This window comes from Geodermatophilus sabuli, from assembly GCF_900215145.1.
Classification (GTDB): Bacteria; Actinomycetota; Actinomycetes; order Mycobacteriales; family Geodermatophilaceae; genus Geodermatophilus; species Geodermatophilus sabuli.
Window position 1 is genome coordinate 227329 of the sequence record NZ_OBDO01000010.1, and the last position, 57671, is coordinate 284999.

At 73.7% G+C, this 57671-nt stretch carries 52 protein-coding genes (2 of these 52 only partly in view); 12 read left to right on the forward strand and 40 right to left on the reverse strand.

What is annotated here, in order from left to right:
* Positions 1-510 carry the 5' end (the start) of a preprotein translocase subunit SecA gene (secA, locus tag CRP39_RS21130; protein WP_097208345.1) on the reverse strand. 2556 nt of this gene lie to the left of the window's left edge, so the window shows 510 of its 3066 coding nt (coding positions 1-510); its start codon is at positions 508-510; the stop codon falls past the left edge of the window.
* Between the two features lie 59 nt (positions 511-569).
* Here secA and CRP39_RS21135 point away from each other — a divergent pair, with 59 nt between their 5' ends.
* Complete coding sequence (locus tag CRP39_RS21135; protein ID WP_097208346.1) at positions 570-962, forward strand: pyridoxamine 5'-phosphate oxidase family protein; 393 nt, start codon at positions 570-572, stop codon at positions 960-962.
* Positions 963-972: 10 nt separating this feature from the next.
* The gene (locus CRP39_RS21140; RefSeq protein ID WP_172442548.1) at positions 973-1548 is read left to right on the forward strand and encodes a GNAT family N-acetyltransferase; all 576 of its coding nucleotides are present in this window, start codon (positions 973-975) and stop codon (positions 1546-1548) included.
* 74 nt (positions 1549-1622) lie between these two features.
* On the opposite strand, the gene hpf is transcribed toward CRP39_RS21140, so the two are convergent.
* The 19 genes from hpf to CRP39_RS21235 all read right to left on the reverse strand — a co-directional run bounded on the left by hpf (position 1623) and on the right by CRP39_RS21235 (position 24625).
* Positions 1623-2294, reverse strand: a complete 672-nt coding sequence (gene hpf, locus CRP39_RS21145; protein ID WP_097208348.1) for a ribosome hibernation-promoting factor, HPF/YfiA family — start codon at positions 2292-2294, stop codon at positions 1623-1625.
* Between the two features lie 38 nt (positions 2295-2332).
* Positions 2333-3112 carry a ComF family protein gene (locus CRP39_RS21150; RefSeq protein WP_245854014.1) on the reverse strand — a complete coding sequence of 260 codons (780 nt, stop codon included), beginning with the start codon at positions 3110-3112 and terminating at the stop codon, positions 2333-2335.
* Between the two features lie 94 nt (positions 3113-3206).
* The gene (locus tag CRP39_RS21155) at positions 3207-4952 is read right to left on the reverse strand and encodes an LpqB family beta-propeller domain-containing protein (RefSeq protein ID WP_097208349.1); all 1746 of its coding nucleotides are present in this window, start codon (positions 4950-4952) and stop codon (positions 3207-3209) included.
* Entirely contained in the window at positions 4949-6700 is a 1752-nt protein-coding gene (mtrB, locus tag CRP39_RS21160; RefSeq protein ID WP_097208350.1) for an MtrAB system histidine kinase MtrB, read from the reverse strand. The genes CRP39_RS21155 and mtrB overlap by 4 nt, the downstream gene beginning before the upstream one ends.
* Positions 6701-6761: 61 nt before the next feature.
* Positions 6762-7478: an MtrAB system response regulator MtrA gene (gene mtrA / locus CRP39_RS21165; protein ID WP_097208351.1), complete on the reverse strand. Its 717-nt coding sequence runs from the start codon at positions 7476-7478 to the stop codon at positions 6762-6764.
* Positions 7479-7720: 242 nt separating this feature from the next.
* Positions 7721-9205, reverse strand: a complete 1485-nt coding sequence (ahcY, locus tag CRP39_RS21170) for an adenosylhomocysteinase (RefSeq protein WP_097208352.1) — start codon at positions 9203-9205, stop codon at positions 7721-7723.
* Positions 9206-9434: 229 nt separating this feature from the next.
* On the reverse strand, positions 9435-10340 hold the full coding sequence (locus CRP39_RS21175) for a GmrSD restriction endonuclease domain-containing protein (RefSeq protein WP_245854015.1): 906 nt from the start codon (positions 10338-10340) through the stop codon (positions 9435-9437).
* 75 nt (positions 10341-10415) lie between these two features.
* A complete protein-coding gene (locus CRP39_RS21180; RefSeq protein WP_097208353.1) occupies positions 10416-11225 on the reverse strand; it encodes a class I SAM-dependent methyltransferase in 810 nt (269 codons plus the stop codon).
* Between the two features lie 88 nt (positions 11226-11313).
* Positions 11314-13128, reverse strand: coding sequence for a glycosyltransferase (locus CRP39_RS21185; RefSeq protein ID WP_216359846.1), 1815 nt, complete (start codon positions 13126-13128; stop codon positions 11314-11316).
* Positions 13129-13336: 208 nt separating this feature from the next.
* Positions 13337-15586: a hypothetical protein gene (locus CRP39_RS21190; protein WP_216359847.1), complete on the reverse strand. Its 2250-nt coding sequence runs from the start codon at positions 15584-15586 to the stop codon at positions 13337-13339.
* Positions 15583-16002 (reverse strand): GtrA family protein, encoded by a 420-nt coding sequence (locus tag CRP39_RS21195; protein ID WP_216359848.1) that lies wholly within the window; start codon positions 16000-16002, stop codon positions 15583-15585. Before CRP39_RS21195 ends, CRP39_RS21190 begins: the two co-directional genes overlap by 4 nt.
* Positions 15993-17177 (reverse strand): glycosyltransferase family 2 protein, encoded by a 1185-nt coding sequence (locus tag CRP39_RS21200; RefSeq protein ID WP_097208355.1) that lies wholly within the window; start codon positions 17175-17177, stop codon positions 15993-15995. Before CRP39_RS21200 ends, CRP39_RS21195 begins: the two co-directional genes overlap by 10 nt.
* A 72-nt stretch (positions 17178-17249) precedes the next feature.
* The gene (gene manA / locus CRP39_RS21205; RefSeq protein ID WP_097208356.1) at positions 17250-18425 is read right to left on the reverse strand and encodes a mannose-6-phosphate isomerase, class I; all 1176 of its coding nucleotides are present in this window, start codon (positions 18423-18425) and stop codon (positions 17250-17252) included.
* Between the two features lie 199 nt (positions 18426-18624).
* On the reverse strand, positions 18625-20367 hold the full coding sequence (locus CRP39_RS21210; RefSeq protein ID WP_097208357.1) for a glycerol-3-phosphate dehydrogenase/oxidase: 1743 nt from the start codon (positions 20365-20367) through the stop codon (positions 18625-18627).
* Positions 20368-20389: 22 nt separating this feature from the next.
* Positions 20390-21343: a DUF808 domain-containing protein gene (locus CRP39_RS21215; protein ID WP_097208358.1), complete on the reverse strand. Its 954-nt coding sequence runs from the start codon at positions 21341-21343 to the stop codon at positions 20390-20392.
* Between the two features lie 101 nt (positions 21344-21444).
* On the reverse strand, positions 21445-22590 hold the full coding sequence (locus tag CRP39_RS21220; RefSeq protein ID WP_097208359.1) for an SIS domain-containing protein: 1146 nt from the start codon (positions 22588-22590) through the stop codon (positions 21445-21447).
* Positions 22587-22784, reverse strand: a complete 198-nt coding sequence (locus CRP39_RS21225) for a Trm112 family protein (protein WP_097208360.1) — start codon at positions 22782-22784, stop codon at positions 22587-22589. Before CRP39_RS21225 ends, CRP39_RS21220 begins: the two co-directional genes overlap by 4 nt.
* Complete coding sequence (locus CRP39_RS21230) at positions 22781-24145, reverse strand: phosphomannomutase/phosphoglucomutase (RefSeq protein ID WP_097208361.1); 1365 nt, start codon at positions 24143-24145, stop codon at positions 22781-22783. The genes CRP39_RS21225 and CRP39_RS21230 overlap by 4 nt, the downstream gene beginning before the upstream one ends.
* A 78-nt stretch (positions 24146-24223) precedes the next feature.
* On the reverse strand, positions 24224-24625 hold the full coding sequence (locus CRP39_RS21235) for a DUF3499 domain-containing protein (RefSeq protein WP_221201485.1): 402 nt from the start codon (positions 24623-24625) through the stop codon (positions 24224-24226).
* Between the two features lie 146 nt (positions 24626-24771).
* Here CRP39_RS21235 and CRP39_RS21240 point away from each other — a divergent pair, with 146 nt between their 5' ends.
* Entirely contained in the window at positions 24772-25227 is a 456-nt protein-coding gene (locus tag CRP39_RS21240; RefSeq protein ID WP_097208363.1) for a metallopeptidase family protein, read from the forward strand.
* 63 nt (positions 25228-25290) lie between these two features.
* On the opposite strand, the gene CRP39_RS21245 is transcribed toward CRP39_RS21240, so the two are convergent.
* Complete coding sequence (locus CRP39_RS21245; RefSeq protein ID WP_097208364.1) at positions 25291-26172, reverse strand: phosphotransferase; 882 nt, start codon at positions 26170-26172, stop codon at positions 25291-25293.
* An 80-nt stretch (positions 26173-26252) separates the two neighbouring features.
* On the opposite strand from CRP39_RS21245, the gene CRP39_RS21250 reads away from it, so the two are divergent.
* A complete protein-coding gene (locus CRP39_RS21250) occupies positions 26253-27299 on the forward strand; it encodes a hypothetical protein (RefSeq protein WP_143426718.1) in 1047 nt (348 codons plus the stop codon).
* Here CRP39_RS21250 and CRP39_RS21255 read toward each other — a convergent pair.
* Entirely contained in the window at positions 27274-28122 is an 849-nt protein-coding gene (locus tag CRP39_RS21255) for a hypothetical protein (RefSeq protein ID WP_097208366.1), read from the reverse strand. The genes CRP39_RS21250 and CRP39_RS21255 overlap by 26 nt on opposite strands.
* A gap of 139 nt (positions 28123-28261) precedes the next feature.
* Positions 28262-28600: a WhiB family transcriptional regulator gene (locus tag CRP39_RS21260; RefSeq protein WP_097208367.1), complete on the reverse strand. Its 339-nt coding sequence runs from the start codon at positions 28598-28600 to the stop codon at positions 28262-28264.
* A 229-nt stretch (positions 28601-28829) separates the two neighbouring features.
* Between CRP39_RS21260 and cofD the strand changes: the two genes are divergently transcribed.
* The 3 genes from cofD to rfbA all read left to right on the forward strand — a co-directional run bounded on the left by cofD (position 28830) and on the right by rfbA (position 31821).
* Positions 28830-29789 carry a 2-phospho-L-lactate transferase gene (gene cofD, locus CRP39_RS21265; RefSeq protein WP_221201486.1) on the forward strand — a complete coding sequence of 320 codons (960 nt, stop codon included), beginning with the start codon at positions 28830-28832 and terminating at the stop codon, positions 29787-29789.
* Positions 29790-29862: 73 nt separating this feature from the next.
* A complete protein-coding gene (locus tag CRP39_RS21270; protein ID WP_097208369.1) occupies positions 29863-30912 on the forward strand; it encodes a coenzyme F420-0:L-glutamate ligase in 1050 nt (349 codons plus the stop codon).
* A 39-nt stretch (positions 30913-30951) separates the two neighbouring features.
* The gene (gene rfbA, locus CRP39_RS21275; protein WP_097208370.1) at positions 30952-31821 is read left to right on the forward strand and encodes a glucose-1-phosphate thymidylyltransferase RfbA; all 870 of its coding nucleotides are present in this window, start codon (positions 30952-30954) and stop codon (positions 31819-31821) included.
* A 74-nt stretch (positions 31822-31895) separates the two neighbouring features.
* On the opposite strand, the gene CRP39_RS27280 is transcribed toward rfbA, so the two are convergent.
* The 5 genes from CRP39_RS27280 to CRP39_RS21300 form a co-directional block, all read right to left on the reverse strand.
* Positions 31896-32201 (reverse strand): hypothetical protein, encoded by a 306-nt coding sequence (locus tag CRP39_RS27280; protein WP_143426719.1) that lies wholly within the window; start codon positions 32199-32201, stop codon positions 31896-31898.
* A gap of 57 nt (positions 32202-32258) precedes the next feature.
* Complete coding sequence (locus CRP39_RS21285) at positions 32259-33776, reverse strand: hypothetical protein (RefSeq protein WP_143426720.1); 1518 nt, start codon at positions 33774-33776, stop codon at positions 32259-32261.
* A 278-nt stretch (positions 33777-34054) separates the two neighbouring features.
* A complete protein-coding gene (locus CRP39_RS21290) occupies positions 34055-35329 on the reverse strand; it encodes an Rv1352/Rv1906c domain-containing protein (protein WP_143426721.1) in 1275 nt (424 codons plus the stop codon).
* 128 nt (positions 35330-35457) lie between these two features.
* The gene (locus CRP39_RS21295) at positions 35458-36186 is read right to left on the reverse strand and encodes a DNA-3-methyladenine glycosylase family protein (RefSeq protein ID WP_245854016.1); all 729 of its coding nucleotides are present in this window, start codon (positions 36184-36186) and stop codon (positions 35458-35460) included.
* A gap of 253 nt (positions 36187-36439) precedes the next feature.
* On the reverse strand, positions 36440-37210 hold the full coding sequence (locus CRP39_RS21300) for an SDR family NAD(P)-dependent oxidoreductase (protein WP_097208374.1): 771 nt from the start codon (positions 37208-37210) through the stop codon (positions 36440-36442).
* 108 nt (positions 37211-37318) lie between these two features.
* Between CRP39_RS21300 and CRP39_RS21305 the strand changes: the two genes are divergently transcribed.
* Positions 37319-37729 (forward strand): bactofilin family protein, encoded by a 411-nt coding sequence (locus tag CRP39_RS21305; RefSeq protein WP_097208375.1) that lies wholly within the window; start codon positions 37319-37321, stop codon positions 37727-37729.
* 38 nt (positions 37730-37767) lie between these two features.
* Here CRP39_RS21305 and CRP39_RS21310 read toward each other — a convergent pair whose 3' ends face one another.
* Together CRP39_RS21310 and CRP39_RS27015 are read right to left on the reverse strand one after the other, a co-directional pair.
* On the reverse strand, positions 37768-39198 hold the full coding sequence (locus tag CRP39_RS21310) for an SGNH/GDSL hydrolase family protein (RefSeq protein ID WP_172442549.1): 1431 nt from the start codon (positions 39196-39198) through the stop codon (positions 37768-37770).
* Between the two features lie 307 nt (positions 39199-39505).
* Entirely contained in the window at positions 39506-40738 is a 1233-nt protein-coding gene (locus CRP39_RS27015) for a hypothetical protein (RefSeq protein WP_172442550.1), read from the reverse strand.
* Between the two features lie 434 nt (positions 40739-41172).
* Between CRP39_RS27015 and CRP39_RS26210 the strand changes: the two genes are divergently transcribed.
* Together CRP39_RS26210 and CRP39_RS26215 are read left to right on the forward strand one after the other, a co-directional pair.
* Positions 41173-42474 carry a lipopolysaccharide biosynthesis protein gene (locus CRP39_RS26210; protein WP_101811074.1) on the forward strand — a complete coding sequence of 434 codons (1302 nt, stop codon included), beginning with the start codon at positions 41173-41175 and terminating at the stop codon, positions 42472-42474.
* A 5-nt stretch (positions 42475-42479) separates the two neighbouring features.
* The gene (locus tag CRP39_RS26215) at positions 42480-43475 is read left to right on the forward strand and encodes a glycosyltransferase family 2 protein (RefSeq protein ID WP_216359849.1); all 996 of its coding nucleotides are present in this window, start codon (positions 42480-42482) and stop codon (positions 43473-43475) included.
* Here CRP39_RS26215 and CRP39_RS21325 read toward each other — a convergent pair.
* From CRP39_RS21325 to CRP39_RS21340, 4 genes are all read right to left on the reverse strand, one after another.
* Positions 43404-43826: a DUF2304 domain-containing protein gene (locus tag CRP39_RS21325; protein WP_172442551.1), complete on the reverse strand. Its 423-nt coding sequence runs from the start codon at positions 43824-43826 to the stop codon at positions 43404-43406. The genes CRP39_RS26215 and CRP39_RS21325 overlap by 72 nt on opposite strands.
* Positions 43823-44572, reverse strand: coding sequence for a glycosyltransferase family 2 protein (locus CRP39_RS21330; protein ID WP_097208377.1), 750 nt, complete (start codon positions 44570-44572; stop codon positions 43823-43825). Before CRP39_RS21330 ends, CRP39_RS21325 begins: the two co-directional genes overlap by 4 nt.
* A 376-nt stretch (positions 44573-44948) precedes the next feature.
* A complete protein-coding gene (locus tag CRP39_RS21335) occupies positions 44949-46049 on the reverse strand; it encodes a mannose-1-phosphate guanylyltransferase (protein ID WP_097208378.1) in 1101 nt (366 codons plus the stop codon).
* On the reverse strand, positions 46049-46969 hold the full coding sequence (locus CRP39_RS21340) for a glycosyltransferase family 2 protein (protein WP_097208379.1): 921 nt from the start codon (positions 46967-46969) through the stop codon (positions 46049-46051). Before CRP39_RS21340 ends, CRP39_RS21335 begins: the two co-directional genes overlap by 1 nt.
* A 166-nt stretch (positions 46970-47135) precedes the next feature.
* Between CRP39_RS21340 and glf the strand changes: the two genes are divergently transcribed.
* On the forward strand, positions 47136-48323 hold the full coding sequence (glf, locus tag CRP39_RS21345; RefSeq protein WP_097208380.1) for a UDP-galactopyranose mutase: 1188 nt from the start codon (positions 47136-47138) through the stop codon (positions 48321-48323).
* 24 nt (positions 48324-48347) lie between these two features.
* Positions 48348-50300: a glycosyltransferase gene (locus CRP39_RS21350; RefSeq protein WP_097208381.1), complete on the forward strand. Its 1953-nt coding sequence runs from the start codon at positions 48348-48350 to the stop codon at positions 50298-50300.
* On the opposite strand, the gene glfT1 is transcribed toward CRP39_RS21350, so the two are convergent.
* The 6 genes from glfT1 to rfbD form a co-directional block, all read right to left on the reverse strand.
* Positions 50287-51201 (reverse strand): galactofuranosyltransferase GlfT1, encoded by a 915-nt coding sequence (gene glfT1 / locus CRP39_RS21355; RefSeq protein ID WP_097208382.1) that lies wholly within the window; start codon positions 51199-51201, stop codon positions 50287-50289. The two genes, CRP39_RS21350 and glfT1, sit on opposite strands and share 14 nt — an antisense overlap.
* Positions 51198-51959: a galactan export ABC transporter ATP-binding subunit Wzt/RfbE gene (wzt, locus tag CRP39_RS21360; RefSeq protein ID WP_097208426.1), complete on the reverse strand. Its 762-nt coding sequence runs from the start codon at positions 51957-51959 to the stop codon at positions 51198-51200. Before wzt ends, glfT1 begins: the two co-directional genes overlap by 4 nt.
* Before the next feature lie 2 nt (positions 51960-51961).
* Complete coding sequence (gene wzm / locus CRP39_RS21365) at positions 51962-52801, reverse strand: galactan export ABC transporter permease subunit Wzm/RfbD (RefSeq protein WP_097208383.1); 840 nt, start codon at positions 52799-52801, stop codon at positions 51962-51964.
* 168 nt (positions 52802-52969) lie between these two features.
* The gene (locus CRP39_RS21370) at positions 52970-54886 is read right to left on the reverse strand and encodes a SpoIID/LytB domain-containing protein (RefSeq protein WP_097208384.1); all 1917 of its coding nucleotides are present in this window, start codon (positions 54884-54886) and stop codon (positions 52970-52972) included.
* Positions 54876-56852, reverse strand: a complete 1977-nt coding sequence (locus tag CRP39_RS26480) for a peptidoglycan recognition protein family protein (RefSeq protein WP_143426722.1) — start codon at positions 56850-56852, stop codon at positions 54876-54878. Before CRP39_RS26480 ends, CRP39_RS21370 begins: the two co-directional genes overlap by 11 nt.
* A 238-nt stretch (positions 56853-57090) precedes the next feature.
* Positions 57091-57671 carry the 3' portion of a dTDP-4-dehydrorhamnose reductase gene (gene rfbD, locus CRP39_RS21380; RefSeq protein WP_097208427.1) on the reverse strand. The gene runs 298 nt beyond the window's last position, so the window shows 581 of its 879 coding nt (coding positions 299-879); its start codon lies beyond the right edge, outside the window; it ends in the stop codon at positions 57091-57093.

The window sequence follows — 57671 nt, forward strand, 5'->3', positions numbered from 1 at the left end:
GTCGCAGGCGTACTGCTCGCGGCGGTGCGCCGGGCGCTCCCCGGAGAGGATCGTGCCCACGGACAGACCGAGGAAGCGGTGCACGCGGCCCATCTGCTCGGCGTCGCGCTGAGCCAGGTAGTCGTTGACCGTGACGATGTGCAGGCCCTGGCCGGTCAGCCCGTTGAGGTAGGCCGGCAGGACGCCGGTCAGCGTCTTGCCCTCGCCGGTGCGCATCTCGGCGATGTTGCCCAGGTGCAGCGCGGCACCGCCCATGACCTGGACGCGGAAGTGCCGCTGGCCGAGCGTACGGGTGGCGGCCTCCCGGACGACGGCGAAGGCCTCCGGCAGGAGGTGGTCGAGGGTCTCCCCCTCGGTCAAGCGCTCCTTGAACTCGTCGGTCTTGGCCCGCAGCTCCGCGTCGGTGAGGTCGGCGACGTCGTCCGCCAGCGACTCGACCGCGTCAGCGATCTTGTTCAGTCGTCGGAGGATCTTGCCCTCACCGGCACGGAGGATCTTCGAGAACACCACGCATCCCAGAGTAGGCGGCGTCCGCGGCGGGACCCGCGGTTGACGGTGACAATCCCCGGGTGGCGCGCGACGTGGACAACCTGGGCCCCGGCCTGCTCACCTTCCTCACCGAACGGCACCTGGCCACACTCACCACGCTGCGTGCCGACGGCAGTCCGCACGTCGTCCCGGTCGGGGTGACCTACGACGCCGCCACCCGCACCGCCCGGGTCATCACCTCGGGGACCTCCGCCAAGGCCCGCCACGTACGGGACGGGCAGGCCCGGGTCGCCGTCTGCCAGGTCGACGGACGCCGGTGGGTGACCCTCGAGGGCATGGCTGTGGTGCGCGAGGACCCCACGTCGGTGGCCGACGCCGAGGCCCGCTACGCCCGCCGCTACCGCACACCGCGGGAGAACCCCGCCCGCGTCGTCATCGAGATCTCGGTCGACCGCGTGCTGGGCAACGCGTGACCATGTGGTGGTGAGCGACCTCCCTCCCAGCGGCCTCGACCTCACCGGCATCGACCTGACCCGCGAGCTGGTGCGCACCGAACGGCTGGTGTTGCGTCCCCACCGGCCCGACGACGAGGACGCCGTCTTCGCCGCCTGCCAGGATCCGGAGATCCAGCGGTGGATCACCGCCATCCAGCTGCCCTACACGCGGGAGCAGGCGCGGGTCTGGGTGTCGGAGGTCGCGCCGGGCGAGCGCACGGCGGAGCGCGGCATGCCGATGGTGGTCGAGGCCGGTGGTCGGTTGGTCGGCTCGGCGGGGGTGCACCTCCGGGACGGGCGTCTGGGACCCGAGATCGGTTACTGGACGGCGCCGTGGGCCCGGGGCCACGGCTACGCCACCGAGGCCGCGCATGCCCTGGCCGAATGGGCGCTGGGCCTGGGCGCACCCCGGGTGCACCTGGTCGCGGACGTGGACAACACCGCGTCGCAGGCCGTCGCCGTGCGGGCCGGCTTCCGGCGGGAGGGGCTGGTGCGTTCGTGCCTGGACCGGCGGGACGGCACCCGCGGGGACGCGGTGCTGTTCGGCCGCGTGGCCGGAGACTGACCGCGCGGCGGAGGCCGGCCGCCGACGGCCCGGGCGGCGGGCGGGGCACCACCGGCGCCCCGCCCGCCGGACGATCAGAGGGGCGCCGCCGCGGGCTGGGCGGGCGACCGGACGGCTTCGCCGTCCAGGGGTGCGTCGACGAGCCGGATCAGGCCGTAGTCGTAGGCATGGCGGCGGTAGACGACCGTCGGCTTGCCGGTGTCGGCGCACTGGAAGAGGAAGAAGTCGTGCCCGACCAGTTCCATCTCGTGGAGGGCCTGGTCGACGGTCATCGGGATCGCCGGGTGGTGCTTCTCCCGGACGACGCGGCCGGGCAGGTGCTCGTCGAGGTCGGTGACGTGCGGCCCCTCGGCGAGCTGGCGCTCGCGGTCGAGCGCGCCCAGGACGTCGGTGTCGGCGCCGCCGACGCGGACCGTGGCGGGGGTGCGCCGGCCGTGGTGCACCCGGCGGCGGTCGGCCGCCTTGCGCAGCCGGTGTTCCAGCTTGCCGGCGGCCAGGTCGAGCCCGGAGTAGAAGTCCGGGGCGCTGGCCTCGGCCCGGATGACGGGGCCCTTGCCCCGGAGGGTGATCTCCACGCGCTGGCACTGCGAGGACTGGCGCGGGTTCTTCTCGTGGAAGAGCTCCACGTCGACGCGGAGGATCTTCAGCTTGCCATCGAAACGTTCGAGCGAGCCGACCTTGTCCTCGACGTGCTGTCGGTAGTGATCGGGGACTTCGACGTTGCGGCCACGGACCACGATCTCCATGAGACCTCCCGGTAGGACGGGCTGTGATCGGCTCCACGCTAGTCGCCGTTCGCGGGTCCCGACAGTCGGCCCCGGGAACCACGGGCACCCGGCCGCGCGACCGCGACCCGGCCCCGCCGGGAGCCCGGGCGTGGGGTGGCGGCGACCACCGCGGCGAGCACCGGCGGGCCGGAGGCAGGGGTCAGGTCGGCCAGCTGCGCCGCGGCCTCCGTGAGCGTCGCCCCGCTGGTCACGACGTCGTCGACCAGGACCAGGACGACGTCCGGAGGCCGCGGCGGCAGGTCGCGGCGCATCGCGAACGTGCCCGCCAGGTTCGTCCGCCGCTGCGTCGCCGACAGGCCGGCGGAGTCGCGAGCCCTACCGGAGCGCTGCAGCAACCGGGCCTCGGACGCCGGCAGGCCGGCGCTGCGCAGCTCGGTGACCGCCCGGCCGGTCAACTCCCGGACGTGGTCCCGGCCGCGGGCGCGCAGTGCGGCCCGCGCGCTGGGCACCGGGACGAGCCAGACCGGCCCCGGCACGGCGGGCAGGCCGGCCAGGACGCCCGCGACCGCGAGCGCCAGCGCGGCACCCAGCGGCCGGGCGAGCTCCGCGCGGCCCCGCTCCTTGAACGCGTTGACCACGGGGCGCACCGGACCGGCGTAGGCGCCCGCGGCCACCGTCGGCGGGAAGCCCGCCGGAAAGCGCCGCGGCTGGGCCAGGCGCGGCGCGGCGAGCAGCGCCGCGCACCGCCGGCAGAGCACCGCTCCGGGCAGCTCGCACCCGGCGCACAGCCGCGGCAGCAGCAGGTCGGCCAGCGCCGCGAGCAGGCCGCCGTCCACCGCTCCAGCGTTCCGGTCGCGCTCCGAGGCCGCCAGGACTCCCAGCCGCTTGTGGATGGCCCCGTCGAGGGGTGAGGGGGACGGGGTCCTCCTCCTATGCCGGGTAGAAGGGCTCGTTCCCCGGCAGCGGCTGCTCGCCGCGGATCAGCGTGACCCAGGTGCCCCCGGCCACCTGCCACTGCCAGATCGTGCCGCCGGCGCTCACCAGCGGGGGCAGGCCCGGGGCCGCCGCCACCCGCATGGGCTGGCTGGGCAGCCCGGACGTCGGCACGGCGGCCAGTCCCCAGCCGTCCACCCCGACCGTGTAGGGGACGATGCGGTCCTCGCCGGCGTCCCCGGCCAGCACCAGCAGGCTGCCCGCCGTCCGCCACGCCACGTCGGCCACCGACGACAGCGTCGGCGCCACCGCGCGCAGGTCGCGCAGCGCCACCGGACCCTCGTCGGAGCGCACGACGGTGCCGACGTAGACGCTCTCCCGCTGCCCGTCGTCGACGACCACGGCCGCGCGGACGCCGTCCGGCGACAGCTGCAGCACGGTGGCCCGTCCCAGCCCGGGCAGCGTGGGCGCGTTGACCGGCTGCGGGGTGCCGCCGGTCGGCACCCGCACCACCGCCCCGCCGTCCCGGACCAGCCAGAACTCCCCGCGGGTCGCGGCCACCGTCGGCTCGCTGAGGCTGCCGCCCGACAGCACCGGCGTGAGGTCCCCGCCGTACCCGCCGGCCAGCAGGGTCGCCTGCCCGTCGCGCTCGGTGGTGCCGACCATCGCCGAGGGCTCGCCGGTGCGCCGGTCGGTGGCGACCGCGGCGCTGGTGAGGGCGTAGGCGCCGGTGCCGGCCGGGCCGGGCGCCGGGGCGTTCTCCACCGTCCGGAGCGCGCCGGCGTCGACGTAGTGGCCCACCGCGCCGACCGGGACGGTGTCGGGGTCGAACGCCGACCACGTGTCGGTCGACTGCACCGGGGTCCCGTCCTCGATGCGCAGCGGCTCGCCGTCCACCAGGATCTCCACCGAGCTGACCGGCAGCTGCTCGAGGGTCCACACCAGCTGGGCGGAGAGCTCGGCGAGCCGGGACGGCGGCGCGTCGCCCACCCCCGTCAGGTCGACGGTGACCGCCTGGGCCGAGACGGTGACGGTGCTGCGCAGCGAGACGCCGGCCAGCTCGTTGCGGACGCCGGCCGCCAGCGCCGCGGACGCCCCGTCGAGCATCCGCTCGACCAGCACCGTCGGCTGCGCCTCCCCGGTGATCAGGTACCGCGGGTCGGGCACCACCCGCTGCCCGGTCGGGTCCAGGAAGTAGAGGTCCCGCCGCTCGTAGAGCCGCTCGAAGTCCGGCTCGAGGACGAGCAGGCCGTCCGGTGGGTTGGTGATCCGCCACTCCCCCTCGACCTCGGCGAGCGTGAACTCCAGGCTGTAGACCTCCTGCGCGCCCACCGCGAACACCCCGCGCTGGTCGATCGTGCCGACCAGGCTCGCGGTGACGACGACCGAGCCCGCGTCGGTGGTGACCGTCGCGTAGTCCTGGCCCAGCACGGTGATGCCCGCCTCGTCCGACCACGCGCTGGCCACCTCCGGCGCGAGGTGCTCCCGGGCCACCGGGTGGCCGCGGACGGTGCTGGCCCCGGCGTCGAGGAAGCCGCGCACGATCTCCTCCGGGGTCGCGCCCGGCTCGGGTGACAGCGGCTCGATCCCGACGGCGCCGTCCTGACGCGTCGGGGCCTGGGTGATCTGCACCGTGGGCGAGCTCGACGGCACCGTCGAGCACGCGGTCAACGGGGCCAGCAGGACGGCGGCCAGGACCGCGAGCCGCCGCCCCGTGCCCCGGAACGGCGCGGAGCGCGTCACCGTGCCACCCCCGGACGGCGGGCGATCGCCGGACGCAGCGGCAGCGGCGAGCTGGTCAGGTCCGACCCGGCCGACAGCGGCAGCGTCAGCCGGAACTGGGCGCCGGCGCCGGGCTGGCCCCACACCTGCAGCCAGCCGCCGTGCAGCCGGGCGTCCTCCAGGCTGATCGACAACCCCAGCCCGCTGCCGCCGACGGTGCGCACCCGCGACGGGTCGGCCCGCCAGAACCGGTCGAACACGTGCTGGGTCTCCGCCGAGGACAACCCCACCCCGTGGTCGCGGACCGTGACCGCCGCCGCCGTCCGGTTGGCCGCCCAGGTGATCTCCACCGGCTTGCCGGCACCGTGCTCGATGGCGTTGCCCACCAGGTTGCGCAGGATCCGCTCCACCCGGCGGGCGTCGACCTCGGCGATGACCTCCTGCCCGGGACCGGTGACGGTCAGCTCGCAGCCGTGCCGCTGGGCCAGGGCCGACATCCCGGACGCCACCCGCTGCACGAGGGCGCCCAGGTCCGTCGGCTCCCAGTCCAGGACGGCGACGCCCGCGTCGTAGCGGCTGATCTCGAGCAGGTCGGTGAGCAGGGCCTCGAAGCGGTCCAGTTCGGTGTGCAGCAGTTCCGCGGAGCGGGCCACGTGGGCGGGGAAGTCGCCGCGGGACTCGTAGAGGATCTCCGCGGCCATCTGCACCGTGGTCAGCGGCGTCCGCAGCTCGTGGGAGACGTCGGAGGTGAACCGCTGCTGCAGCTGGGACAGCCCCTCCAGCTGGGTGATCTGCCGCTGCAGGCTGTCAGCCATCGCGTTGAAGCTGGTGGCCAGGCGGGCCAGGTCGTCCTCGCCGCGCACGGTCATGCGTTCCTCCAGCTGGCCCTCGGCCAGCCGTTGGGCGGTCCCCGCGGCGCGGCGCACCGGGTCCACGACCAGCCGGGTGACCAGCACCCCGATCCCGACGACGAACAGGGTGAGCGCGATGCCGCTGATCACGACCGTGCTGCGGATCAGCGACAGGCTCTCCTCCTCCTGGTTGAGGGGGAAGGCGTAGTACAGCTCGATCCGTTCGGTGGCCGCGGCGTCGCTGGAGACGGGGGCGCCGATCAGCAGCGTCGGGCGCGGCTCGTTGGCGGCATCCGGCACCAGGGCGTACTGGGAGAACTGGCCGCCGGAGGCCACGTCGGCGCGCAGCTCCGTCGGGATCGCCGGGTAGACGTAGCGGCGGCTGGTCGCGCTGCGCTCGGTGTCCCCGCTGCGGTGCACCATGACGACGTCGAAGTCGCCGGCCGGGCCGCCACGCTCCATCAGCTGCTTGACGGTGCGGTCCAGCGTGGAGCGCACGCTGGCGGCGTCACCGGTCGCGATCCCGGCGACCTCGGTCTGCGCGTAGAGAACCCCGTTCTGGGCCTGGTCCACCGCCGCCTGCCGCTTCACCGACAGCAACTGGTCGCGGATCTGGCTGAACAGCACCAGGCTCACGATCACCACGACCGTGCCGGCGACCAGCATCGTGATGGCGCCGATCCGGACGTGCAGCGACGAGCGCCAGGCGTGCACGGCACGCCCGCCCGTGCGGCGGGCCAGGACGCGGGCCCGGACGGCGCGGCGGCGCAGCGCCCGGCGCAGCGAGGACAGGTCCGCCGGGCGGCCCCGGCGCGGCGCGGCCGCGGAGGGGGTCACCACCCCGGCGGAGGACGACGACGCGTCCGGTGCCGGCGGCGCAGGCGCCGCGCCGGGCGCCGTCGGTCGGACGGTGCTCACGGTCGGTCGGGCCGGACCACCGTCGCGGCGCCTGCCGGTTCGCTCGCGCGGACCGCTCCGCTCACGGCGGCCCGGCCTTGTAACCGACCCCGCGCACGGTCAGCACGATCTCCGGCTTCTCCGGGTCGCGCTCGATCTTGGCGCGCAGCCGCTGCACGTGGACGTTCACCAGGCGGGTGTCCGCCGCATGCCGGTAGCCCCACACCTGCTCGAGCAGGAGCTCGCGGGTGAACACCTGCCGCGGCTTGCGGGCCAGGGCCACCAGCAGGTCGAACTCCAGCGGGGTCAGGGCGATGGGGACGCCGTCCCGGGTGACCTGGTGGGCCGGGACGTCGATCTGGACGTCGCCGATGGCCAGGTTCTCCGCCTGACCGGTCTCGCCGCGGCGCAGCTGGGCGCGCACCCGGGCGACCAGCTCGACGGGCTTGAACGGCTTCGTCACGTAGTCGTCCGCGCCGGCCTCGAGCCCCTGGACGACGTCGATGGTGTCGCCCTTCGCGGTCAGCATGACGATCGGCACCGTCGACTGGGTGCGGATGTCCTGGCAGATCTGCAGGCCGTTGCGGCCGGGCAGCATCAGGTCCAGCAGCACGATGTCGGGGCGGGTCTGCTGGAAGACGCCCACCGCGCGGTTGCCGTCGGAGACGAACGCCGGTTCATAGCCCTCGCGCCGCAGCACGATGCCGAGCATCTCGGCGAGGGCGGCGTCGTCGTCGACGACCAGGACGCGGCCGCGGCTGGAGCCGTTCTGGGGAGCGGTGGGTGGCACGGCGACCATTCTGCGCTGTCCGTGGGCAGAAGTCGGGCACCCGCCCGGTCATCGACCGGACGGGTGCCCCACAGGTGTCACCCAGTCGCAGTAGTACTGCCCCTGGCGACGAACCGGAACGGCCCGCTGCAGGGCCCCACCGTGAGCCTGCGAGCGGTGGGGAGCAGCGGGGCCCACCGTGAGCCTGCGAGCGGTGGGGAGCAGCGGGGCCCACCGTGAGCCTGCGAGCGGTGGGGGGCAGCGGGGTCCGCTCAGTAGCGGTAGTGGTCGGACTTGAACGGGCCCTCGACCGGCACGCCGATGTAGTCGGCCTGCACCTTGGTCAGCTCGGTCAGCTTCACGCCGAGCGCGTCGAGGTGCAGCCGCGCCACGTGCTCGTCGAGCTTCTTCGGGAGCACGGTGACGCCCGGGGTCTTGCCCTCGTAGGCGGCGCGGTTGTTCCACAGCTCGATCTGGGCGAGCACCTGGTTGGAGAACGACGCGCTCATCACGAAGCTGGGGTGCCCGGTGGCGTTGCCCAGGTTCAGCAGCCGGCCCTCGGAGAGCAAGATGATCGTGTGGCCGTCGGCGAACCGCCACTCGTCGACCTGCGGCTTGATCGTCGTCCGGGTGATGCCCGGCGTGCGGGCCAGCCCGGCCACGTCGATCTCGTTGTCGAAGTGGCCGATGTTGCCGACGATCGCCTGGTGCTTGGTCTGCGAGAGCAGGTCGGCCGTGATGATGTCCTTGTTGCCGGTGGCCGTGATGATGATGTCGGCCTTGCCGATGACCTCCTCGAGGGTGGTCACCTCGTAGCCGTGCATCGCCGCCTGGAGCGCGCAGATCGGGTCGATCTCGGTGACGATCACCCGGGCGCCCTGGCCGCGCAGCGACTCCGCGCAGCCCTTGCCGACGTCACCGTAGCCGCACACCACGGCGACCTTGCCGCCGATCATGACGTCGGTGGCACGGTTGATGCCGTCGATCAGCGAGTGCCGGCAGCCGTAGAGGTTGTCGAACTTGCTCTTGGTGACCGAGTCGTTGACGTTGATCGCCGGGAACAGCAGCCGGCCGTCGCGGGCCAGCTCGTACAGGCGCATGACGCCGGTGGTCGTCTCCTCGGTGACGCCGGCGATGCCCTGACCGATGCGTGTCCAGTACTGCCCGTCCTCGGCCAGCGTGCCGCGGAGGACGTCGAGGATGACGCCGTACTCCTCGGAGTCGGCCTCCGTGGTGTCCGGGACGACGCCGTCGGCCTCGAAGCGGGTGCCCAGGTGCACCAGCAGCGTGGCGTCACCGCCGTCGTCGAGGACCATGTTCGGGCCGACGACCGCACCGGACTCGTCGCGGAACTCGAACAGGCGCTGGGTGCACCACCAGTACTCCTCCAGCGTCTCGCCCTTCCAGGCGAACACCGGGACGCCGGCGGGCTCCTCGGCGGTGCCGTCGCCGACGACGATCGCGGCGGCGGCGTGGTCCTGGGTGGAGAAGATATTGCAGCTCACCCAGCGGACGTCGGCGCCCAACGCGGTGAGCGTCTCGATGAGGACGGCGGTCTGCACGGTCATGTGCAGTGAGCCGGCGATGCGGGCGCCGGCCAGCGGCTGCTGGTCGCCGTACTCGGCGCGCAGCGCCATCAGGCCGGGCATCTCGTGCTCGGCGAGCCGGATCTCCTTGCGGCCGAACGGCGCCAGGGAGAGGTCGGCGACCTTGAAGTCGCCGTCGGTCAGTACGCGGGTGCCAGTGCTGGCGGTCATGTCGCTCCAGTGATCGGCCCGGGCCCTGACGGGCGGGCCTTCGTCGGTCGCTGTGGGTCCGGCCGTCGCGGCCGGGCGAGCGAGCATGCCGAGGCTTCGGCGGGGCTCGAGCCGTCGTCCAGGATACGCGGGTTCCCCGATGATCAGCCCAGCTGATCGAACCGCGTCCTGGCTCAGCTCCGGCCCTGAGCCAGGACACCCCACGATCAGCCCAGCTGATCCTGCGCGGCTACTCGCAGCCGACGCCGTCACCGTCGCCGTCGAAGGTGTCACGCCAGCCCGGCTCGCCGCGGTGGATGGGGGCCGCGCCGGCCGCGCGGACGGCGCCGCAGTCGGCGTAGGAGACGTCCGCGGAGGGCGCCGGCTCCGGCGCCGGCCCGCCGTCGCCGGGCAGCGGCTGGTCCGGGCAGCCGGACAGCACGGTGGCCGCGGCGTTGTGCTCGGCGCGGGTCACCCACAGCCCGTACCCGGACTTCACCGCGACCTGCCGCGCCACGTAGGCGCAGCGGACGGAGCGGTTCGGCGGCAGCCACGTCGCGGCGTCGCCCGCCCCCTTCTGCATGTTGAGCGGCCCGTCGACGGCCAGCAGGTTCAGCGGGTCGTTGGCGAACTCGGTGCGCCGCTGGGCGTCCCAGCCCTGGGCGCCCTTCTGCCAGGCGTCCGACAGCGCGACGACGTGGTCGATCTGCACGTCGTCGCTGGTGTCCTGACCGCGACGGAACTCGATGGTGCGCCCGGAGTAGGGGTCGTCGAGGGTGCCGGTCAGGACTACGCAGTCGCTGCCCGGCCGGAACGTCTCCCCGGTCAGGTCGCGGGCCAGCACGTCGTTGCGCGTGTCGCAGCCGTTGCGGTCGACGTCGACCCAGCCGTCGCCGAACCGGTCGCGCTCGTACCCGGTGCCCGGCGCCCGGCCCTTGACCGCCAGCTCGCCGAGGACCGCCAGCGCCGACCCCGGCGGGGCCCCGGCGATCACCGCCTGCGCCTCGACGTCGGAGAGGACGCCGGTGGGCGGGCCGCCGTCCTCCGGCGCGAGCAGGTCGCAGCCGCTGAGACCGGCGGCGAGCGCGAGTGCGGCCAGGGTGGACAGCACGCCGGCACGGAGCCGGCGCGCGGCAACGGTGGTGCGGACGGTCACGGGCCTCCCCGGCGCGGAACGACAGGCCTCGACGCTAGGCCGCCGTCCCGCGGGCGCGGGCGAGCCACGCCCGGCTCACGGCCTCCCGGGGTCGGTGATCCGGACGACGACCTGCTCGTTGTTGGAGGTGTAGGCCTCGTACTCCACCTGCGCGCCGGTGCGCGCCAGCCACTCCTGCCAGGCCCGGAACTCGTGCTGCTCCCAGCCCGGGAAGTTGAAGAACTCGTCGAAGACGAGCACCGACCCCGCGGCCAGCCGCGGACCGACGAGGTCCAGGACCGTCACCGCCGAGGAGTAGAGGTCGCCGTCGACGTGCACGAGGTCGACGGTGCCGGGGTGGCCGTCCAGGAACCCGGGCAGGGTGTCCTCGAACCAGCCGACCACCAGCTCGGCACCGGCCACGTCCGGCAGCCCACCCACGGCGAAGGCGCCCGCACGGACGTGCGGCCGGTAGTCCTCCGGCAGACCCTTGAAGGAGTCGAAGCCGTAGACCTCCCGGCGGCCGCGCTCCCGCGCGATGACCTCCAGCGACCGCCCCTCGAACACCCCGAACTCCAGCGCCAGCCCACCGCGAGGGGCGATCTGCACCCCGTACTCCAGGGTGCTCTCCCGGTCGTGGAAGGCACGGGCCGTCGGCATCGTCAGCGCGGCGAACCGCGCCGAGCCGATGGCCGCGTCCCGCTCCCCCGCGGCGAGCAGGTCCCGGCGCGCACGGAACTCCATCTCGTGGACGGCGCCGATCGCCCGGTCGACCTCGGCGGCGACGACCTCGCGGACCACCCGCGCCAGCCGGGCCTCGGCGGGCGCCACCACCGTCCGCACCAGCCACCGTCGCAGCGCCTGCTCGACCCTGCCCCGTCCCTGCTGCCGTCGTGCTCGCGACATGCGTCCGCCTCCTCCGCCCGGCGGCCGCCCTGGGTCGGCACCGGACCTCCCGGCGAACCTAGCGGTTGCCGGCCTGCCGCGGTCCGCGCTACTGGCTGTCGAACAACCGGCTCCACGCCGCGCGGGAGGTCAGTTCCGGGACCCCGGCCCGCCACTGGTCCCGGGCCCGCTCGCCCTCGCGCGTCAGCCGCCACAGCACCGTGGCCCCCCGCCGGCCGAGTTCGCGCATCAGCTGTCGGTCGTAGCGACGCACCCGCACGCCCTCCTGCGAGGGGTCGGTCACCACGGCGGTCTCGAACAGCGACACGTGCCACCAGTAGGCGTCGGCGTCCGCGACGGCGGCCTTGCCCCGCGCCTTCCCGAGCAGCTGCCAGAGCACCCGCTTGGCCAGCACCGACTTCGGCATGGACGGCGTGCCCGCGGGAACGGCGCGCTCCACCGTGTCGGCGTCCACCCCGGGCACCGCCGACGCGGGGTGGTTCTTCGTCTCGGGATGGGAGGACCACAGCGCGCGGATCTCCCGCGACACGGCGGCGCCGCCGTCGGCGAGCACCTCCGGCCCGCGCAGGAAGTCCTCGACGGCCTTGAGCATCAGCACCGCGAGCCCGTAGCGCATCGAGACGAGGTAGTTGGCCAGCTGCCGGGCCAGGTGCTCGACGATGCGGGAACGGTCGAAGTCGCCGTGCAGGGCGCTGGTGATCAGCGAGTTGCGGAAGCTGAAGTAGCGCGACCAGTCGTCCCAGTTCTTCCACGCGAAGTCCGCGTGCCACACCCCCGCCCCCGGGAGGGTCACGGTCGGGAAGCCTGCCTCCCGGGCGCGCAGGCCGAACTCGATGTCGTCCCACTGGAAGAAGACCGGCAGCGGGTAGCCGACCGCCGAGACCACCTCGGAGGGGATCAGGCAGGTCCACCAGGCGTTGTACGCCGCGTCGACCCGGACCTCCTGCCGCTGCTCGGTGACATCGGCGTTGGTCAGCGCGTCGGGGACCGGCAGCCCCGCCCGCAGGATGTCGAGGTCCGCGGACTCGGCGCCGACGTGCAGCCGCTCCGGGTGGAACAGGTTCAGCATCTGGCCGCCGACCAGGATCGGCTTCGTGGCGGCGTCGGCGAGGCCGGTCAGGCGCACCGCCGTGTCCGGCTCCAGCCGGATGTCGTCGTCCATCAGCAGCAGGTTGACCCGGTCGACGGTCTCGTTGCGGATCGCCTCGAAGATGCCCCGGGTGAAGCCGCCGGCGCCGCCGAGGTTCGGCTGCTGCACGTAGCGCAGCAGCGACCCGAGTGCCTCCTGCACCTGCGGGAACGCCGCCCGCGAGTCGACCGTGTCGGTGCCCTGGTCGATGACGTAGACCGCGCTCAGCCCCGAGGCGACCTCGACGTCGGACGCGAGGGTCTGCAGGGTGGCGATGCAGTCGTCGGCCCGGTTGTAGGTGCAGATCACCACGACCGTGGCACGCCGGCGCCGGACTGCCGGGACGGTCCACCGGGCCTGCGAGACGGTGAGCGGCGCATCTGCGGTCTCGAACTCCAGCCACAGGGCGCCGCCGTCGACGAACCGGTCGATGGCCGCGCTCAGCCGCACGTGCTCGGCCTCCGCGTCGGTCACCCGGGCGGTGGACACCGTCCGCGAGATGCCCTTGCTGTCGGAGGCCAGCAGACGGATCAGCCCGGATCCGCTGGCGACCAGCGTGACCTCGACGCGGTCCGCGGAGGTCCAGCGCTGCCAGTAGGACGCCGGGAAGCGGCCGAAGTAGGTGTTGGTGGACAAGACGGCGAAGCCGTCCAGGACGACGCGGTCGCGCTCGCGCACCGCCGCACCCCGCTCGGCCCGGCTGTACAGCTCGGCGGGAGCCTCCGGGAAGGGCCCGGCGAAGAGGGTGCGCTGCACCAGCAGCCGTTCGTCCACCGGGGTCGCCGCCGATGCACGCGTCTGGGAGACGGTCGTCTGCGATGAAAGGACCATGAGAGCGCTTACTCCCGTCGAGCGGTGATGGACTGCGCGCGACCGTAACCGGGGCGGTCGCCGCCGGACCGCAACTCGGCGACGTCCGCGGTGAGTTGACCGGCGGGTGTGCTGCCGTGCCGGTCCGGTGTGGCGCTGCGTCGGCGAACCGTCACGGACGGGTGGGACGACGGCGACGGCGGCCCCACCACCAGACGGCGGACTGGACGAGCACCACCAGCGCGGCGGCCCCGGCGGCGAGGGCACCGGCCCGCAGTCCGGGTGCCCGGTACTCCACCACGAGCGTGTGCTCGCCGGCCGGGACCTCGACCGCCAGCAGGCCCACCGGGCCGTCGACCACCGTGGTCGGCCGGCCGTCGACGGTGGCGGTGTAGCCGGGCCAGGCCAGGCGGGTGAACAGCAGACGGCCGGCGTCCTCGGCGCGGTAGCGGACCTCCTCGCGCTGCGCGGTGGCGGAGTCGGCGAGGACGTCGGTCCCCGGCGACGCCCACGACACGCGGCCGTCGTCCGCCAGGGGCTCCTCCCGCACCCACACCACGCGGGCCGGCGTCTCGAGCGCCACCCGCCACCCCGGAGGCGGCCCGGCCTCCACGACGTCCGGCCGAAGTGACCGCTGCACGACCAGCGTCGACACCTCCATGGCGTCGACCAGCGGGACGTCGTAGCCCGGGCCGGCCGGCTGCCAGACGCGGTCGACCGCCTCCGGGCAGACCGCCCCCCGGTAGTCCATGCACAGCTCGGCGGTGAACTCGCGGAACCCGATGCCGCTGTAGCTGGTCACCGTGGACGCCCCGGCCGCCCGCGGCAGGTTGCCGAAGAGGATCTCGCCGCCGCGCATCTGCTCGGTGGTGACGTCGGCCAGGGCGGCCAGTTGCAGGACCGTGCCCTCGTACGCGGACATGCCCTCCGCCGCCTCGGCCAGGTCGTAGGCGGGCAGGACCGGCGGGGGGCTGCCCTCCGGACGGGCCGGGAACACGCTCGTCTGGAAGGTCAGGACGGCGGCGGTGCCGAGGACCACCACGGCACCCAGCGCGGGCAGCCCGCGGCGGCGACCGGCCAGCACGGCGAGCGCGGTGAACACACCGACGAGCAGCACGCCGGCCAGGTGGACCCCGCCGAGACCGGCCGGCTGCGCCGCCCACGCCAGGTAGGCCCCGCCGACGACGACCGCTCCGCTGAGGACCGCGCGGCGGCGCACACCATCCGTCGCGAGCCCGGCGGTCAGGACGACGGCCACGAGGACCGCGACCGGCAGCCACAGGTACTCGACCAGGCGCACCGGCCAGCGGAACAGCCAGAGGTTGGACGGGCCCAGCGTGGCCAGCAGGTACCAGCCGAGCACGACGAACACGCTGACGAGCATGCGGGCGCGGCGGCGCAGCCGGTCCCAGCGCAGCCACGGCAGCAGCGGCAGGACGAACCAGGCGAGGTACGTGGAGGGGACGCTCTCCAGCAGCGCGCCGTTCCAGTTGGTGATCGAGGGCAGGTAGCTCGGGGAGCTGGCCGCGGCGAGGTCGCCGAGGTCGGGCACGAGGAACGTGTCGTTGACGACGTCGGCCAACTGCTCCCGCGAGGACACCGGGGTCGCACCCAGCAGCGGCAGGAAGACCAGCAGGGCCACCGTCCCGACGCAGACCCCCACCACGGCCAGGTGAGCCAGCCGGCCCCACTGGCGGCGGACGAGCAGGTCGATGCCGAGCGCAGCCACCACGACCGCCAGCCCGAGGGGGCCGTAGGGGTTGCCGGTGGTGACCGCGAGGAACCCGAAGAGGAACGGGACCACCGGGCTGAGCCGGCCCCGGGTCAGCCGGTGTGCGGACCACCAGAAGTGCGTGACCCAGGTGAAGGCCATCAGCCCGGCCGGCCACCCGGAGGCCTCGTACCAGAGGGTGAAGCCGGCGACCGGCAGGGCCGTCGCCACCACGGCCGCCGGCCACCGGGCGGCACCGTAACCGCGGGCGAGCAGGAACACGCCCATGGCGAGCACGCCGAGGAACTCGACCATCACGACGAACGCGGCCAGCGACAGGTTGTCGAAGGTCGAGACGAGCAGGGAGTTGAGCAGGACGACGGGGTTCCAGATGCCGGTCAGCGCCTCGGCGGCGTAGTTGCCGCCCACCCAGCCGGCCGGGTCCATGGCCGGCCACTGCCCGGCGCGAAGCTGCTGGCCGAACAGGTGCCACAGCGGGGCGAACTGCTCGTGCTGGTCGCCAACGTAGTAGAAGAAGTCGCCGCGCCACTGCGGGATGACGCCCAGCGCCCACACCAGCGCTCCGACGCCCCAGGCGACCAGCCACTCCGGCACCCGCCGGCGCCGCCGAGGTGCCGGCCCGGTTCCCGCGTCGACGGCGGCTCCGGGCGGCGCCACGGACGCCGGCTGCTCGTGCGTGCCGGCCGTCACCGGCCGTCCTCGCCGCCGGCGGCCACGGGCACCGGCCGCCGGCCGGCCAGCAGCCGCCGGGACAGCAGGTAGGTCACCGGGATCGCGGCCGCCGCGGCCACCAGCGGGGCGATGCGCTCACCCAGGCCGACCCACTCGACCAGCACCACCACCCCCACCGTCGTCATCACGTAGTTCGTCGCGTTGGTCAGCGGCCAGAGCGCGAACTTCCGCCAGGTCGGCCGGGTGCGGAAGGTCCAGTAGCAGTTGAGGAAGAACGACACGACCATCGCCACCGCGATGGCGCTCAGGTGGGCGGCCAGGTAGTGCATGACCGTGCGCAGCAGCAGGTAGGTGCCGTAGTAGACCCCGGTGTTCACGACACCGACGGCGGCGAAACGGACGACGGGACGCAGGCGGGCCGGGATCACCTCCACGGCGCGGTGTCCCCGGGGGCCGCGCCCCCGTCGACGGCCGGTCGTGTGCCGCTCCCCCCATCGACCCGGTGCGCGGGCCGTGCGCTCCCCGCACCCGGGGGCGGCAGTGGCGCGCGCGGAGTGCCCACCGGTGCGCGCCGCGCCGCGCCGTCGGTGATGCCGTCGGTGATGCCGTCGGTGGCGACGTAGTTGCCGACCACGACGGTGCTGCGTGCCGGTGCCCGGGTACGCCGCGGCCGGACGGTCGGCTCGTGGTTGTCGCTGGACTCGGCGACGAGGAAGTGGGGTCGCTGCTTGGACTCGTAGTAGATGCGGCCGACGTACTCGCCGATCACCCCGAGGAAGAGCAACTGCAGCCCGCCCAGTCCGATGACCGCGGCCACGAGCGTGATGTACCCGGGCACGGTGACGCCGTCGACGATGGCCGCCACCACGAGGAACGCGGTGTAGCCGAACGCCAGCGCGGTGACCACGAGGCCCACGTAGATCGCCAGCCGCAGCGGGGCGTTGTTGAACGACATCACGCCGTCGATGCCGTAGTTGAGCAGCCGGCGCAGCGTCCAGCGGCTCGCGTCCCCGCCGTACCGGGCCTCGTTGCGGTAGTCGATCGTGGCCGTCGGGAAGCCGATCCAGGCGAACAGGCCCTTGGAGAAGCGGTTGTACTCGCCCAACTGCAGCAGCGCGTCCACCGCGCGTCGACTGAGCAGCCGGAAGTCGCCGACGCCGTCCTCGATCCGGACCTCGACGAGGGAGTTCACCAGCCGGTAGTAGGTCCGCGAGAGCAGCGTGCGGCCGAACGCGTCGCCGTCGCGGGTCCGGCGGGCCACCACCTGGTCGTGGCCCTGGCGGTGCAGCTCGAGCATGTCCGCGATCAGCCGCGGGGGGTGCTGGAGGTCGGCGTCCATGATCACGACGGCGGCGCCCAGTGCGTAGGCGAGGCCGGCCAGCATCGCCGACTCCTTGCCGAAGTTCCGGCTCAGCGACACGTAGCGCACCCGGCGGTCCTCGGCGCTGAGCTGCCGCAGGACCTCGACCGTCCGGTCGCTGCTGCCGTCGTCGACCAGCACGATCTCGAGGTCGACCCCGGTGGGCTCCACCGCCGCCCGGACCCGGTCCACCAGTTCCGAGAGCACGTGCTCCTCGTTGTGGCAGGGCACGACGACGGACAGCAACATGGACGCCATCCTCCCGGAACGGGAGCCGACATGCAGGCGTCCCCTGCGCGGTGGGGTCCACCGGCGCGGACGTCAGCGCAGCTGTGTGGTGGTGCGGTACAGCACGGCCGGCCCGCGGGCGCTGATCGGCTCCCCGGCGGAGACGAACGCCGACTGGCCCTTCTCGAGCACCAGCTCGCCGTCGGCCGCGGCCAGCACGGCGCGCCCGTCGGTGCACAGCAGTACCTGCGGTCCGCGCGTGGTGAGCGTGCCGGACTGCTCGTCGAGCTGGACGTGGGTGAGGTCGAAGTCCTCCACCGGCACCGGGTAGCGCAGCCCGCCGGGGCCGAGGACGGGGTGGATGACCGGCACCCGGCCGTCCTTGAAGTCGAGCACCTCGATCAGCGCCGCGAGGTCGACGTGCTTGGCGGTCAGGCCGCCGCGCAGCACGTTGTCCGAGCTGGCCATGACCTCCACCCCGGCACCGCTGAGGTAGGCGTGCAGGTTGCCCGCGGGGAGGAACACCGCCTCACCCGGCGCCAGCTTGAGGTGGTTGCACATCAGCGAGATGACCACGCCCGGGTCACCCGGGTAGGTCTCGGCCAGCGTCGCGGCCCAGCGGTAGGTGTTGATGAACTCCGGGTCGTGGGCGGTCACGAAGCGGGCGGCCGCCTCGGCGACCGCCGCCACGAGGGAGGACCGGCGCCGGCCGGACAGGGCGAGCAGCTGCGGGATGGCCGCCCGCAGCCCGCCGCGCGCCAGGGCGGCGATCGTCGGCTTGAGCTCGGGCAGCTGCAGCTTGGCCAGGCAGTGCAGCGACTCCTCGACCGGCCGGAACCCGCACAGCGCCTCGAAGGTGGTGAGCGCGAGCAGGAGCTCGGGCTTGTGCCAGGGGTCCTTGAACGTCCGCGACGGGTCGTCGTGCGGGACCCCGGCGGCCTCCTCGGCAGCGAACCCGGCCGCAGCCTGCTCCATGGTCGGGTGCGCCTGCAGCGACAGGGGGGCGTCGGCGGCCAGCACCTTCATGAGGAACGGCAGCCGCGCGCCGAACCGCTCGACGACCGGCGCGCTCAGCAGCCGCACCGGCTCCTCGGCGATCGCCCGGTCCAGGGACCGCCCGTCGGCCAGCAGGCTCGGTTCGTCCGGGTGCGCCCCCATCCACAGCTCGGCGTGCGGGAGCTCGGAGGGGCTCGGCTGGCCGAGCAGCTCCGGGATGACGGTGCGACTCCCCCACGGGTAGAAGCGGACCGCACTGGTGAGCTGCCACATCGGTGACGAGGTTAGTGGTGAGTCGAGCACACCGGGTATGTCGGAACCATCACGTACCGGATGGAGCCCCGACCCGCATTGCTCCCCCGTTCGGGTCAGTCCCACCTCCCGATCCGGTCGGCTCCAGGAACTCCGAGCGTCGGACGGCCCCCTCCAGGGCGTCCCCGGACCTGCGAGGGGACCCAGGGGGGATCCCTCCTCACACGGCGGACCGCACGTCGGGCGCACCCAGCCGCGCGGCGTCGGCGGTGTGGTCGTCGGGCATCCGCTGGGACTCGCGCTCGGCGGCCACGCGGGCGCCGTAGTGCGCGATCTCACGCTCGATGCGATCGGCGTCCCAGCCCAGCGGTCCGGCCATCAGCTCGGCGACCGCCGGCGCCGACTCGGTGCCCCGGTGTGGGGTGGCGATGGACACCCGGGTGCGCCGGGTGAGCACGTCGTCCAGGTGGAGAGCCCCCTCGGCGGTGACCGCGTGCACCACCTCGGCGGCCAGGTGGGCCGGCGCCCCGGGTAGCGGCCGACCCAGCGCCGGGTCGGCGCGCACCAGCGCCAGCACCTCGGTCACCTGGTCGCCGTGGCGGTGCAGCAACCGGTCGACGGCGTCCTCGGGCAGGCCGCTGGCGGCGGCGAGCTCGGCGGCGCGACCCTCGACGGCGTCCCAGCGGTGCGCGCCCACGAGCGGCAGGTGCGCGGTCCGGGACGGGGGGACGCCGGGCAGCCCGGCGGTCGCCGCGTCGACGGCGTCGGCCGCCATCACCCGGTAGGTCGTGTACTTGCCGCCGGCCACGAGCACCAGCCCGGGAACGGGCGTGACGACGGCGTGCTCGCGGGACAGCCGGCTGGTCTGGTCGGCCTCACCGGCCAGCAGCGGCCGCAGCCCGGCATAGACCCCGACGACCTGGTCGGCGGTGACCGGTGTCGACAGCACGCGGTTGACCTGGTCGAGCAGGTAGCCGATGTCGGCGCTGCTGGCCGCCGGGTGGTCGCGGTCGAGCTTCCACGGGGTGTCGGTGGTGCCGATGAGCCACTGTGCGCCCCACGGGATCACGAACAGCACGCTGGTCGGCGTCCGCAGGATGAGCCCGGACCGCTCGCCGTCCGGGACGTCCCCGACGTCGATCGCCGACCGGGGCACGACCAGGTGCACGCCCTTGGACGCGCGCACCCGCAGGCTGGGTGCGGACCCGCCGAGCATCGCGCCGATGTCGTCGCTCCACACGCCGGTGGCGGCGACCACGCTGCGGGCCCGCACGGTGAACGCCGACCCGTCGGTCAGGTCGGACACCCGCACGCCGACCACCGGGGCGCTGCTGCCGTCGCCGTCCCGGAGCAGCCCGGTCACCCGGGCGCTGGAGAGCGCCCGTGCCCCGTAGCCGGCCGCCGTCCGGACGACGGCGAGCGTGTGCCGGGCGTCGTCCACCTGCGCGTCCCAGTACCGGATGGCGCCGACCACCGCGTCGGGGCGCAGCGCCGGGAAGGCCGCCAGCGTCGCCCGCCGGGACAGGTGCCGGTGGGAGGGGACGACCCGCTCGGCGTCCAGCGCGGAGCTCAGGACGTCGTACAGCGCGACCCCGGCGCCGTAGTAGGCGCGTTGCCAGGCCGGGGCGGTGAGCGGGAGCAGGAACGACAGCGGCCGGACCAGGTGCGGGGCGATCGTCTGCACCAGCCGCGCGCGCTCGTGCAGCGCCTCCCGCACCAGGGGGAACGCCAGTTGCTCCAGGTAGCGCAACCCGCCGTGGATGAGCTTGCTGGAGCGGCTGGAGGTGCCGGCCGCCCAGTCGCGGGCCTCGACCAGCCCCACCGACAGGCCCCGGCTGGCGGCGTCCAGGGCGGCACCGGCGCCGGTCACGCCCCCGCCGACCACGAGCACGTCGACGACGCCGTCGGCCAGGGCCGCCCGGTCGGCCCGTCGGCGCTCCGGCGACAGGTGCGTGCGGCTCATGCCCCCAGCGTGCCCTGGTCGGTCAGGCGTGGGCCCCGCCGCCGGAGCGGGCCTTCCACCGGTGCACCGTGAGGTTCATGACGAGCACGATCAGCAGGCCGACGACGAGACCGAGCAACGCGCTGCCGAGGGTGTTGACCAGCCAGCCCACGACCCCGCCGACGGCGCCGGTGGCCTCGTGCGCGGCCTCCTCCAGGTGGTGCACCGTCTCGTACAGGACGTGCAGGCCGAGCTCGTCGGTGCCCACCAGCAGGATGTGCCCGCCGACCCACAGCATCGCGGCGGTCCCGACGACGGTGAGCGCGGTCAGCAGCCGCGGCATCGCCTTCACCAGCCCGCGGCCGAGCCGGGCCACGCCCGTGCCGGAGCGCTGGGACAGGTGCAGACCGACGTCGTCCATCTTCACGATGAGACCGACGACGCCGTACACGAGGACCGTGATGCCGAGCGCGACGAGCGCGAGGATCACCGTCCGGGACAGGAACGGCTGGTCGACGACCTCGTTGAGCGAGATGACCATGATCTCGGCCGACAGGATGAAGTCGGTGCGGACGGCTCCGGACACGATGGTGTCCTCGTCCGGGGCCGCCTCCTCCCCCTCCGCGTGGGCGTGGGAGTGGCCGCGCAGCTTGTGCCAGACCTTCTCCGCGCCCTCGTAGGACAGGTAGGCGCCACCGATCATCAGGATCGGCGTGAGCAGCACCGGCAGGAACTGGCTGAGCAGCAGGATCGCCGGGAGGATGATCAGCAGCTTGTTGCGCAGCGAGCCCACCGCGATGCGCCGGATGATCGGCAGCTCGCGTTCCGCGGCCAGGCCGTGCACGTACTGCGGCGTGACGGCGGTGTCGTCGACGACCACACCGGCCGCCTTCACGCTGGCCCGCCCGGCGGCGGCGCCGATGTCGTCCACCGAGGCGGCGGCCGTGCGTGCCAGCAGGGCCACGTCGTCGAACAGGGCTACGAGTCCACCGGCCACGGGGCGTCCTTCCGGTCGGTCAGCACGCGCGTGCTGTGTCGGTCATGGTGGGCCGTCCGGCCGCGACCCGCACGGGCAGCGCGCCCCCGGCGGCGGCACGGTCAGCCGTGGGCCACCCGCTCGGCGTCCAGTGCCAGCGCCAGGTAGACGGCGGTGAAGTCGGCCACGGCCAGCTGTCGGGCCAGCCGCGGCAACCTGCCATACCGCTCCGGTTCCCCGTGCTCGGCCAGTCCACTCACCGGGACGTTGTTGCCCGCCGCGGTGCGCAGCGCCTCCTGCAGCGCCTCCCGCGCCGACCGCGGTTCACGCTCACCGGCGCCGTCGTGCTCGCCGGCGTCGGTGTCGCGGATGGTGATCAGCCGCAGGCGCCGGCCGGCGTCCTCGGCGCGGTCCCGGAAGAAGTCGTCGGCCCCCGCCTCGGGCGCCAGCGGGCCACGCAACACGGAGCAGGCGGCCACCCGTTGGTCGGGCATGCGGAACGTCGTGGCGGGCAGGCCGGCGAGGGTGGCCAGCTGGTCGGCGATGCGGATGGCGGCGGTGCCGGCGAGGGGCCCCTCGGCGGCGATCACCGGCAGCGCGTCGAGCAGCTCGAGCGCGAGGGTCTTGGCCGGGTTGACGAAGGAGTCCTGAGCGGGGCCGCACTCGCCGGCGACCTCGTCGAGTGCCGCCGCGATCGCCTCGAGGTCGGCGGCGCCCGGTGACAGCAGCTCCAGGTCGACGGCGAGCTTGAGCAGCGGGGTGAGCAGCGACCAGAGCGTGGTGTGCCGCACCCGGGACCGCGGCAGCGGGACGTAGGGGGCGCGGGCGGCAGAGCACGCCGCGCGCAGCGGGGCGTCCTCCGCACCGATGCCCAGCAGCGTCACCCCGCGGCGGGCGGCCTCGTAGGCCGGGGTCACCGCGTATCGGCCCGCCCCGGTCCGGGTGGCGACGACGGCGATGTCGCTGGGGCCGGTCCACACCGGCAGGTCCGGCCCGGGGACGACGTCGACCGTGACCGGGCTGGCCGGGCCGAGCAGGGCGCGCAGGACCGAGGCGGCGACCGCGCCCTCCCGCCGGGCGACGATGACCAGGCCGCGGGGACGGCCCCCGGCGGTGACCCGCCCGAGACCGGCCTCCTCGGTCAGCCGGGCGGTCTCCCGCACCTGCGCGCCGGCCCCGGCGACGGCCGGCAGGAGGCCGCGGGGGTCACGGGCGCGCAGCAGGTCGAGGTCGTCGAACACCTCCTCCGCGAGCTCGGGCGAGCTCATGCGCGGTGCCGCGCCTCGTCGAGCAGGAGCACCGGGATGCCGTCGCGGACGGGGAAGGCCCGGTCGCACGTCGTGCACAGCAGCTCGCCGGCCGCCTCGTCCACCGTCAGCGGGCTGTGGTGGGTGTCCGGGCAGGCGAGGATCTCCAGCAGGGCCGGGTCCAGGCCCAGCGGACCGGTGGGGGGCGTGGTCATGCGCGCACCATCTCCAGCACTCGATCGCGCAGCTCGGTCATCCGCGCCGTGTCGGGCGCCTCGACGTTGAGCCGCAGCAGGGGTTCGGTGTTGCTGGCCCGCAGGTTGAACCAGGAGCCGTCGGGCAGTTCGACCGTCAGCCCGTCGAGCTCGTCGACGGTGACGCCGTCCTCGTCCTCGAAGGCCGCCCGCACGGCCTTCGCGCGTCCGGCGGCGTCGGCGACGGTGGAGTTGATCTCACCCGAGGCGGCGTACCGGCTGTAGGCGGCGGTCAACTGCGACAGCGGGCGGCTCTGCTCCCCCAGCGCGGCGAGCACGTGCATGGCGGCGAGCATGCCCGTGTCGGCCCGCCAGAAGTCCCGGAAGTAGTAGTGGGCGGAGTGCTCGCCCCCGAAGACGGCGTCGGTGCGGGCCATCTCCGCCTTGATGAACGAGTGCCCGACGCGCGTGCGCACCGGCTCACCACCGTGCTCGCGGACGATCTCGGGGACCGCCCGCGAGGTGATCAGGTTGTGGATGACCGTCGTCCCGTGGCCCTTGGCCAGCTCGCGCACCGCGACTAGCGCGGTGATCGCCGAGGGGCTCACCGGCTCGCCGCGCTCGTCGACGACGAACACCCGGTCGGCGTCGCCGTCGAAGGCCAGGCCGATGTCGGCACCGGTGCGGCGCACCTCGGCCTGCAGGTCGACGAGGTTGGCCGGGTCCAGCGGGTTCGCCTCGTGGTTGGGGAAGGACCCGTCGAGCTCGAAGTACATCGGCAGCACGGTCAGCGGCAGGTCGGCCAGGACGACGGGCACCGTGTGACCACCCATCCCGTTGCCGGCGTCGACGACGACCCGCAGCTGCCGGATCTGCGACAGGTCGACCAGCGACCGCAGGTGGGCGGCGTACCCGGCGAGCAGGTCGCGCTGGGCGATCGTCGCCGTCCGGTCCGGGACGCGGTCGTAGGTGTCGTGCTCGGCCCACTCGCGGACCGTGGCCAGCCCGGAGTCCTGGCCCACCGGCGCGGCCCCGGCCCGGCAGAGCTTGATGCCGTTGTACTGCGCCGGGTTGTGGCTGGCGGTGAACATCGCGCCGGGGACGCCGAGGGACCCGGCGGCGAAGTAGAGCAGGTCGGTGGAGCCCAGCCCCGCCTCGACGACGTCGAGACCACGGCTGAGCACGCCCTCGGCGAACGCCCGCGACAGGGGCACCGACGACTCGCGCATGTCGTGGGCGGTGACCACGGCGGTCGCGCCGCTCTCCTGCGCCATGAGCTCGGCGAACGCGGCGCCGATGCGCCGGGCGACACCTTCGTCCCACTCGTCGGGGACGACGCCACGGACGTCGTAGGCCTTGATGATCGAGGAGAGGTCCGCCACGCGAGCGACCCTAGAGGACCCCGTCCTCCTCACGGCCGCAGGCTCGGCGCGAGCCTCTGGTCGGGCCGGGCGGGGTCGTCAGGTGATGTCGGGCAGGACCCGCAGGTGGCCCCGGCGCGTGCCGCGGCCGTCGTCGGCCGGGTTGCGCGGGGGTTCGGGCCGGGCAGCCTCGCGGACCGCGTCGGCCAGGGCCAGCAGGTCGTCGCCGGTCGGGCCGGAGTCCTCGACGTCGATCTCGTGCCGGACGACCTCCCAGCCGCGCGGCACGGTCAGCCGCTCGGCGTGGAACTCGCAGAGGTCGTAGCTGTGCGGCTCCGAGAAGGTCGCCAACGGGCCGACGACAGCGGTCGACTCCGCGTACACGTAGGTCAGAGTCGCTGCCGCCGGTTGCGCGCAGCCGCTGCGCGAGCAGCGACGTGACTGCCTCACCACCGGTTCCTCACGCACCGCACAGTAGACGCGTACCGGGGTCGTTGGCATCAGGCACACCGCGATTCGCAGGCCCTGACGAACAGCAGCAGCCCCATGCTGCACGACGGTCCCGTGGACCCCTCCAGGACGCCACGACGGCCTCGACGCGCAGGACCGGCGGCTCTCCGTGCGCCCGCCGTACGCTCGCACTCGCCATGAGCCGATCCGCCCGTTCCCGCCGTGACCGGCACGGCCGCGGCCTGCGCGGGCGCCTGGTGCCCGACGGCGTCCCGCTGGCCCGCAGCCGCGCCGAGCAGTTCGACGACCTCGTGCTCGACGCGGTCGAGGACCTCGAGCGCCGGTGGGAGAAGGAACTGGCCGGCGTGGAGTTCGCCGTCGAGGACGTCCCCTGGGTGGAGCACACCAGCCCCGACGAGGTGGTCCTCGACGCCGACGTCCTCGACGACGGGAGCGTCCCGCTGGCCCGCGTGTTGCCGGCCCACCGGGAGGGCAGCCGCGAGGTGCCGCCGCGGATCGTCGTCTACCGGCGACCGCTGGAGCTGCGCGCCCACGACCGCGACGACCTCGCCGACCTGGTGCGCGACGTCGTCGTCGACCAGGTGGCGGTGCTGCTGGGCCGCGATCCCGAGGAGATCGACCCCACCGGGTGAAGGAGGACCCCCTGCCCCCACCGCTCGCGAGCTCGCGGCGGGCCCCTGCAGGGGGCCGTTCCATCACGTCACCACGGGGCTGCCGAGCTCGGCGGCGATGCCCCTCGCGTCGGCCAGCCGCGCCCGGCAGAAGGCGAGGTCCAGGCCGTCACCCCGGTCGGCACGGACCAGCCGGCCGGCGAGCTGCTCGAGGGCGACCGCGTGCCACAGCAGGCCGACGTCGGGCTCCTCCCAGCCGGCGGTGCGGTCCAGCACGACGCGGGCGATCCGGGCGCGGTCCTCGTCGCCGGGCGTGCTGGCCCAGAGGGTGAGCAGGTCACGGTGCCGCGGCCCCGAGCGGACGCCCGTCCACTCCAGCACGACCATCCGGCCCTCGTCGTCGAGGACGGCGTTGGCGGCGCGGAGGTCCCCGTGCGTCACCTCCGACAGCGGCAGCTGGGCGGCCGCCGCCCGCACCGCGCGCAGCTCGCCCAGCCGGACGCCGCCGCGCAGCAGCCGTCCGGTGTCACCCACGGAGGCCCGGGCCCGGCGCAGGGGCGACCGGGCCGGCGGCTGCCACGGACTGCCCGGCGGCGCGGGCAGTGGCGCGATGCGCATGGCGGCGTCGACGGCGGCCTCCGTCCAGCGCGGACCACCGGCCGGCGCGGGGTGGACGCGGCGGGACAGCAGCCACCGCCCGTCGTCAGCGGCGGCGACGACCTCCGGGACGCCGATCTGCCGCTCCTCGGCCCAGCGCCGGCCGCGCAGCTCCGCCCGCAGCCGGCGACGCCCGCTCTCGGTGACGGCGAGGTCGACCACCCGGTCGGCGAGGACGCCCTGCACGACACCCAGGGACGCGGACAGGTCCGTGACCCCGGTGAGCGGCTGCTCGACGCCGAGCTCGGCCAGCAGCGCCCCCACCCGCTCCCCGGCCGCACCCTCCGTCGTCGGCCCGTTGCTGCTCACCCGAGGAGCCTCCCAGTCCGCCGCCGACCCCGCACGGAGTGCGTCCGGGCGGGCGCGCGGCCCCTGGGATGCTTGCCGGGATGGACTCCTCCGCGCCGGCCGCCGTGCCCTGGATCGTGCTGGGCGTGGCGGTGCTGGCGCTGGCCGGGCTGGTCCCGCTCCTGCTGACCGGCCGCCGCAGCGGTGCCCGGACCCCCCGGCCGGTCCGCGAGGAGCCGGCCGTGACGCCGGCGACGCGCTTCCCGCACGACGACCTGCCCGGCTTCCTCGACGCACCCCCGGGCACGCCGCCCGCTCCCGCCGCCGCGCCGCCCCCGGCCCTCCCGGGCCTCGTTGGCCCCGACGGCCCCGACGGCGATGACACCCGGGACCGGGACGACGCGTCCGCTGCCGGCCGGGCGCTGGCAGCGATGGCCGCCGTCGCCCTGCTGCTGATCGGCGCCCTCGCCGCGGTCGCCGTGGGCACCCGCGACGACGACGTCCCCGCCGCCGAGCCGCCGGCCGCGAGCCCCCCTGCCGCCCCCACGACCGCCGGGACGCCCACCGGCACACCGCTGCCGGAGCTGCCCGGTGTCCCGGCCGAGCCGCTGCCGGGCGAGAGCGGCGCCGGGGCGCTGGCCGACCGGTCCGTGCCGCTCGGCGAGGACGGCGTCACCGCCACGCTGGGCTTCGGCGCGATCGTCGTCGAGCGGCACGCCGTGGGGGTGACCGTGGCCGAGCCGGTGGTCAGCGTGACCGCAACCGGGGACGCCGCCGCGGGTGACGGCGCGGCGCTGGCCCACGTGGCGCTGCCCACCTGGAACTGCCTGGCCGACGAACCGCCCGCCGACCCGGAGCGGGCCGGCTGCGTGCGGTCGACGACCGAGTACGCCGACCTGCCCTCCCCCGCCCTCGTCGTCACCCGGGACGACGATGCGCTCCGCCTGACCGGACGGTTCCCCAGCTACACCCGCCCGATCACCACCGCCCCGGCCTACACGGGGCGGGTGTACGAGCTGACCGTCACCGTCGCGCCGGCGGGCCCGGTGCGTGACGGCCGCGCGGTCGCGGAGGCGACGCTGTTCCTCGGCACCGACCGCACGACGACGACCCGGGACGGGCTCAACGTGATCCGGTACGCCGGCTGAGCGGACCGCCGGGAAGGGTCAGCGAGACGACCGGCGCGCCCATCTCGCGCGAGAGCCCACCCACCTCGGAGAAGCCCCACCAGGGCCTGCGGTCCGCGCCGTCGACGAGGGTGAGCAGCCCGGCCCGCAGCCGGTCCCCTTCGGGCAGGACGGCCAGCTCCACCTGTCCGATCGCGGCGTGCACCCGGGCGGCGGCCCGCAGCAGGAGACGCGCCCGGCGGTCGGGCTGCCGCGCCAGCAATTGCGGCAGCCACCGCTCCAGCTCGGCGGGATCGCGGGTGCGCCGCACCGCGCCGGCCTCGTCCAGCGCGTCGACCAGGCGGGTGCTGCGTGCGGTGGAGAAGGCCGCCTCGGGCCGCAGCCGCCCCAGCGCGCGCAGCGTGGGGTCGCCCAGGGGCAGCCCCGTCAGGCGCAGCGTCCACGGTCGGCCGAGCCGGTCCAGGCGGTCCAGGAGGCCGGCGGCCAGCTGCGTCGCCGCGGTGTCGTCCCGGACCGGGAGGCGGGCCGGCGCGTCCCCGGGCGGCACCGGCGCACCGTCGCCGAGGAGCGTGACGCCGACCCGGAGGCCGCGGCCGTCCACGACCAGGGCGGCCAGCGCGGCCGGCCCACCGCCGCGATCGGGATCGCGGTCGACCACCACCGCCACCGGTCGCGCACCCAGCCGGCGCCGGGCGGCGGCGACGTTGAGCACGGTGGTCAGCCAGGGCCCGCGGGCGGTGACCGGGGCCCGCACGGCGGCCTGCAGGGAGCCGGCGGCGCGCAGCTCGCGGACCACCTCGGCCCGTCCGGTCGCCGTCCTCGTGAGGGGCCCCCGTGTCGTCACACCCCGAATGGCACCACAGCCGCCGACGGGAGTCCGTCGGCGGCTGTGGAACTGCTCGCGGGTGGTGTCACGCTGCACTGTGTGCCGAGGCCCCGTCCCGGGGCCGCCCTGAGCCTGCGGAGGGTTGGGGAGTCCTCTCTCAGATGGCGCGGCGACGCAGCCGGCGGCGTTCCCGCTCGGAGAGCCCGCCCCAGATGCCGAAGCGCTCGTCGTTGGCCAGCGCGTACTCGAGGCACTCGGCCTTGACCTCGCAGCCGGTGCAGATCTTCTTGGCCTCGCGGGTCGAGCCGCCCTTCTCGGGGAAGAACGCCTCGGGATCGGTCTCGGCGCACAGCGCCCGCTCCTGCCACGACTGGGCGTCGGCCTCCAGGCCCACGCTCCAGATCCCGGAGAAAGCCGGCCCGGCAGCCTCCCGGCCACGGTCGGCGTTCCGCTCCGACGCACTCACGTAGTCGCTCAACCACGACACCTCTGCCATGACGATGCGTCCCCTCTCGCTCCCCCGGTGCGCGCCCTCCGGGTCGATCCCGGGCCGCTCGGCACTAGCTGACACCGCCGGAATTACACGCGTGTCGTTGCGTAGGCGTCAACTTCGCGCGGTGTAAGCGACTCGCCACACACGCCCCACTCGTCACACCCTGTTCGTCACTTCTCGTCCCACCCCTCGACACGCCCGGCAAACAGTCGACAACTGCCCATCGGGCACGATGACTTTCGTGCAGATCGTCGTGCTCGCCGGAGGGGTCGGCGGCGCCCGTTTCCTGGCCGGTCTCCGTGCCGCCGTCCCGGGTGCTCGGATCTCCGCCGTCGTCAACACCGGGGACGACGTCACGATGCACGGTCTGCGGATCTGCCCGGACCTCGACACCGTCATGTACACCCTCGGCGGCGGCATCGACCCCGACCGGGGCTGGGGTCGCCTCGGCGAGACCTGGACGGTCAAGGAGGAGCTGGCCGCCTACGGGGCCGAGCCCACCTGGTTCGGCCTCGGCGACCGCGACCTCGCCACGCACCTCGTGCGCACCCGGATGCTCGACGCCGGCTATCCGCTGTCCCAGGTGACCGCCGCGCTCGCCGACCGCTGGCAGCCCGGCGTCGAGCTGCTGCCGATGAGCGACCAGCGGGTCGAGACCCACGTGGTGGTGACCGACCCCGACAGCGGCCGGCAGCAGGCCATCCACTTCCAGGAGTGGTGGGTGCGCCACCGGGCCGCGCCACCGGCATCGGCCTTCGTGCAGGTGGGCGTGGACGCCGCCCGGCCCGCCGCGGGCGTCACCGAGGCGTTCGCCGCCGCCGACGCGGTGCTGCTGGCGCCGTCCAACCCGGTGGTGTCGGTGGGGACGATCCTCGGGGTGCCCGGGCTGCGCGCGGCGCTGCTGGCCACGCCGGGGCGGGTCGTCGGGGTCTCCCCCGTCGTCGCGGGCAGCGTGGTCCGCGGGATGGCCGACCGCTGCCTGCCGGTGGTCGGGGTGGAGGTCAGCGCGGAGGGCGTCGGCCGGCACTACGGCGCCCGCTCCGCCGGCGGGCTGCTGGACGCCTGGCTGGTGCACACCGGTGACCGGGCCGACGTCCCCGGCGTGGACGTCCGCGCCGTCCCCCTGCTGATGACCGACCCCGACGCCACTGCCGCGATGGCGCGCGCCGCCCTGGACGCCGCCGGTGTCTGAAGAAGGACCCCGTCCTCCCCACCGCTCGCACGCTCGCGGCGGTGCCCGGGACGGGGCCGCCCGAGAGGGATCCGTGCCTCTGGCCGGCATCTCGATCCACCCGGTCGCCGGGCTGCCGGAGTTCGCCCCGGGCGACGACCTCGCCGCCGCGATCGCCGGCGCCGCGCCCTGGCTGGCCGACGGCGACGTCGTCGTCGTCACCTCCAAGGTGGTCTCCAAGGTCGAGGGCCGGCTGGTGCACGTGGAGCCCGGGACCGACCGGGAGGCCGCCCGGCAGCGGGCGATCGACGCCGAGACCGTCCGGGTGGTCGCCCGGCGCGGACCGCTGAAGATCGTGGAGACGCGGCAGGGCTGGGTGGTGGCCGCGGCCGGCATCGACGCCTCGAACGTCCCCGGCGACGCCCTCGTCCTGCTCCCGGCCGACGCGGACGCCTCCGCGCGGGGCCTGCGGGCGCGGCTGCGGGAGCTGCTCGGCGTCACCGTCGGCGTGGTGGTCAGCGACACGTTCGGGCGCACCTGGCGGGAGGGGCTCACCGACGTCGCGGTGGGCTCGGCCGGGGTGCCGGCGCTCATCGACCACCGCGGGGACGTCGACGTCCACGGCAACCGGCTGGAGACCACCCAGGTGGCCCTCGTCGACGAGCTGGCGGCCGCCGCGGACCTGGTGAAGGGCAAGCTCGGCGGGCTCCCGGTGGCCGTCGTCCGCGGCCTGACCGTGACCGCGCCGGCGGAGGACACCGGCACCCGGCCGCTGGTCCGCCTGGGCCCCGGCGACCTCTTCCGCTACGGCAGCCGTGACCTCGTGGGGTCGCGCGCGCCGGCGGCGGACCTCGTGCCCCGCCCCGGCGAGCTGGACGCCGTCGCCGAGGCGTTCCGCGTCGCCGGCGCCGCGCTGCCGGAGTTCCCCGTCGTGGTGCGCTACGGCGGGGAGGACGACGGCGTGGTCGACATCCACCTGCCCGAGCGGGCCACCACGACGACCGCGCTGAACCTCGGGGCGCTCATCGGCGCGGTCGTCGTCCAACTGCACGCCGAGGGCTGGACGACGCGCTGGGAGCCGGTCGGGACACCCGGCGGCACCTCTCTCGTCGGGAGGCTGTGGCTGGGGAGCCCTCCGGACTGAGCCGTGGTGGCGTCGTCGCACTCGGTAGGGTCGTCCGCCATGCGCGGGATCATCCTGGCGGGCGGTACGGGGAGTCGGCTCTTCCCCATCACGCAGGCCGTGAGCAAGCAACTGATGCCCGTCTACGACAAGCCGATGGTCTACTACCCGCTCTCGACGCTGATGATGGCCGGCGTCCGCGAGGTCCTGGTGATCACCACGCCCGGTGACCAGGAGGCGTTCCGGCACCTGCTCGGCGACGGCAGCCGGATCGGGATGAGCATCGAGTACGCCGCCCAGCCGCGGCCGGAGGGGCTCGCCCAGGCCTTCGTGATCGGCGCGGACTTCATCGGGGAGTCGTCGGTGGCGCTCGTCCTCGGCGACAACATCTTCTACGGCGCCGGCCTCGGCACCGCGCTCTCCCGCCAGCCCGAGCCCGACGGCGGGCACGTCTTCGCCTACCACGTGGCCAACCCGCAGGACTACGGCGTCGTGGAGTTCGACGCCGCCGGGCGCGTGCTCTCCATCGAGGAGAAGCCGGCGCGGCCGAAGAGCTCTTACGCCGTCCCGGGCCTGTACTTCTACGAGAACTCGGTCGTCGACGTCGCCCGCGGCATCACGCCCAGCGCGCGCGGCGAACTGGAGATCACCGCGGTCAACGACCACTACCTGCAGCAGGGCCGGCTCACGGTCACCGCGCTGGACCGGGGCACCGCCTGGCTGGACACCGGGACGTTCCAGTCCCTGCGCCAGGCCACCGAGTTCGTCTCCGTCGTCGAGGACCGTCAGGGCCTGAAGATCGGCTGCATCGAGGAGGTCGCCTGGCGGCAGGGCTGGCTGGACGACGACGGTCTCCGGCGGGCGGCCGAGCCGCTGGGCAAGAGCGGTTACGGCGACTACCTGCTGCACCTGCTGGTCGAAGGGCGCTGACCCGCCTGGACCTGCCGCGGCGGACGGGTCCCCGGGCCACGGGTCACCGCTCCTGGCAGCTCGGCAGCAGGTGTTCAGGAAAGGGTCTCGCAGGCGATGAGGTCGCCGTCCACGTCCAGCCCGGCCACGTCGCCGTAGTAGGGGTGGTAGCGGTTGAACCACTCCTGGGCCTGCTCCTGCATCGCGAAGTCCGGACAGTTGACGGCGTCACCCGGGTTCGGCGGCACGCCGCCCGCATCACGGCGGACGCCGAGGGTGCCGTTGCCGTCCCAGTCCCCCACCAGGACGACGTCGCCCGGGTTGCCGTAGGCGAAGCTGACGGCCGCTCGGCCCGAGCTGTTGCCGTTGCGGGCGTGGAAGGCGATCCCACGCCTCACCATGAGCCTGTCGGTGCCGTGCCCGGAACAGGCCACGAGGGCCGCGGCGTACGCCGCCGGTCAGTCGCGGCGGCGGGCGCCCACGGCCACGGTCACCGCGAGGCCGAGGCCGACGAACCCGGCCAGGGACCCGGCGATGATGCCGACACCGTCGGCATCCAACAGACCAGCGGGCACGGCGGATGCCGCGGGCTGCAGGCCGTCGACGACGACCTGCTCGTCGACGGCTCCGGCGGGCCGCTGCGCACCGGTGCCGGCGGACGGCGTCGGGACGGCGCGCCGCTCCTGGTTCCAGGGCACGTGTCGATCGCCGGCCGCGGCCGGCTCCACCACCGGGGGCGTCACCTCCGCCGGCGCCGAGGTCACCGCGGGAGCCGGCGACTCCACCAGGGGAGCACCCTCAGCAGGGGACGACGTCGCGGCCGCAGCCGGGACCTCGATGGGGACCACGGCCTCCACCGGGGCCGCGGCCTCCACCGGAGCGGGGGCGGCCGCGACGACCGGGGGCTTGAGCACCGCCGCCGGCTCCGCGGAATCGGGGGTCTGGACGGCGGGCGCTGGCAGGGACTCGGTCGTCCCCGCGGCCGGGCTCTCGACCGGCTCCGTGGTCTCGCTCGGGGCCGTGGTCTCGCTCGGGACCGGACCGGGCTCGTCCGTCGGCGCGGGGGCCGCGGGCTCCGCAGGCGCGTCCTGGGCCGGGTCGTCGACCGACGCCGCGTCGTCAGGAGCGGTGTTCGAAGCCGGAGCCGACTCACCCGCGGGAGCCGACGTCTCCGTCGCGGGCTCGGGGTCTGCCTCGACCGTGTCGCCCGACGCGGACGCGCCCGAGTCGCCGGTGCCGCTGTCGTCCTCGTCCGAGGCGTCCTCGGTGGCGTCCTCGGGCTCGGTAGCCGGCACGGTCTCGGCCTGCCGGTGGGGCTCCAGCAGCCGGCCGGTCGGCAGCCCGGGGTCGGGCGCCGCGAAGGTCAGGACGATCTGGATCGAGGCGTCGTTCGCACCGGGCGTCTCGGCGACACCACCGTCGTGGTCGACGTCCTCGTCCGGCGTTCCCACAGGGACGTCGGCGGCGAGCGCAGGCGATCCCGAGACGGTTGAGGCGTCGGCGTCCCGTCGCGCGGCCTCGGCCGGCGTTCCCGCGGGAACGTCCGCGGGCACAGCGATCCCCGCCCCCTCGGAGGCGGTGGGCTCCTCGCCCTGCAGTACGCGGACCCGGGCGGCCACCCCGTCCCCCGACACGACGTGTGTCGCCGACGTCTCGCGGTCGGTCGCCGCCGTCAGCTCCTCGACAGTGCCCAGGTCGATCACGAGCGTGCTACCCGGGGGAACGGGGACGCGACCGACGTCCGCGCCCGGGGCCTCACCGGCGAGCACCGCGACGTCCACGTCGGTCACGCCCTCGGGGACGTGGAACAGCAGCTCGCCGCCGGCGTCGGCATGCGTGCAGGTCATGGTCGTCGCGTCGGCCGACAGGGCGCACGGCCCGGTGGCGCCGGCGACGGCGGCGTTCAGCAGCCCGGTGGTGACGAGGCCGCCGACTGCGGCGAGGGTCAGGGTCGAGCGGAGCGCAGCGCGTGACACGGAGGTACTCCCGGGTTCCGGCTGCCCACCCTCGGACCGGTCGGCCGTCGAGGGACCGCGGACGGCCATCGATACCCGAACGTTAGGAACTCGACTCAACACAGAGCGCCATGACACGCGTCCGCCCGCCGACGTTGGGACGACTGTGACGCCTGGGAACCTCTACGGCGGTGGCTCTCCGCCGATGCGCGTACAGCCCTGGAAGACGGCAGTGGCCACCGGGACCGCGGAGGTCCCGGTGGCCACTGGTGGACAGCCTCGTGGCACGAGGCCGACGGCTACCCGATGCGGGTCCAGGTCCCACAGCGGGCGCTGGAGAAGCCGGCGTCGGACGGCGCGATGGTGACGATCGTCGAGAAGTCGTTGGTGATGAGGTCGGAGAACTCCCCGGAGAAGCCGCGGAGGCGCTCCCAGTAGCACGAGTCCGGGTCCGCGTTGGACTGGTACGTCCCGGGCGCGATGTGCGTCCCGACCTGGTACATCCCGGCTCCGAAGACCGTCACCGGCGCGGGCGGGTAGCTGGCGGCGACGGGCCGCCAGGTGCCGCAGCGGCTCGACTTGAACCCGGCGTCCGTCGCCTCGATCGTCACGATGTCGGGTCCGCCGAAGTTGTTGGCGATGATCTCGTCGAAGGTGCCCCCGAAGCCGGAGAGCCGCTCCCAGTAGCAGGACTCGTCGGTCGGGCTGGAGCGGTAGGTCCCCGGGACGATGCCTCCGCCGCCGGTCCGGTGGGTGCCGTCGCCGAACGCGGTGTTCGGCGGCGGCGGCGGGACGCGGCGGACGCCGAGGGTGTCGATGCCGTCACCGTTCCAGTCCCCGGTGAACGCGGTGTCGCTGGGCTCGCCGTACCCGAACACCCGGTCGGCCGGGCCCGACGTCAGCGAGTGCCGCAGGAAGTAGGTGCTCCCGCGGCGGACACCCAGAGAGTCGCCGGCCTGGTCGTTCGACCAGCGCCCCACGAGCACGACGTCGCCGGGGTCGCCGTAGAAGAAGACGCTGCTGGCCACGCCGGTGTTCAGGTCGTTCTTCACGAAGTACTGGCCCCCGCGGCGCACCACCAGGGTGTCACTGCGGTTGCCGTCCCAGTCGCCGACGAGGACCGTGTCCCCCCAGTCGCCGTACACGAACTCGGTGTCCGCCCGGCCGGTGGTCACGCTGTTCTTGACGAAGAAGCGGTTGCCCCGTCGCACCGCCAGGGTGTCGGTGCCGTTGCCGTCCCAGTCCCCGATGAGCACCGTGTCGCCCGGGTCGCCGTACATGAACGAGGTGTCGGCCGGGCCGGAGGTCGCGCTGTTGCGCACGTGGAAGGTGTTGCCCCGCCGCACCAAGAGGGTGTCGGTCCCGTTGCCGTCCCAGTCGCCGACGTAGACCTCGTCCCCGTGGTCGCCGTAGACGAGCTCGATGTTCGCCTTACCCGAGAAGGAGTCGTTGAGGTAGTACTGCACCCCGGCGCCACCGACCGTCGTCCCCTGCGCCGACGCCGGACCGACTCCCGCCAGCACGCCCGTCGCGACGATCGCGGCCGCCAGGCCCGCGCGTGTTCCCCGTCTCATCCCTGCCCCCGATCAGGACGCCCCCATGGCGTCGACCGGCACCCTGACACGGAGATCTGACCGGACCGAACCGGACGGCGTCGAAACCGTCCCGTCCGCCCCACCGGTCACTCACGGGGCAGGGCGTCTCAGAGGCGGCGGTGGTTGGTCGGTGCGTTGCGGGGGCCGAACCGGGGCGCCCGAGCGACGCCGCCGGCGAGCAGCAGCCGGACCACCCGCTGCCGCTGGCCGCGCCACGGCTCGAGCAGCGCCATCATCGCGTCGTCGTCGGTGCGGGCGGCGCCGGTGAGCGCGAACCCCACCTGGTTCTTCAGGTGGTAGTCGCCGTAGCTGACCGTGTCGGGACAGCCGAACGCCCGCTGCACCACCTCGGCCGCCGTCCAGACGCCGATGCCCGGCACCACCTGCAGCCGGCGTTGCAGGTCCGCGCAGTCGACCGCCGCCTCCGGTTCCAGTCGGGAGGCGACGCTCGCGACGGCGCGCAGAGCGCGGCGGCGGGCACCGTCGAGGCCGCAGCGGTGCCACTCCCAGTCGGTGACGGCGAGCACCCGCTCCGGGGTCGGGATGACCCGCATGCCCTCGGGCGCGGGCCCCTGCGCGGGGTCACCGGCGAGGCGCAGCAACGCCCGCCACACCCGGTGCGCCTCGACGACGGTGACCTTCTGCTCCAGGACGGCGGGGACCAGGGCGTCCCAGGTGCGGCCGGTGCGGCTCAGCCGCAGCCAGGGCGTCGTGCGGTGCAGCCGGGCGACCAGCGGGTGCCCGCCGGGGTCGAGGTCGCCGGGCCGGTCGTCGGCGCCGAGCCAGCCGGGTACCGCCGAGCCGGCCCGCTCGGCACCCGGGCCCCACGCGGTCACTCGCACCTCCCCGGCGCGGACCGCGATGCGCACCGTCGCCGGCCCGTCCGGCGTGCTGACCGTGCGCCAGGTGCCGTCGTCGGTGTGCCGCAGCGCCGGGTCCCCGCTGCTGCGCTGGTGCGGGAAGAGGGTCCGGCGGACGTCCAGCGGCCAGTCCGGCCGCCAGACGTCGGCGAAGACCGGCGCCTCGAGGGTCGTGCTCAGGTGGTGCTCCCGGGGAAGAGGACCGGCTACCCGAGGACAGCCGGACGGGTCAGCGCGGGGCCATCCGGAGCGCGCCGTCCATCCGGATGACCTCGCCGTTCAGGTAACCGTGCTCGACGATGTCCAGGGCCAGCTCGGCGAAGTCCGACGGGCGGCCCAGGCGCTTGGGGAAGGGTATGCCCGCCGACAGGCTCTGGCGGGCCTCCTCGGGAAGGCTGCCGAGCAGCGGGGTGTCCACCAGGCCGGGGGCGATGGTGCACACCCGGACGCCGACGCCGGAGAGGTCGCGGGCCGCCGGCAGCGTCATGCCGACGATGCCGCCCTTGGACGCCGAGTACGCGATCTGCCCGATCTGCCCGTCGTAGGCAGCGATCGAGGCGGTGTTCACCACGACCCCGCGCTCACCGTCCTCGCCCGGCTCCGTGGCGGCCATCGCCGCGGCGGCCAGGCGCAGCACGTTGAACGTGCCGACCAGGTTGACCATCACGGTGCGGACGAACGGGTCGAAGTCGTGCGGCACGTTGCCCTTGCCGACCGTGCGCTGCGCCCACCCGATGCCCGCACAGTTGACCGCGATCCGCAGTGGCCGGTCCTTGCCCGTCGCCTCGGCGACGGCGGCCTCCACCGACGCCGGGTCGGTCACGTCGGTGCGGACGTAGGTGGTGTGCCCGCCCAGCTCGGCGGCCAGCTCCTTCCCGCGGTCCTCCTGGATGTCGAGGATGGTCACGGCCGCACCGCGGGCGGCGAGCGCGCGGGTGGTGGCCTCCCCCAGCCCGGAGGCACCTCCGGAGACGACAGCGGCGACGTCGAAGTCCTTCATGGCCCCGGACACTAACCGGGCGGAGCGCCTGCGGTCTGCCGCGCGCCCGGTCCGGCCGCGGGCGTCCCCGTACCCTGCGGGAGGTATCTCCGAGAGAAGAGGCAGGGCATGTTCGAGACGCTGACCGGTGACGTCCAGGGACCGCTCGACGTGACAGGCCTCGTCAGGATCGACGGCACGCTGCACGGCGGTGCCGTGGTGACCGGCCGGCTCGAGCTCAAGGGCACCTGCAACGGACCGATCGAGGTCCGCCTGGACGGGCAGGCCGACGTCTCCGCCGTCGTGCACGGTGACGTGCACGCCCGCGGCGGGCAGCTGCGCTTCCGCGGGATCCTCGACGGGCGCCTGGGGGTCAAGGACGCCGATGTCGCGTTCGCGGTGGGATCGGTGCTCAACGGCCGGCGGCTGGAGGCCGACGGCTCGTTCAGCGAGCTGGAGGGCCCAGGTGAGTTCCGCATCCCTGAGGACGCCCAGCTGCTGCGCCCCAACGAGAACGGCAACTGGACGCCGGCCGGGTGAGCGCCCGCACTCGAGGACGACGCCGGGTGCCGCGAGCGCTACGCGGGGTCGCAGGCCAGTGCGGTGTCCCCGGGGTTGCCGAAGTGGAACGTCGTCACCGACGTGATCGGCAACCCGGGACCACCCGTGAGTGGGGTCGGCGTGTTGGCGAGGAACCACTGGGCCGTGGCGGGGCGGAAGACGCCGAGCCGGTCTGAACCGTCGGTGTCGGACCACCCCCACGCACCGACGAGCCCCTGGTCCCCGGGATCCCCGAAGGGCACCGACGTGACCGGAGCGACGGAAGAGCTCCCGGGGTCGGCCAGATAGAAGGTCGAGTTGGTGGGGCGGTGGACGGCCAGCGTCGTGCCGTGACCCGCCGCCGAGAACACGAGGCCGCGGTCGCCGCGGTCGCCGAAGACGAGGGCACCGACGTCCGGCGCCCCGTCTGCACTGGGTACCCGCTCGAAGAACGTGGCCTGTGACGGACGGTGGATGAAGACGGTCCGACCCGCCGGGGTGGCCCGAGGAGCGTTCTGCACCAGCTGGTCCCCGGGGTTGCCGAACGGGATGGCCTCCACCTGGCCGCCGCCGTCGACGGCAGTCGACGCTGCGTACAGCGTTCCGGTGGAGGGGCGGTAGACGGCTGGCACGCAGTCGCCCGCAGCGTTCGGCATCAGCGTGGGGACGTCGGCGGCGTCGCCGAAGGCCACCTCGGTGACCCGTCCGATGCGCCCTCCTTGGGTGCTGGCGAGGTAGAAGTACCGAGCTCCGTACAGCCCCACACGGGAGACCCCGATGACGGCGGCAGCGCTGGAGTCCACCCTCCCGGTCGTCCGTCCGACCTCGTCCGGAGCCGCCTGCCTGATCGCCGCCGCGATGGCGTAGCCGATCTCCAGCTGACCCGTCGGCGTGGGGTGCACCCGGTCAGCGCTCAGCTCGTAGCGGATCTGCGACCCGTCGACATACCGGGCCCCTGCGGCCTCCACGGCCTGCCGCACCAGCGGCTGGTTGCCGCGGAGGTTCGGGTACTCGGCCGCGAAGACCCCGGGTCCCGGGTCGAAGGTGCCGATGACCGTGATCGTCGCCAGCGGGGCTTGCGTCCGGATCAGGGCGAGGGTGCGGCTCACGGCCGCCGCCACGTCCACCGGCTGGTGGGCGATGTCGTTGAAGCCGCCCTGTACGACCACCTGGGTGACCCAGGACGGGAGCGGCTGTGCCGCGAGCGCCGCCTCGTACGGTCCCCCGACCCCCGGGTTGACGTAGCCGGCTCCGGGATGAGAGCGCACCGTGGCGAGCGTCCAGCCCAACTCCAGCGCGGTGTAGTGCTGCCAGGCGTGACTGGCCTTCGCACCGAAGCCGGCGGCGTAGGAGTCGCCGATGACGGCGACGGACGCCACGGGCTGGGGAGTGATGTCCCCCCGCACGTGACCACCCGCCAGTGCGATCAACGCGAAGAAGGCAGCGATGGTCTTGGCGCCGACTGTCACTGTTCGTCCCCCGAGTGGCTGTGCGTCCGCGCCCGGCCCGGCCTTGCTGGCCCACCCATGGCGGCGCGCGACGTGCATGTGCGAACCGGAGCGGTTCTGCAACCCGGCCGGTTCCTGATCGTAGGAGCCGGGGTGGATCCGGCACCGGACTCCCGGTACGCGTGTGACCCCGTGGAAGATGTGTGGCACGAGAAACGACCGGACCCTCGTCCGGACCAGTGGTCCGGACGAGGGTCCGGTCGTTCAGTGCGGTGGTGCGGTGCCGGCCTCAGCCCCGAGGGGTGGGACCGACCTCCTCAGCGAGGAGTCAGCGACGGACGCCGAAGCCGTCGCCACCGATCTCGGTCGACTCGTCCCACAGGGTGTCGGCGTCGTCGACCACCGGGTCGCCGTCGGCGTCGACGATCGTGGTCACGGGCTTGCCGTAGGCGTCGACCGGCTCGACGGCCAGTCGGGCGACGAAGACGGTGTCGGTCGGCTCGCCGTAGAACATGACCGACTCGGTCTTCGGGTTCTTGCCGGCCAGCGCCGTCTTCGAGATCTCGCTGGACAGGTGGTACTCGAGCCCGCGACGGATGGCCAGCTGGTCACCGGCGGTCGCCGACGCGGCCGGCTTGGCCGAGTCGTCCTTGGTCTCGGCCTTGGGCTGGGTGGCCCAGTTGCCGATCAGGACGCTGTCCGCGTCGCGAGCGTCGCCGAAGTAGAACTCGTAGTCGGCCTTGCCGGTCGACAGGGAGTTCTTGACGAAGAAGTGGTTGCCACGCTGGATCATCAGCGTGTCACCCTTGGCAGGCGTCGGCGGGATGTCGGCCGGGACCGGGTCCGTACCGTCGATGTCGTCGAAGTCGCCGTCCTTGTTGTTGTCCACGCCGGTACCCGGCTGACGGTCGCCGGCGTCGGTGAAGTCACCGTCCTCGTCGTCGTCGAAGCCCTCGTCGTCAACCCGGGAGATGTCGGGCGCGAAGCCCGGGGCGCCCGGGTCGTCGTAGTCGCCGTCGTCGTTGTAGTCCTCACCGTCGAACTCGGTGTCGTCGACGACGCCGTCCCAGTTGCCGACGTGGACCTTGTCGCCCTTGTCGCCGAAGTAGAACTCGGCGTCGGCCTTGCCGCTCTTCGTGTTGTCGTTCTTGACGAGGAACTGGTTGCCGCGGCGGATGGCGAGGGTGTCGACGCCGTTACCGTCCCAGTCGCCGATCAGGACGTCGTCGCCCGGGTTGCCGTAGTAGAAGGTGTTGTTGGTGAGGTTCGGGTTACCGTCCGTGGCGTCCTGCGGCACGATGAACGCGTTGCCGCGCCGGACCATCGGCTGGTCCTCGCCGTGGCCGTACCAGTCACCGTAGTAGACCTCGTCGTCGGCGTTGCCGAAGGCGTAGACCTTGTCAGCCTGGCCGGTCGGGTTCACCGCACCGCTCAGGAAGTAGACGCTGCCCTTGCCGCCAACCTCATGGCCCTGGGCGGCGGCCGGCGAGATCGCGGCAGCGGCCAGGCCGACCGACAGCCCCGCGGTCAGGATGCCGACCGAAAGTGCACGCTTGCTCATGGATCCTCCATCAGTCGCGCCCCGTGTTGGGCGACTGACAGAAAGTTAGCAGTCGGCGAGCGGCTGGCAAGGACGTCGAACGGCAATTTCCGGCGTCATGTCGCCATGTCGTCGTGAGCACTTGATGCCCGACACGAGTCGGAAAGCACCAACACGGGTGACACTCGCCAGAGCGCCTGTCGACTCCTCGTCACTCTCCGACATCCGAAACCACTCCAGTGACCTAACAGGGCTCCCGGGGGCCTTCCGAGGCCCCGACGGGCGACCCGACCGAAAAATCCCGCCGTCGTCACATGAGTCACACCCGGCCCCATCCACCCCGTGTGTGTCGTCACAGGCGCCCCATCCGTTCCCGAGGACCGCCCGACGAGCTCCGATCGCCCGCCCTAGGGTGGTCACCGAGCGCCATCCGGCGCGTGCAGAGGGGGAATCGGGTGGCGAGCCAGCTCTCCGCCGTCGCCCGTCAGGTCGGTCCGGTGGCGATCGGTCTCGGCGTGCTGGGTCTGGCGTCCTTCGCCTTCCTCTCCGTCAGCGGCCGGGCGCTCGGGCCGGCCGAGCTGGCACCACTCGGCACGCTCTGGGTGCTCATCAACGCCCTGGGCCCGGCGCTCTTCCAGCCCCTCGAGCAGGAGGTGGGCCGTGCCGTCGCCTCCCGCGCCGCGCACGGGCAGGGCGCGCGTCCGGTCTTCCTGCGCGCGTGCGCGCTCGCGGGAGGGCTGATCGTCCTGGCGGCCGTCGTCCTGTTCGCCGCCCGGGAACCGCTGGCGGACGAGGTCTTCGCCGGGCAGGACGTCCTCGTCCTCGCCCTCTTCCTGGGTCTGCTGGGCCTCGGGGCCGAGCACCTCACCCGCGGTGCGTTCGCCGGCGGCGGCGCCTTCCCCCGCTACGGCGCACAGCTGGGCATCGACGGGGTGCTGCGCATCGGCAGCGCCGCCGTCCTCGCGGTCGTCGGTGTGACCACCGCCGGCTGGTACGGCGTCTTCCTGGGTCTCGCGCCGATCGCCGCCGTCCTGCTGACCGCCGGCTGGCTGGGGCCGGCCAACCAGCCGGGGCCCCACCACTCCTGGGGCGAGCTCACCCACGCCGTCGGCTGGCTGACCCTCGGTGCCCTGGCCAGCCAGTTCGTCATCAACGCCGCCCCCGTCGCGGCCAACCTGCTCGCCGGGGCCGACGAGCAGGCCCGCGCGGGCATCTTCATCAGCGTCCTGGTGCTGACCCGCGTGCCGCTGTTCCTCTTCGCCGCCATCCAGGCGTCGTTCCTGCCCGGCATGGCGGCGCTCGCGGCCGAGGGGGACACCGCCGGGTTCCGCCGCCGCCTGAACCTCATCGCCGGTGCGGTGACCGCCCTCGGGATCGCCGGCATGCTGGTCATCCTCGCCGTCGGCCCCTGGCTCGTGCAGTTGGTCTACGGCCCCGAGTACGTCACCACCCGCACCGACCTGTGGCCGTTGGCCGCCGCCAGCGGCCTGTTCATGCTCGCCTCGGTGCTGGCCCAGGCGCTGGTCTCCGTGCGCGGCTACCGCGCCTCGGTCCTCGGCTGGCTCGCCGGCACCGCGACCTTCCTGCTCGGCCTGCTCGTCCCGTTCCGCCTGGAGCAGCGGGTCGGGTTCGCCTTCCTCGCCGGCAGCGCCGTCGCCGCGCTCGTCCTGGCGATCGCCATGCGCCACCGCCTGCGCGCCCCGCTGGTCCCGGCACCAGCGGCGCCCGTACGAAGAGAGGACATCCCCTGGACCTGACCGCGGTGGTGCTCGCCTACGGCGAGCAGCCCTACATCCACGACGTCGTCGACCGGATCCTCGCCTCGACCGGGGTGTCGGTGCACGTGGTCGTCGTCGACAACGGCTGCACCAGCCCCTCGCTGGAGCCGCTGCGCGAGCGGCCCGGCGTCACCCTGCTCGAGCCGGGTACCAACACCGGCTTCACGGGCGGCTGCAACCTCGGCGCCGCCGCGACCGACTCGGAGTACCTGGCGTTCGTGAACTCCGACGCGCTGGTCGAGCCCGACGCCCTGGCCGAGCTCACGAAGGTCGCGGCCCGCCCGGAGGTCGGCATCGCGAGCGCCAGCCTGCGCCTGGCCGAGACGCCGGAGCTGCTCAACTCCGCCGGCAACCCGGTGCACGTCCTCGGCCTGTCCTGGTCCGGGCACCTCGGCGAGCCGGCCGCGCAGTTCCCCGTCGAGCGGTCCGTCACCAGCGCCACGGGCGCGGCCTTCGCGGTGCGCCGGGAGGTGTGGAAGGCCCTCGGGGGCTTCACCGAGCGGTTCTTCGCCTACTCCGAGGACGCCGACCTGTCGCTGCGCTGCTGGCAGCAGGGCTGGGACGTGCGCTACGTGCCGGCGGCGGTCGTCGCCCACCACTACGAGTTCAGCCGCAACACGGCGAAGTTCTACCTGCTGGAGCGCAACCGGCTGGCCATGGTGCTGACCGTCTACGAGGGCCGCACCCTGGCGCTGCTCTCCCCCGCGCTGCTCGCCTTCGAGCTGGCGATGCTGGCGGTCGCCGTCGTCAACGGCTGGCTACCGGCCAAGCTGCGGGGCTACCGGTGGCTGCTGACCGAGCGGCGCTGGCTGGGCGAGCACCGCCGGGCGGTCCAGGGCGCCCGCCGGCGCCGGGACCGGGAGCTGGCCGAGCTGCTCACCGCACGCTTCGACCAGTCCGTCCTGCCACTACCGCGTGGCGGCGGCTTCCTGAACACGGTCATGAGCGGCTACTGGGGCCTGGTCCGCCGCCTGCTGTGAGCGGGCCTGCACCGCCTCGACGTGCCGCAGCGCGGCGTCGGCGAGGGCGACCTGGCGGGCCAGCTGGACCAGCCGTGCCTCCTGCTCGCGGAACCGGACGCTCGTGCTCCCGACCAGGTAGATGATCACCAGGGCGAGGGCGTAGAGCAGCAGGTCGGTGCCACGGGTGACGCCGGTCCAGTCCGCCAGCGCCTGCAGGGTGTCGGGGAACAGGACCGCGAGGACGCCGGCGACGATGGTCAGGACGGCGAGGATCTTCCGCCGGGCCTGCCCGCGGATCGAGGTGCGTGAGCGGAGCGAGCTCACCACGGCGAACACGAGCGCCGGGACGAGCAGCAGCTGGATGATCACTTGCGGCCCCAGTTCGTGACGCGGTGCGCGGCCACCTCGGCGAGGATGTTCACGCTGTTGAGCAGCGGCTGCCCCTTCGACCGCGAGTAGTCCGTGTACAGGATGTGCACGGGGTGCTCGACGATCCGGTACTCGGGGCGGGTGAGGTACCGCTCGAGCTCCGAGGCGTAGGCCATGCCGGCGTAGGAGAGCCGGATGTCGGCGGCGACGTGGCGGGCCACGATGCGCAGCCCGTTGTGCGCGTCGGTCAGCCGGGTGCCGCCACCGCGATTGAGCAGCTTGGCCGCCGTCCGCAGGATCACCCGGCGCAGGGGGCTCATCTGGGTCGGCCCGTTCCCCTCGAGGAACCGGGAGCCCATGACGACGTCGTAGCCCTCGCGGATCTTCTCGATCATGCTGAGCAGGTCGGCGAGCTGGTGCTGCCCGTCGGCGTCGAAGCAGGCGATGTAGCGGGCGTCGGTGAGCATCAGCGCGGCCTCGAAGCCGGTCTGCAGCGCGCCACCGGCACCCAGGTTGATCGGGTGGCTGACCCGGAAGGCGCCGGCCTTGTCGATCTCCGCGGCCGAGGCGTCGGTGCTCGCGTCGTCCACGGCGATGACCGACAGCCCGGCACCGACCAGTTCGGCGATGACGCCGCCGACGACGGGGGCCTCGTTGTAGACCCGGACGACGACGACGGTGTCCTCCCACGACGGGTGTGCCCGGTTCGGCGCCGCCACCGTCTGGGTGCCCAGGGACGAGTTCATCTCCTGGGATGCTAAGCGCGCACCCACCGGACCGTCCACACGGAGAGCAACCGAGTCGTACGTCACTGTCATCGTCTTCGTCTCTCCAGGGCATCTCGACCGCGGCTCCGGCGCGCTCACCGGGAGGCGCACGCGGGACGGCCGGACGGGGCGACGCGCGACCAGGGGGTCAACGCCGCGGCGTCGGCCACACTTCCCGTCGAGCCGCGTCGATCGCGGCTCCCCGTCCCGGACAGCCTCGCGTAACGGACCGGTCCGGTCGGCCCGACGCACCGGCGCCGGGTGCGCGGAGCGCCCCGTCCCGCAACTCGAGTCCCACGCGTCCCACGGGTCGCGCCCCCGCTCACCGGCGGGGACGCCGCGGCGCGCCCGTGGGTCAGGAGAAGCGCGGACCGTGCCGCCGCTCGACCTCCGCGAGCAGCTGCTTGACCCGCTCGGCGTCCGTCATGGGGCAGACCATGGTGACGTCGGCGGTGTGCACGACCACGCTGTCCCGGACGCCGATCAGCGCGACCAGGTGGCCCGGGTCGTCGCTGAACACGACGTTGCCGGCGCTGTCGGCGAGCAAGGTCAGCCCGCGCAGCGCGTTGCCCGCGTCGTCGCCCTCCAGCGTGCCGGCCAGGGCCGGCCACGACCCGACGTCCAGCCAGTCCACGTCGAGGTCGACGACCAGCACGCGGCCCGGTTCGGTGGCCGCCGGTTCCAGCACGGCGTAGTCGACGCTGATCTTCGGCAGCGAGGGGAAGACCTCGGCCAGGACGGCGTCCCGCTCCGGTCCGACCGGGACGGCCACCACCCGCTCCAGCCCGGCCGCGGACTCGGGCAGGTGCTCGGCCAGCGCGTCGAGCACCGTCTGCGCCCGCCACACGAACATGCCCGAGTTCCAGAGGTACTCCCCCGACGCCAGGTACGCCTCGGCGGTCGCGCGGTCCGGCTTCTCCCGGAACGAGGCCGCCTCGGCGGCGCCGGGCACCTCGGTCGGCGCGCCGCGCTGGACGTACCCGAAGCCGGTCGCCGGGGCCGTGGGCGTGATGCCCAGGGTGACCAGCGCGCGCGGCCGGGCGGCGAGGACGTCGTAGGCGGTGCCCAGCGCGGCCGCGAACCGCTCGACCGGGCGGATGACGTGGTCGGCGCTCACGACGGCGAGCTCGGCGTCGGGGTCGACGTCGGCCACGAGGGCGGCCGCCAGCCCCACCGCGTTGGCGGTGTCGCGCGCCGTGGGCTCCAGGATCAGCCGGTCGGCACCCAGCTCGGGCAGCACGGCCCGCACCTGCTCGCCGTACCGGGCCGCGGTGCAGACCCAGATCCGCTCGGCCGGCAGCACCGCACGCAGCCGGGTGAACGCCTCGGCGAGCAGGCTGTGCGCACCGCCGTCCGCGTCGGCGACGACGTCCAGCAGCTGCTTGGGGCGGGCGGCCCGCGACAGCGGCCACAGCCGCGTCCCCGAACCGCCCGCCATGATCACCGCGTGCCGCATCAGCTCTCCCCCGTTCCACCCACGTCGTCGGCCCGCCGCTGGAACCGGGCGCCGGCGGCCACCCGGCCGTTGACGTAGGAGACCAGCATCCGGGCGCCCAGCCCGCCGCGCAGGGCCAGCCGCAGCGGCGCGTTCCGCCGTCCCGGGTGCTGGCCGGACAGGTAGCGCAGGGCACTGGTGTGGTGCACCCGCTGCATGCGATGCGGCTCCCGCCGGGTGGAGTGGCCGCCCTCGTGCACCACCACGGCCGACGGCGCGTAGACGTTCAGCCAGCCCGCGCGACCCAGCCGCTCGGCGAGGTCGACGTCCTCGAAGTACATGAAGTAGCCGGGGTCGAAGCCGCCGACCGACCAGAAGGCGGCGAGGTCGACCAGCAGGCAGGAGCCCGACAGCCAGCCGGCCGGGCGCTCCCGCGGGGCCTCGCGCTCGCGGCGGTACCGCGCCGTCCAGGGGTTGGCCGGCCAGGCCCAGCCCAGCAGCGCGTGCCCGGCACCCGTGGACAGCTGCGGCAGGTCGCGGGCCGAGGGGTAGAGCTCGCCCTCCGGCGTGCGGATCGCCGGGCCGACCGTCGCCGCGCGGGGCCACCGGGCCGCCACGGCGAGCAGCTCGTCGATCGAGCCGGGGTGGAACCGGAGGTCGGGGTTGGCCACCACGGCGTGCCCCTCGGTCAGTCCGGCCAGCCCGGCGTTGACCGCGGCGCCGTAGCCGATGTTCCCGCCGGTGCGCAGCAGGCGGACGTGCGGGTACCGGGCCGCCGCCCGCTCGGGGACGCCGTCGGTGGAGCCGTTGTCGGCCAGCACGACCTCGACCGGCCGGGTGGTGGCCTGCGCCAGGGACTCGAGGAAGCCGTCGAGGGCCTCACCGGGTGAGTAGGTCACGGCGACCACCCGTAGTGGCGTCGTCTCCCGCTGCTCCGGCACGGGGCCACCCTAAGCGCCGGCCGATCCGGGCCCGAGCCCGCCGCAGGGCCGCCGCACGTCGCGTCCGGACGCGGTCTCCCCGGGCGCCTGGGGCGCGTGGTGCCCCGGTGACCGGATGGCCGCCGCCGACGGGCCGGTCGGTCACAGGACGGTATCGTCGCGAGGCGTGACTTCAGCCAGACCTGACCTCGTCGTCGTGGGCTCCGGCTTCTTCGGACTGACCGTCGCCGAGCGGGTGGCGAGTCAGCTGGACAAGCGCGTGCTCGTCATCGACCGCCGCGACCACATCGGCGGCAACGCCTACTCCGCGCCCGAGCCCGAGACCGGCATCGAGGTGCACGTGTACGGCGCGCACCTGTTCCACACCTCGAACGAGCGCGTGTGGGAGTACGTGAACCAGTTCACCGAGTTCACGAACTACCAGCACCGCGTGTTCAGCATCTTCAAGGGGCAGACCTACTCGCTGCCGATGAACCTGGCCACCATCTGCCAGTACTTCGGCAAGAGCTTCTCCCCCGAGGAGGCCCGCGCCCTGGTCGCGGAGCAGGCCGCCGAGTTCGACACCGCCGAGGCCGCGAACCTCGAGGAGAAGGCGATCTCGCTGATCGGCCGCCCGCTCTACGAGGCGTTCATCCGCGGGTACACGAAGAAGCAGTGGCAGACCGACCCGACCGAGCTGCCCGCCGCGGTCATCGCCCGCCTGCCGGTGCGCTACACCTTCGACAACCGGTACTTCAACGACACCTACGAGGGTCTGCCCAAGGACGGTTACACCGCCTGGCTGACCCGGATGGCCGAGCACCCGAACATCGAGGTGCGGCTGGACACCGACTACTTCGCGGTGCGCGACGAGCTGCCGCAGGACGTGCCTACCGTCTTCACCGGCCCGATCGACAAGTACTTCGACTACGAGGCCGGCGAGCTGGGCTGGCGGACGCTGGACTTCGAGACCGAGGTCCTGCCGATCGGCGACTTCCAGGGGACGTCGGTCATGAACTACGCCGACGAGGACGTGCCCTTCACCCGGATCCACGAGTTCCGGCACTTCCACCCCGAGCGCGACTACCCCCAGGACAAGACCGTCGTCGTGCGCGAGTACTCCCGCTTCGCGCAGACCGGCGACGAGCCGTACTACCCGATCAACACACCCGAGGACCGCGCCAAGCTGGAGCGCTACCGCGAGCTGGCCAAGAAGGAGGCCGCGGACAAGCGGGTTCTCTTCGGCGGCCGGCTGGGCACGTACAAGTACCTGGACATGCACATGGCGATCGGGTCGGCGCTGAGCATGTTCGACAACCGCATCCGCCCCTTCTTCGACCAGGGCGAGTCGCTCGACGGCCGCCTCGACGACTGACCCCCCGCGAGGACTGACGCACCGATGACCACGATCACCTCCCCGGTGTCACCCGAGCGCGTCACCGACGCCTCCGCCGCCGACCTCGCGACCGGCAAGGCCGTGACGTTGCTGCAGCGGGTGCTGCTCCCGCGCTCCGGCGACCCGTTGAAGGTCCGCGCCCTCTACGTCGACGAGAGCGGGGCCGGCACCAAGCGGGTCACGTCCCGTTCCCGGTCGGAGGCCAGCGTCGCCCCCGGGAACGAGGTCTCCTTCGCCACGTACTTCAACGCCTTCCCGGCCAGCTACTGGCGGCGGTGGACCGTGCTGCAGACGGTGGTGCTGGGCATGCGGGTCTCCGGCCCGGGCCGGATCGACGTCTACCGGTCCAAGGCCGACGGCAGCATCATCCACGTCACCGGGGCCACGACCTCCGGCGACGAGCGGGTGCTGGAGTTCGAGCTGGACCTCACCCCGTTCGAGGACGGTGGCTGGTACTGGTTCGACGTCACCGCCGACGACGCCCCGCTCGTCGTGCACGAGGCGTCGTGGTCGGCCGCGCAGGCCCCGCAGCAGGACACCCGCCTGTCGATCGGCATCTGCACCTACAACCGGCCGACCGACTGCGTCGCGGCGCTGGCCGCACTCGCCGACGACCCCGTCGTCGCCGGTGTCATCTCGAAGGTGATCGTCGCCGACCAGGGCAACAAGAAGGTGCGCGACGACGCCGGCTTCGCCGCGGCGTCCGCCGGGCTGGGCGACAAGCTGATGCTGGTCGAGCAGGGCAACCTCGGCGGCAGCGGCGGCTTCTCGCGGACGATGTACGAGATGCTCGAGAACACCGACGCGACGCACCACATCCTGCTCGACGACGACGTCCAGCTGGAGCCCGACAGCATCGCCCGGGCGTACGCCTTCGCCCGCTTCACCAAGGCGCCGATGCTGGTCGGCGGCCAGATGCTGGCCCTGCAGGATCGCTCGGTTCTGCACACCATGGGCGAGGTCGTCGCGCGGGAGAAGTTCTTCTGGCGGGCCGCCCCCAACACCGAGTACGCCCACGACTTCGCCAAGGAGAGCCTGCGCGAGTCACCGGACCTGCACCGCCGCATCGACGTCGACTACACCGGCTGGTGGATGTGCCTCATCCCCCGCCAGGCGATCGAGCAGCTGGGACTGGCGCTGCCGCTGTTCATCAAGTGGGACGACGCCGAGTACGGCATCCGCGCCGGTGAGCACGGCTTCCCCACCGCGACCCTGCCCGGCGTCGCCGTCTGGCACCTGTCGTGGAGCGACAAGGACGACACGGCCGGGTGGCAGGCGTACTTCCACACCCGCAACCGGCTGGTAGCGGCCGCGCTGCACACCCCTTACAAGCGGGGTGGCCGGCTGCTCCTGGACACCTTCAAGTTCGACCTGAAGTTCCTGATCATGCTGCAGTACGCCACGGCGGCGCTGCACCACCGCGCCTACGAGGACTTCCTCGCCGGGCCGGAGCGGCTGTTCCCGATCCTGCCGACCGCGCTGCCCACGGCGCTGGAGCACCAGGGCGACTACCCCGACGGCCGGGTCGTGGGGTCCTCGTCGGACCTGCCGCTGCCGTCGATGGGGGCCATCAAGGCGGAGAAGTTCATGAAGCCGCCGACGACGCCGCTCACCATCGGCCGCACGCTGCTCGCCGCCCTCGTGCACAACCTGCGTCCGCCGAAGGCGGACACCGCCGAGCGCCCGGAGATCAACATCAGCGCTCAGGACGCCCGCTGGTTCCTGCTGTCGCGGCTGGACAGCGCCACCGTCGGTACCGCCGACGGGCGTGGGGTCACCTTCCGGCGGCGCGAGCCGGACACCTTCTGGCGGATGCTGAACCACTCGGCGCGGGTGCACGTGCGGCTGCTGCGGGAGTTCCCCAAGCTGAAGAAGCAGTACCGCGAGCACATGCAGCAGCTCACCTCGCCGGAGAGCTGGCGGCAGGCCTTCAACGGGGAGCTCAGGGGCGAGTGAACCGCTCCCGCCGCCCGGCCCGGGTGAGGCGCAGCCACTCGCGCCAGGCACCCGGGTCGCGGCGGTGGACCAGGAAGAAGTAGCCGAAGCGCACCCACTCCAGCGGGAGCAGCCAGCGCATGCCCGGCTGCGCCATGAGGTAGCCGCGGTTGCGGTAGGTGAAGTAGCGCTTGACCTCGTTGGCCGGGTACTGCGCCGACAGCCGCCCGCCGAGGATCGGCTCGAACTCCGTCGTGCCCTCGGGGTGCAGGTACGCCGCCCCGGGGCAGGTGCCGAACGGCAGCCCGGACCGCACCAGCCGGCGGTGGATCTCGGTCTCGTCGCCCCGGAAGAACAGCCGGTAGTCCGGCACGCCGACGACGTCGAGGGCCTCGGCGCGGAACAGCGCGCCGTTGAACAGCGACGCGTAACCGGGCAGCAGGTCCAGGTGCGCGAAGTCGCTGCGCCGGCGCCGCCAGCGCAGCCCGCGGCGCAGCGGGAAGGCCAGCCGGTCGGGGTCGGCCATGTCGGTGACCAGCGGGGAGACCTCGGCCAGCCCGTGCCGCCGGGCACTGGCCAGGAGGGTCTCCAGGACGCGCTCGTCGGCGGGACGGCCGTCGTCGTCGGCGCACCACACCCAGTCGGCGCCCGACGCCAGCGCCGTCAGCATGCCCAGCGCGAAGCCACCGGCGCCGCCCAGGTTGCGGTCGCTCGGCAGGTACGTCACCGGCAGGCCGCTGCCCCGGACGACGTCCTCGGCGGACTGGTCGGGGCCGTTGTCCACCACGACGACGGCGTCCACGGGGCGGGACTGCCCCGCGATCGCGGCCAGGCTCTGCGCCAGCTGCTCCCGCCGGTGCCGGGTGACGACGACCGCGACGACGCGCTCCCCGTCCGGGACGTCCGCTGGACTGCCGGTCACGCCGCCTGGCCCTTGTAGGCCCGCAGGACCTCCTCCAGCTCGCCCTGCATCTTCACCCGCCCGTGCTCCATCCAGATGGCGGTGTCGCACAGCTCGCGGAGGAACTCGTCGGAGTGCGAGGCGAAGACCAGCAGGCCGGACCGGTCGACCAGGTCCGACAGGCGCTTCTTGGACTTCTCCAGGAACGCGGCGTCGACCGCCCCGATGCCCTCGTCGAGCAGCAGGATCTCCGGGTCGATGCTGGTGACCACCCCGAGCGCGAGGCGGACCCGCATGCCCGTCGAGTAGGTGCGCAGCGGCATCCGGAGGAAGTCACCGAGCTCGGTGAAGTCCGCGATGTCGTCGATCCGCTGTTCCATCTGCTTGCGGCTCATGCCCAGGAACAGCCCGCGGATCATGATGTTGTCCAGGCCCGAGATCTCCGGGTCCATGCCGACCCCGAGGTCGAAGATCGGCGCCACCCGGCCGGAGATCTCCGCGACGCCGCGGGTGGGCTCGTAGATGCCGGACAGCAGCCGCAGCAGCGTCGTCTTCCCGGCACCGTTGTGCCCGACCAGCGCCACCCGGGCGCCGTGCTCGAGGTGCAGCGTGACGTCGGTCAGCGCCTCGATGATCGGCACCTTGCTGGTGCTGGCGATGTTGCCCCCGACGAGGCCTATGACCGTCTTCTTCAGCGACCGGCTCTTGGCGTCGAAGATCGGGAAGTCGACGCAGGCGTCCTTGGTCGTGATGCTGACGCGGCGGGTCGGTTCGGACACGTTCACACCCAATACGAGACGCGGGACCGGTACCGGCGGACGACGAACAGCGTCACGAGCCAGCCGATCACCGTGATGGCGAGGACGACGACCCAGTACCGCAGCTGCTGGTCCTGGCCCAGCAGCGGGCGCCGGACGATCTCGACGAAGTGCAGGAACGGGTTCAGCTCCGCCAGCCGCGCACGCTCGGCGATCGTGGGGTTGGCCGAGTTCAGGAAGTCCTCGTAGATCCAGACGATCGGCGTCAGGAAGAACATCAACTGCACGATGCTCTGGGTGATCGGGTTCAGGTCGCGGAACCGCGTCGTGATGATGCCCAGGAGCAACGCGACCCAGACGCCGTTGACCATCAGCAGCGCGACGGCCGGGACGACGTACACCACCGTCCAGTGCAGCGGCTGGGGGAAGATCACCAGCATGATCAGGTAGACGATCATGTTGTGCGCGAACAGCAGCGTCTGCCGCCAGACCAGTCGGTAGACGTGCACGCTCAGCGGCGACGGCAGGTGCTTGATCAGCCCCTCGTTGGCGATGAAGACGTCGGCGCCCTCGAGGATGCAGCCGCTGATGAAGCCCCAGACGATGAAGCCGACCAGGATGTAGGGCAACTGGACCGCCAGGTCGTTGCCGAACAGCCCGGCGTAGAGGATCCCCAGAGCGATGGCGGTGACCGCCATGCTGATGGTGATCCAGATGGGGCCGAGCACCGAGCGTCGGTACCGCTGCTTGATGTCCTGCCAGCCGAGGTGCCCCCACAGCTGCCGCTGCCCCCAGCCGCCGGCGAGGTCCTCGGCGGTCCGGGACCACGAGCGGGGGTCCGAGCGGGGCGGTGCAGTTGACACGTGGGAGAACGGTACCCGTCCCGGCGCTGCGCTTCGGGACGAGGAAGGGAGAACCCGGCACGACGGGCACACCCTGCCCAGCGGTCCCACGACCACCAGTCGCCCCGGCCGGGGACGCGAGCGGGGCGGGGCGCCGATCGGCTCCCCCGCCCCGCTGTCCTCCCGCCCTCAGTACGCCCGGGCGACCCCCACCACGTCACCGGCGCGCGCCGTCCAGCGGCCGGGCAACGGCCGGTCCCCGACGGCCCCGAACGGGACGACGGCGTCGGCCGCGCCCACCCGGTTGCTGTTGCGCAGGTAGAAGGCGTCCGTCCGGTAGACCCCGATGGTGTCGGTGCCGTCGGCGTCCCAGTCCCCCACCGTCGGCTGGTCGGTCGCCGCCCCGTAGGGCACCACCGCGTCCGCCACCGGCCGCAGGTTGCTGTTGGCCAGGTAGTAGGTGCCCCGCCGCCACACCCCGACGGTGTCGAACGGATCGCCGTCCCAGTTGCCGACCACCAGCACGTCGCCCCGCTCACCGAACCAGAACGACCCGTCGGCCACCCCGGTGGTGTTGCTGTTGCGGAGGAACACCAGGCCCGATCGGTACACCCCGACGGTGTCCGTGCCGTTGCCGTCCCAGTCGCCGCAGACCGGCTGGTCCCCTGCCTGCCCGAAGCCGAACGTGGCCTCGGCCCGACCGGATCCGGCCGCGTTGGTGATGTGGAAGACACCGGTCCGGAAGATGCCCAGCGTGTCGACCCCGTCGCCGTCCCAGTCGCAGGACACCGGGACGTCGCCGGGCTGGCCGAACAGGACCTCCTGGGCCGACGCCCCGACGACGTTGCCCGACCCGCGGTAGACGACGGGCTGCACGGGCACCGGCACGGGCGCCGCCACGCCGGTGATGGTGAACCAGTCCGACTTCAGGCCCAGCTTGGTACGGACCGTGGCGCCGGTCGCGGTCACCGTCTTCGCGGTACCGATGATCTGGACCTGGGTGACCCGCCCGCCGTCGGCCCCCAGGCCGTTGCGCGCACTGACCCGGATGTCGGTCAGCGTGCCCACGCCGAAGGCGTCGGCGATCGTCGTGGCGGGAACGGCCTGCGCCCAGTTGTGGTGCGGAGAGGCGACGTCGCCGTCGTCCCGGATCGCCGGGAACACACCCCCCGCCGTCCAGCCACCGGTGGAGGAGCTGAACTCGGCGCGGACGATGCTCCCGGCCCCGTTGCGGAGCACCACCCCGGCGGTGGCGGCGATCGCGGCATCCGTCCGCCGGTCCTCGAGGGTGTTGTAGTTGGTCCCGGCCCCCAGGTAGACCTGGCACGACGTGGTGTCACATGTCTTCGCCCACGTGGAGCGGCCCTCGGCCCAGGCGTAGGAGCGAGCCGCCACGGACTGCGCCTTGAGCGCCTCCAGGCCCTTGCCGCCGGCGGCGTCGCCCCAGGACGCCGGGGACTCCCGCGGGACCACGCCGCGCAGGTAGTCCTCCATCCAGATGCTGTTGACGGTGTGCTGGGCGTTCGTGGCCCAGAGCACCGACAGCTCCCCCCGGTACTGCTTGGTGCCCGCCGGCGTGCAGAGGCTCAACATCGCGCGCAGGTCGTTGCCCGGCTCCACCGAGGAGACGACGCGCGAGTGGGGGATCGTCGTCGTCCAGACCGCGGGGCTGGCGCAGCCGTAGCTGGTGGAGAGCACGAAGGAGCCGTCCGCCTGGGCCCGTACCCGGGCCGCCGAGCCGGCGCTCACCGGGATGCCACCCACGGTGAAGTCACGACCGGAGGTCACGACCAGGTCGTCCCCCTCCTGGTCCATGAGCTGGACGGTGATGACGCCGTTGGCCTGCCCGGACTGCGTCGTCCCGCCGTAGTAGTGCGACAGGATCTGCGTGTAGGGCCAGCCGTGCTGGGTCGCGTAGCCGTAGGCGCCCCACTGCCCCAGGCCACGGCCGTGCCCCCAGCCGTGGCCGGTGAACTGGACGTCGCCGGTGATGGCCGCATCGGCAGCCGGTGCCGGAGCGACCAGCAGACCGGCGGCCACCAGGCCGGCACCGGCCAGGGCGGCCGTCGCCCACCGACGGGCGCGCCCGCGCAGGTCAGTACCCACGGGAGACCCCCAGGGTGTCGGTGCCGTTGCCGTCCCAGTCGCCGAGCAGTGCCACGTCAGCGACGTCGCCGTACAGGACCGTCACGTCGGTCGAGCCGCGGGTGAGGCTGTTGGTCAGGTAGAACGTCGTGCCGCGGTGGACCCCGATGGAGTCGCGGCCGGTGCCGCTCCAGTCGCCGCTGACGATGCGGTCGGTGCCGGCGCCGAAGGGCACCTGTCCGTTGGCCACCGGCCGCAGGTTGCTGTTGGTCCAGAAGAAGACGTTGCGCTGGTAGACGCCGACGGTGTCGAAGGGGTCACCGTCCCAGTTGCCCACGACCGGCTGCGCGTCGACGTTGCCGAACGCGAAGGCGCCCTGCGCCGGGCCCGTCGAGTTGGCGTTGCGCAGGTAGAACCAGCCGGCGCGCCACACACCGATGCTGTCCCTGCCGTCGCCGTCCCAGTCACCGCAGAGCGGCTTGTCGTTCGGGTTGCCGAACCAGAAGTCGGCCACCGGCGCGGCGTCCTGGGCGTTGGAGTCGAACAGGAAGAAGCGGCCCTTGCGGAAGACCCCGACGGTCGTGGTGCCGTCGCCGTTCCAGTCGCAGGCCAGCGGCTTGTCGCCGCGGTCGCCACGGGTCAGCTGGACGTCCGCCGGCCCGGGGGTGTTGGTGTTGCGCAGGAGGCTCTGCGCGGCGATCGGCCCACCGCCGGGCACCCACTTGGCGGCGACCATGGAGCGGATGTCGTTCATCCGGCTGTAGGCGTACTGGCCGGGGCAGGCGGTGGCCCCGACGTCGCGGTGGGCGAAGACCGTCGGCAGCTTCACCGCCACGCCGGCGGCGTACTTGGCCGTGCCACCGCCGCCCGAGGTGAGGGTGGTGGTCCCGCGCGGGTCGACGCCGTACAGGGACAGCTTCCAGGCGACGACGGCGGAGACCATCTCGAGCATCACCGTCGGCGGCGCGACGACGTCGTAGTTGCCGAGCATCGAGACACCGAAGGTGCCGGTGTTGAACCCACCGGCGTGCGCGCCGACGACGGTGCTCGCCAGGCCACCGGCCCGGCCCTCCCAGGCGCGGCCGAACTTGTCGACGACGACGTTGTAGCCGATGTCGCCCCACCCGCGGCTGACCGCGTGGTAGGCGTACATCGAGCGCATGATCTGCGGGACGTCGGCGGCGGCGTAGTTGTTGCCGTCGGCCGTGTGGTGGATGGTCGCGGCCTTGATCGTCGGGGCGTACTCCGGGTCCCAACCCATCAGACCCTCGTCGGCGCCCCACTGCGCGCGGGAGAAGATGGCCGGCATCGTCGCGGCCGCGTTCGCCTGGTCGGTGATCTCGGGCTTGCCCGGGGTGGCGTCGGCCGCGCTCTTGCCGGGGTCGATCAGCTGCATCTGGACGTCCTGCGGCGTGCTGCCGTCCGCCGCCTGGACCACGACCTCGACGCCGCGCGCGGAGCCGGTCCACACCGGGGCGGTGCCTCCGCGGACGTCGGCCCCGGCGGGCGCGGTCCCCGCCTCCTGCTCGACGTCGTCCTCCTCGACGGTGGTCCACGCCCCCCAACCACCCGAGGCCTTCCTCACCCGGAGCTGGACGGTCACCCCGGTCACCGACTCGTCCTCGGCCCACGTGACACCGACCGCCGAGAACGGCTCGGTGTCCGGCTGGGCGACGGTGAGCGCGGGCACGCCGTCGATCTCCTTGCCGGAGCTGGCGACCTCGTCACCGGCGGCCGTCGTCGCCGGCTCGGGCGGCAGCCCGGCGGACGGGGCGTCGACCGGTGCCGCGGGGCCCGCGTCGACGACAGCACCGTCGGCGGTCACGACGGCGGCGTCCGCGGGCGCCTCGACCGACCCCAGGTCAACCGCCTCGATGGAGGGCGCGACCGGCTCGGCGTCAGGCGCGGGAGCTGCGTAGACGGGCAGGACGAGGACGGTCCCGGTGAGGACGAGGAAGGCGGACGAGGCGATGAGTGTGCGGCGCACGAACTGGTTCCTCCGTTGGGCGAGCGGGAGCCCGGTGACACGGCGAGACGGACCCGTACCGCAGCTTCATCGTCAGGAGGGGACTACAGCTTGAGGCGCGCCGCTCACCGACGGTGATTGTCGCGAAGAGGAAACCACCGCTCTCGGCGGCTTCACCAGCCTCTGTGACCTTCGGACGCTCGATCCGCCCCTCGGGTCACCCGTGCACCAGCAGTCACCGGAGGGGCACGCCCCGGCGTCACCAGGAGCGCAGGGCCTCCGCCAGCGCCGTCCGCCACGCCCGCGGCGCCGGCAGCCCCGCGGCGCTCCAGGCGCCGGTGTCGAGCACCGAGTACGCCGGCCGGGGGGCCGGCCGCGGGAAGGCGTCGGTGGTGGTGGGCAGGACCCGGTCGGGATCAGCCCCCCGCTCCTCGAAGACCGCCCGCGCCACCTCCCACCAGCTCGCGGCGCCGGTGTTGGTGTAGTGCAGGACCGGTGGCGCCGGCTCCTCCCGGGAACCGAGTGCCACCAGGCCACGGGCCAGGTCCAGGGACCAGGTCGGGGAGCCCACCTGGTCGGTCACGACCGACACCGTCGGCCGCTCGCGCTCCAGGCGGAGCATCGTGCGGACGAAGTTGCCGCCGTGCTCCCCGTAGACCCAGGCGGTGCGCACCGTCGTGGCGTCCCCACCGGCCGCGGCGACCGCCCGCTCGCCGGCGGCCTTGGTGCGGCCGTACACCGAGCGGGGGGCGGTGGGCGCGTCGACCGGATAGGGCTCGGTGGCCGAACCGTCGAAGACGTAGTCGGTGGAGACGTGCACCAGGCGCCCGGCACCGGCCA

What these genes read in the sequence shown, in the direction of transcription:
- CRP39_RS21290 (WP_143426721.1), bottom strand. Translation starts at nt 35,329, where the DNA reads ATGAGACGGGGAACACGCGCGGGCCTGGCGGCCGCGATCGTCGCGACG.
- rfbA (WP_097208370.1), top strand. Translation starts at nt 30,952, where the DNA reads ATGCGCGGGATCATCCTGGCGGGCGGTACGGGGAGTCGGCTCTTCCCC.
- CRP39_RS21335 (WP_097208378.1), bottom strand. Translation starts at nt 46,049, where the DNA reads ATGCGGCACGCGGTGATCATGGCGGGCGGTTCGGGGACGCGGCTGTGG.
- CRP39_RS21210 (WP_097208357.1), bottom strand. Translation starts at nt 20,367, where the DNA reads ATGAGCCGCACGCACCTGTCGCCGGAGCGCCGACGGGCCGACCGGGCG.
- CRP39_RS21200 (WP_097208355.1), bottom strand. Translation starts at nt 17,177, where the DNA reads ATGTTGCTGTCCGTCGTCGTGCCCTGCCACAACGAGGAGCACGTGCTC.
- CRP39_RS21225 (WP_097208360.1), bottom strand. Translation starts at nt 22,784, where the DNA reads ATGACCACGCCCCCCACCGGTCCGCTGGGCCTGGACCCGGCCCTGCTG.
- CRP39_RS21260 (WP_097208367.1), bottom strand. Translation starts at nt 28,600, where the DNA reads ATGGCAGAGGTGTCGTGGTTGAGCGACTACGTGAGTGCGTCGGAGCGG.
- CRP39_RS21235 (WP_221201485.1), bottom strand. Translation starts at nt 24,625, where the DNA reads ATGCCAACGACCCCGGTACGCGTCTACTGTGCGGTGCGTGAGGAACCG.
- CRP39_RS21250 (WP_143426718.1), top strand. Translation starts at nt 26,253, where the DNA reads ATGGACTCCTCCGCGCCGGCCGCCGTGCCCTGGATCGTGCTGGGCGTG.
- cofD (WP_221201486.1), top strand. Translation starts at nt 28,830, where the DNA reads ATGACTTTCGTGCAGATCGTCGTGCTCGCCGGAGGGGTCGGCGGCGCC.
- CRP39_RS21330 (WP_097208377.1), bottom strand. Translation starts at nt 44,572, where the DNA reads ATGAACTCGTCCCTGGGCACCCAGACGGTGGCGGCGCCGAACCGGGCA.
- CRP39_RS27015 (WP_172442550.1), bottom strand. Translation starts at nt 40,738, where the DNA reads ATGAGCAAGCGTGCACTTTCGGTCGGCATCCTGACCGCGGGGCTGTCG.
- CRP39_RS21300 (WP_097208374.1), bottom strand. Translation starts at nt 37,210, where the DNA reads ATGAAGGACTTCGACGTCGCCGCTGTCGTCTCCGGAGGTGCCTCCGGG.
- CRP39_RS21350 (WP_097208381.1), top strand. Translation starts at nt 48,348, where the DNA reads ATGACCACGATCACCTCCCCGGTGTCACCCGAGCGCGTCACCGACGCC.
- hpf (WP_097208348.1), bottom strand. Translation starts at nt 2,294, where the DNA reads ATGGAGATCGTGGTCCGTGGCCGCAACGTCGAAGTCCCCGATCACTAC.
- CRP39_RS21180 (WP_097208353.1), bottom strand. Translation starts at nt 11,225, where the DNA reads ATGTCGCGAGCACGACGGCAGCAGGGACGGGGCAGGGTCGAGCAGGCG.
- CRP39_RS21220 (WP_097208359.1), bottom strand. Translation starts at nt 22,590, where the DNA reads ATGAGCTCGCCCGAGCTCGCGGAGGAGGTGTTCGACGACCTCGACCTG.
- CRP39_RS27280 (WP_143426719.1), bottom strand. Translation starts at nt 32,201, where the DNA reads ATGGTGAGGCGTGGGATCGCCTTCCACGCCCGCAACGGCAACAGCTCG.
- CRP39_RS21240 (WP_097208363.1), top strand. Translation starts at nt 24,772, where the DNA reads ATGAGCCGATCCGCCCGTTCCCGCCGTGACCGGCACGGCCGCGGCCTG.
- mtrA (WP_097208351.1), bottom strand. Translation starts at nt 7,478, where the DNA reads ATGGTCGCCGTGCCACCCACCGCTCCCCAGAACGGCTCCAGCCGCGGC.
- CRP39_RS21305 (WP_097208375.1), top strand. Translation starts at nt 37,319, where the DNA reads ATGTTCGAGACGCTGACCGGTGACGTCCAGGGACCGCTCGACGTGACA.
- ahcY (WP_097208352.1), bottom strand. Translation starts at nt 9,205, where the DNA reads ATGACCGCCAGCACTGGCACCCGCGTACTGACCGACGGCGACTTCAAG.
- manA (WP_097208356.1), bottom strand. Translation starts at nt 18,425, where the DNA reads ATGTGGCAGCTCACCAGTGCGGTCCGCTTCTACCCGTGGGGGAGTCGC.